Source organism: Nocardia sp. NPDC055053, from assembly GCF_053608285.1.
In genome coordinates, this window is sequence record NZ_JBSGVD010000041.1 from 1 (window position 1) to 54,913 (window position 54,913).

Annotated in this window: 54 protein-coding genes and 1 pseudogene; 29 read left to right on the forward strand and 26 right to left on the reverse strand. The window is 68.0% G+C overall.

What is annotated here, in order from left to right:
- Positions 1-357: 357 nt before the first annotated feature.
- Both ACWF82_RS29490 and ACWF82_RS29495 read left to right on the forward strand, forming a co-directional pair.
- The gene (locus ACWF82_RS29490; RefSeq protein WP_452506438.1) at positions 358-801 is read left to right on the forward strand and encodes a L,D-transpeptidase; all 444 of its coding nucleotides are present in this window, start codon (positions 358-360) and stop codon (positions 799-801) included.
- Between the two features lie 140 nt (positions 802-941).
- Positions 942-1,637, forward strand: coding sequence for a polysaccharide deacetylase family protein (locus ACWF82_RS29495; RefSeq protein WP_452506440.1), 696 nt, complete (start codon positions 942-944; stop codon positions 1,635-1,637).
- A gap of 1 nt (position 1,638) precedes the next feature.
- Here ACWF82_RS29495 and ACWF82_RS29500 read toward each other — a convergent pair whose 3' ends face one another.
- Entirely contained in the window at positions 1,639-2,028 is a 390-nt protein-coding gene (locus ACWF82_RS29500) for a winged helix-turn-helix transcriptional regulator (RefSeq protein ID WP_452506442.1), read from the reverse strand.
- Between the two features lie 98 nt (positions 2,029-2,126).
- Here ACWF82_RS29500 and ACWF82_RS29505 point away from each other — a divergent pair, with 98 nt between their 5' ends.
- On the forward strand, positions 2,127-2,975 hold the full coding sequence (locus ACWF82_RS29505; protein ID WP_452506444.1) for an SDR family oxidoreductase: 849 nt from the start codon (positions 2,127-2,129) through the stop codon (positions 2,973-2,975).
- A 44-nt stretch (positions 2,976-3,019) separates the two neighbouring features.
- Positions 3,020-3,403, forward strand: a complete 384-nt coding sequence (locus tag ACWF82_RS29510; RefSeq protein ID WP_452506446.1) for a DoxX family protein — start codon at positions 3,020-3,022, stop codon at positions 3,401-3,403.
- On the opposite strand, the gene ACWF82_RS29515 is transcribed toward ACWF82_RS29510, so the two are convergent.
- Both ACWF82_RS29515 and ACWF82_RS29520 read right to left on the reverse strand, forming a co-directional pair.
- Positions 3,404-3,781, reverse strand: coding sequence for a VOC family protein (locus tag ACWF82_RS29515; RefSeq protein ID WP_379078006.1), 378 nt, complete (start codon positions 3,779-3,781; stop codon positions 3,404-3,406). It lies immediately after the preceding gene.
- A gap of 93 nt (positions 3,782-3,874) precedes the next feature.
- Positions 3,875-4,420: a carboxymuconolactone decarboxylase family protein gene (locus tag ACWF82_RS29520; protein WP_452506448.1), complete on the reverse strand. Its 546-nt coding sequence runs from the start codon at positions 4,418-4,420 to the stop codon at positions 3,875-3,877.
- Positions 4,421-4,620: 200 nt separating this feature from the next.
- On the opposite strand from ACWF82_RS29520, the gene ACWF82_RS29525 reads away from it, so the two are divergent.
- Entirely contained in the window at positions 4,621-5,511 is an 891-nt protein-coding gene (locus tag ACWF82_RS29525; RefSeq protein WP_452506450.1) for an NERD domain-containing protein, read from the forward strand.
- 4 nt (positions 5,512-5,515) lie between these two features.
- On the opposite strand, the gene ACWF82_RS29530 is transcribed toward ACWF82_RS29525, so the two are convergent.
- The 6 genes from ACWF82_RS29530 to urtA form a co-directional block, all read right to left on the reverse strand.
- Positions 5,516-6,244, reverse strand: a complete 729-nt coding sequence (locus ACWF82_RS29530) for a GntR family transcriptional regulator (RefSeq protein WP_452506452.1) — start codon at positions 6,242-6,244, stop codon at positions 5,516-5,518.
- A gap of 14 nt (positions 6,245-6,258) precedes the next feature.
- Positions 6,259-6,951, reverse strand: coding sequence for an urea ABC transporter ATP-binding subunit UrtE (gene urtE, locus ACWF82_RS29535; protein ID WP_452506454.1), 693 nt, complete (start codon positions 6,949-6,951; stop codon positions 6,259-6,261).
- The gene (urtD, locus tag ACWF82_RS29540; RefSeq protein ID WP_452506456.1) at positions 6,944-7,756 is read right to left on the reverse strand and encodes an urea ABC transporter ATP-binding protein UrtD; all 813 of its coding nucleotides are present in this window, start codon (positions 7,754-7,756) and stop codon (positions 6,944-6,946) included. Before urtD ends, urtE begins: the two co-directional genes overlap by 8 nt.
- Positions 7,753-8,886 carry an urea ABC transporter permease subunit UrtC gene (urtC, locus tag ACWF82_RS29545; RefSeq protein ID WP_452506458.1) on the reverse strand — a complete coding sequence of 378 codons (1,134 nt, stop codon included), beginning with the start codon at positions 8,884-8,886 and terminating at the stop codon, positions 7,753-7,755. The genes urtD and urtC overlap by 4 nt, the downstream gene beginning before the upstream one ends.
- Complete coding sequence (gene urtB, locus ACWF82_RS29550; RefSeq protein WP_452506459.1) at positions 8,883-9,767, reverse strand: urea ABC transporter permease subunit UrtB; 885 nt, start codon at positions 9,765-9,767, stop codon at positions 8,883-8,885. The genes urtC and urtB overlap by 4 nt, the downstream gene beginning before the upstream one ends.
- A gap of 161 nt (positions 9,768-9,928) precedes the next feature.
- Complete coding sequence (urtA, locus tag ACWF82_RS29555; protein WP_452506461.1) at positions 9,929-11,179, reverse strand: urea ABC transporter substrate-binding protein; 1,251 nt, start codon at positions 11,177-11,179, stop codon at positions 9,929-9,931.
- A gap of 287 nt (positions 11,180-11,466) precedes the next feature.
- On the opposite strand from urtA, the gene ACWF82_RS29560 reads away from it, so the two are divergent.
- Positions 11,467-13,296, forward strand: a complete 1,830-nt coding sequence (locus tag ACWF82_RS29560; RefSeq protein ID WP_452506463.1) for an acyl-CoA dehydrogenase — start codon at positions 11,467-11,469, stop codon at positions 13,294-13,296.
- A gap of 18 nt (positions 13,297-13,314) precedes the next feature.
- Here ACWF82_RS29560 and ACWF82_RS29565 read toward each other — a convergent pair whose 3' ends face one another.
- A complete protein-coding gene (locus ACWF82_RS29565; RefSeq protein WP_452506465.1) occupies positions 13,315-13,686 on the reverse strand; it encodes a hypothetical protein in 372 nt (123 codons plus the stop codon).
- Between the two features lie 129 nt (positions 13,687-13,815).
- Positions 13,816-15,222 carry an acetate metabolism transcriptional regulator RamB gene (ramB, locus tag ACWF82_RS29570; protein ID WP_452506467.1) on the reverse strand — a complete coding sequence of 469 codons (1,407 nt, stop codon included), beginning with the start codon at positions 15,220-15,222 and terminating at the stop codon, positions 13,816-13,818.
- Positions 15,223-15,316: 94 nt separating this feature from the next.
- Here ramB and ACWF82_RS29575 point away from each other — a divergent pair, with 94 nt between their 5' ends.
- The 5 genes from ACWF82_RS29575 to ACWF82_RS29595 all read left to right on the forward strand — a co-directional run bounded on the left by ACWF82_RS29575 (position 15,317) and on the right by ACWF82_RS29595 (position 19,477).
- Complete coding sequence (locus tag ACWF82_RS29575) at positions 15,317-16,834, forward strand: ATP-dependent DNA ligase (RefSeq protein ID WP_452506469.1); 1,518 nt, start codon at positions 15,317-15,319, stop codon at positions 16,832-16,834.
- A gap of 63 nt (positions 16,835-16,897) precedes the next feature.
- Complete coding sequence (locus ACWF82_RS29580; protein ID WP_452506471.1) at positions 16,898-18,073, forward strand: anion permease; 1,176 nt, start codon at positions 16,898-16,900, stop codon at positions 18,071-18,073.
- 12 nt (positions 18,074-18,085) lie between these two features.
- Positions 18,086-18,367 carry a hypothetical protein gene (locus ACWF82_RS29585; protein ID WP_189025320.1) on the forward strand — a complete coding sequence of 94 codons (282 nt, stop codon included), beginning with the start codon at positions 18,086-18,088 and terminating at the stop codon, positions 18,365-18,367.
- 11 nt (positions 18,368-18,378) lie between these two features.
- A complete protein-coding gene (locus ACWF82_RS29590; protein ID WP_452506473.1) occupies positions 18,379-18,720 on the forward strand; it encodes a DUF3349 domain-containing protein in 342 nt (113 codons plus the stop codon).
- A gap of 157 nt (positions 18,721-18,877) precedes the next feature.
- On the forward strand, positions 18,878-19,477 hold the full coding sequence (locus ACWF82_RS29595; protein WP_452506474.1) for a TetR/AcrR family transcriptional regulator: 600 nt from the start codon (positions 18,878-18,880) through the stop codon (positions 19,475-19,477).
- 61 nt (positions 19,478-19,538) lie between these two features.
- Here the strand turns inward: ACWF82_RS29595 and ACWF82_RS29600 are convergent, their stop codons facing one another.
- The 3 genes from ACWF82_RS29600 to ACWF82_RS29610 form a co-directional block, all read right to left on the reverse strand.
- A complete protein-coding gene (locus tag ACWF82_RS29600) occupies positions 19,539-20,558 on the reverse strand; it encodes an alpha/beta hydrolase (RefSeq protein WP_452506476.1) in 1,020 nt (339 codons plus the stop codon).
- Positions 20,559-20,839: 281 nt separating this feature from the next.
- Complete coding sequence (locus ACWF82_RS29605; RefSeq protein WP_452506478.1) at positions 20,840-21,856, reverse strand: XdhC family protein; 1,017 nt, start codon at positions 21,854-21,856, stop codon at positions 20,840-20,842.
- Between the two features lie 15 nt (positions 21,857-21,871).
- Positions 21,872-22,468, reverse strand: coding sequence for a nucleotidyltransferase family protein (locus ACWF82_RS29610; RefSeq protein WP_452506479.1), 597 nt, complete (start codon positions 22,466-22,468; stop codon positions 21,872-21,874).
- A gap of 126 nt (positions 22,469-22,594) precedes the next feature.
- On the opposite strand from ACWF82_RS29610, the gene uraD reads away from it, so the two are divergent.
- The 11 genes from uraD (at position 22,595) to ACWF82_RS29665 (ending at position 34,396) form a co-directional block, all read left to right on the forward strand.
- On the forward strand, positions 22,595-23,089 hold the full coding sequence (uraD, locus tag ACWF82_RS29615; protein ID WP_452506481.1) for a 2-oxo-4-hydroxy-4-carboxy-5-ureidoimidazoline decarboxylase: 495 nt from the start codon (positions 22,595-22,597) through the stop codon (positions 23,087-23,089).
- Positions 23,086-23,403: a hydroxyisourate hydrolase gene (uraH, locus tag ACWF82_RS29620; RefSeq protein WP_452506483.1), complete on the forward strand. Its 318-nt coding sequence runs from the start codon at positions 23,086-23,088 to the stop codon at positions 23,401-23,403. The genes uraD and uraH overlap by 4 nt, the downstream gene beginning before the upstream one ends.
- 4 nt (positions 23,404-23,407) lie before the next feature.
- Positions 23,408-24,313, forward strand: a complete 906-nt coding sequence (gene pucL / locus ACWF82_RS29625; protein WP_452506485.1) for a factor-independent urate hydroxylase — start codon at positions 23,408-23,410, stop codon at positions 24,311-24,313.
- Positions 24,301-25,665 carry an 8-oxoguanine deaminase gene (locus tag ACWF82_RS29630; protein ID WP_452506487.1) on the forward strand — a complete coding sequence of 455 codons (1,365 nt, stop codon included), beginning with the start codon at positions 24,301-24,303 and terminating at the stop codon, positions 25,663-25,665. Before pucL ends, ACWF82_RS29630 begins: the two co-directional genes overlap by 13 nt.
- A gap of 189 nt (positions 25,666-25,854) precedes the next feature.
- Positions 25,855-26,700 carry an FAD binding domain-containing protein gene (locus tag ACWF82_RS29635; protein ID WP_452506489.1) on the forward strand — a complete coding sequence of 282 codons (846 nt, stop codon included), beginning with the start codon at positions 25,855-25,857 and terminating at the stop codon, positions 26,698-26,700.
- Positions 26,701-26,716: 16 nt separating this feature from the next.
- Positions 26,717-29,962 (forward strand): molybdopterin-dependent oxidoreductase, encoded by a 3,246-nt coding sequence (locus ACWF82_RS29640; RefSeq protein ID WP_452506491.1) that lies wholly within the window; start codon positions 26,717-26,719, stop codon positions 29,960-29,962.
- On the forward strand, positions 29,959-31,188 hold the full coding sequence (locus ACWF82_RS29645) for a DUF6986 family protein (RefSeq protein WP_452506493.1): 1,230 nt from the start codon (positions 29,959-29,961) through the stop codon (positions 31,186-31,188). The genes ACWF82_RS29640 and ACWF82_RS29645 overlap by 4 nt, the downstream gene beginning before the upstream one ends.
- A gap of 90 nt (positions 31,189-31,278) precedes the next feature.
- A complete protein-coding gene (gene alc, locus ACWF82_RS29650) occupies positions 31,279-32,226 on the forward strand; it encodes an allantoicase (RefSeq protein WP_452506525.1) in 948 nt (315 codons plus the stop codon).
- Positions 32,223-33,128: an allantoinase PuuE gene (gene puuE, locus ACWF82_RS29655; RefSeq protein ID WP_452506495.1), complete on the forward strand. Its 906-nt coding sequence runs from the start codon at positions 32,223-32,225 to the stop codon at positions 33,126-33,128. The genes alc and puuE overlap by 4 nt, the downstream gene beginning before the upstream one ends.
- Positions 33,129-33,268: 140 nt before the next feature.
- Entirely contained in the window at positions 33,269-33,499 is a 231-nt protein-coding gene (locus ACWF82_RS29660) for a winged helix-turn-helix transcriptional regulator (RefSeq protein ID WP_452506497.1), read from the forward strand.
- Between the two features lie 90 nt (positions 33,500-33,589).
- Positions 33,590-34,396: an MBL fold metallo-hydrolase gene (locus tag ACWF82_RS29665; RefSeq protein WP_452506498.1), complete on the forward strand. Its 807-nt coding sequence runs from the start codon at positions 33,590-33,592 to the stop codon at positions 34,394-34,396.
- A gap of 57 nt (positions 34,397-34,453) precedes the next feature.
- Here the strand turns inward: ACWF82_RS29665 and ACWF82_RS29670 are convergent.
- Both ACWF82_RS29670 and ACWF82_RS29675 read right to left on the reverse strand, forming a co-directional pair.
- Positions 34,454-34,558, reverse strand: a pseudogene (locus ACWF82_RS29670) (type II toxin-antitoxin system VapC family toxin); the annotation flags it as partial.
- On the reverse strand, positions 34,555-35,703 hold the full coding sequence (locus tag ACWF82_RS29675) for an alpha/beta hydrolase (protein WP_452506500.1): 1,149 nt from the start codon (positions 35,701-35,703) through the stop codon (positions 34,555-34,557). The gene ACWF82_RS29675 and the pseudogene ACWF82_RS29670, both read right to left, overlap by 4 nt.
- Positions 35,704-36,178: 475 nt before the next feature.
- Here ACWF82_RS29675 and aceA point away from each other — a divergent pair, with 475 nt between their 5' ends.
- From aceA to metE, 3 genes are all read left to right on the forward strand, one after another.
- Positions 36,179-37,468: an isocitrate lyase gene (gene aceA / locus ACWF82_RS29680; RefSeq protein WP_379029185.1), complete on the forward strand. Its 1,290-nt coding sequence runs from the start codon at positions 36,179-36,181 to the stop codon at positions 37,466-37,468.
- Positions 37,469-37,747: 279 nt separating this feature from the next.
- The gene (locus ACWF82_RS29685; RefSeq protein ID WP_378855987.1) at positions 37,748-38,614 is read left to right on the forward strand and encodes a 3-hydroxybutyryl-CoA dehydrogenase; all 867 of its coding nucleotides are present in this window, start codon (positions 37,748-37,750) and stop codon (positions 38,612-38,614) included.
- A gap of 303 nt (positions 38,615-38,917) precedes the next feature.
- A complete protein-coding gene (gene metE / locus ACWF82_RS29690; RefSeq protein WP_452506527.1) occupies positions 38,918-41,242 on the forward strand; it encodes a 5-methyltetrahydropteroyltriglutamate--homocysteine S-methyltransferase in 2,325 nt (774 codons plus the stop codon).
- Positions 41,243-41,355: 113 nt separating this feature from the next.
- On the opposite strand, the gene ACWF82_RS29695 is transcribed toward metE, so the two are convergent.
- From ACWF82_RS29695 to ACWF82_RS29705, 3 genes are read right to left on the reverse strand one after another with little or no spacing between them, the layout of a single operon-like run.
- A complete protein-coding gene (locus tag ACWF82_RS29695) occupies positions 41,356-42,087 on the reverse strand; it encodes a ZIP family metal transporter (RefSeq protein WP_452506502.1) in 732 nt (243 codons plus the stop codon).
- Between the two features lie 8 nt (positions 42,088-42,095).
- Positions 42,096-43,286, reverse strand: a complete 1,191-nt coding sequence (locus ACWF82_RS29700; RefSeq protein ID WP_452506504.1) for an AI-2E family transporter — start codon at positions 43,284-43,286, stop codon at positions 42,096-42,098.
- 49 nt (positions 43,287-43,335) lie between these two features.
- The gene (locus ACWF82_RS29705; RefSeq protein ID WP_452506506.1) at positions 43,336-44,388 is read right to left on the reverse strand and encodes an NAD(P)-dependent alcohol dehydrogenase; all 1,053 of its coding nucleotides are present in this window, start codon (positions 44,386-44,388) and stop codon (positions 43,336-43,338) included.
- Between the two features lie 111 nt (positions 44,389-44,499).
- Between ACWF82_RS29705 and ACWF82_RS29710 the strand changes: the two genes are divergently transcribed.
- The gene (locus tag ACWF82_RS29710) at positions 44,500-45,591 is read left to right on the forward strand and encodes a S1C family serine protease (RefSeq protein ID WP_452506507.1); all 1,092 of its coding nucleotides are present in this window, start codon (positions 44,500-44,502) and stop codon (positions 45,589-45,591) included.
- Here ACWF82_RS29710 and ACWF82_RS29715 read toward each other — a convergent pair whose 3' ends face one another.
- The 7 genes from ACWF82_RS29715 to ACWF82_RS29745 form a co-directional block, all read right to left on the reverse strand.
- Positions 45,592-46,158, reverse strand: a complete 567-nt coding sequence (locus tag ACWF82_RS29715) for a vitamin K epoxide reductase family protein (protein ID WP_452506509.1) — start codon at positions 46,156-46,158, stop codon at positions 45,592-45,594.
- On the reverse strand, positions 46,155-46,907 hold the full coding sequence (locus ACWF82_RS29720) for a DsbA family protein (RefSeq protein ID WP_452506511.1): 753 nt from the start codon (positions 46,905-46,907) through the stop codon (positions 46,155-46,157). Before ACWF82_RS29720 ends, ACWF82_RS29715 begins: the two co-directional genes overlap by 4 nt.
- A 74-nt stretch (positions 46,908-46,981) precedes the next feature.
- Positions 46,982-47,827: a polyphosphate kinase 2 family protein gene (locus ACWF82_RS29725; protein ID WP_452506512.1), complete on the reverse strand. Its 846-nt coding sequence runs from the start codon at positions 47,825-47,827 to the stop codon at positions 46,982-46,984.
- Between the two features lie 91 nt (positions 47,828-47,918).
- Positions 47,919-48,551, reverse strand: a complete 633-nt coding sequence (locus ACWF82_RS29730; RefSeq protein ID WP_452506514.1) for a class I SAM-dependent methyltransferase — start codon at positions 48,549-48,551, stop codon at positions 47,919-47,921.
- Complete coding sequence (locus ACWF82_RS29735; RefSeq protein ID WP_452506516.1) at positions 48,548-49,792, reverse strand: saccharopine dehydrogenase family protein; 1,245 nt, start codon at positions 49,790-49,792, stop codon at positions 48,548-48,550. The genes ACWF82_RS29730 and ACWF82_RS29735 overlap by 4 nt, the downstream gene beginning before the upstream one ends.
- 10 nt (positions 49,793-49,802) lie before the next feature.
- Positions 49,803-51,221 (reverse strand): ABC1 kinase family protein, encoded by a 1,419-nt coding sequence (locus tag ACWF82_RS29740; protein WP_452506518.1) that lies wholly within the window; start codon positions 51,219-51,221, stop codon positions 49,803-49,805.
- 160 nt (positions 51,222-51,381) lie between these two features.
- The gene (locus tag ACWF82_RS29745; RefSeq protein ID WP_452506529.1) at positions 51,382-52,068 is read right to left on the reverse strand and encodes a TetR/AcrR family transcriptional regulator; all 687 of its coding nucleotides are present in this window, start codon (positions 52,066-52,068) and stop codon (positions 51,382-51,384) included.
- Between the two features lie 259 nt (positions 52,069-52,327).
- On the opposite strand from ACWF82_RS29745, the gene ACWF82_RS29750 reads away from it, so the two are divergent.
- The 3 genes from ACWF82_RS29750 (at position 52,328) to ACWF82_RS29760 (ending at position 54,862) form a co-directional block, all read left to right on the forward strand.
- The gene (locus ACWF82_RS29750) at positions 52,328-53,659 is read left to right on the forward strand and encodes a DUF445 domain-containing protein (protein WP_452506520.1); all 1,332 of its coding nucleotides are present in this window, start codon (positions 52,328-52,330) and stop codon (positions 53,657-53,659) included.
- A gap of 94 nt (positions 53,660-53,753) precedes the next feature.
- Positions 53,754-54,200 (forward strand): helix-turn-helix domain-containing protein, encoded by a 447-nt coding sequence (locus ACWF82_RS29755; protein WP_452506522.1) that lies wholly within the window; start codon positions 53,754-53,756, stop codon positions 54,198-54,200.
- A complete protein-coding gene (locus tag ACWF82_RS29760; RefSeq protein WP_452506523.1) occupies positions 54,200-54,862 on the forward strand; it encodes a heparin-binding hemagglutinin in 663 nt (220 codons plus the stop codon). Before ACWF82_RS29755 ends, ACWF82_RS29760 begins: the two co-directional genes overlap by 1 nt.
- Positions 54,863-54,913: the final 51 nt, after the last annotated feature.

A 54,913-nucleotide genomic window follows, 5' to 3' on the forward strand; every position in this document is an offset into this window, starting at 1 on the left:
GTCAGGCACCGTTGCTTGCTCCTTCGTCGCCTACGCAACGGCACCTGACCGGCGGGACGGCCGCGAACCGGCCACTTCGTGGCCGTCCCCTCCTCGAGGTCGGGGAGTGCGGGGCTGGGAATGGGCGTTTCTTCTATTTCTATTCGGCCAAATTGTGGGCGTTGATTTGGTGAATCGGGTTCTGTATCCGATGATGCGGTAGCACCTCCAGGTAGTTCCAAGCTCGTGTTCGACATGTTTGTGTTCCATGAGATGGTCCCCTCGCCCGGTGGCTCGCGGGTGGCGGGCACGGTTGAGAGGCAACGGACTGTGAAGCGAATTCTCGGTTGGGTAGCACGTTCTGCAGCGTTGCTGGCGGTGGCCGGATTCGGCACGATGGCGCCCGCGATGGCCGAACCACTGTTCCCCGGTGGCCCCGATATTCCCGGTGTTCCGTCGATCATTCCGACCGCGTCGCCGTGCCCGGTGGTCGAGGCAAGGGCGTGCATGCGGCTGTCGACGAACGAGGCGTGGCTGGTCGACAACGGCCGCGTGATTTTCGGCCCGACACCGATTTCGCACGGCATGGCCGGCTACGAAACTCCGCCCGCGGTGACCAGGATTTCCTTCAAACGGGAATTCCACTGGAGCACGATGCACAATGCGCCCATGCGCTGGGCCACCTTCTTCAACGGTGACATGGCATTCCATGTCGGCCCGGTCAATTCGCAGTCGCACGGATGTGTGCGCATGACCGAGGACGGCGCCCACCGCTTCTTCGACTACTTGAACCCAGGCGACATCACCCAGGTCATCGTGTAAGCAACGCCCGAAAAACGAACGAACATGGGTAACTCACCGGGCACGGGCTAACCCTCCCCGGCGAACCACCGCCGCCCGCCAACACTCACCCAGCTTCGCGCCTTAGTCTGGCTTGAATACTCGGAGAGGCGGAACAGCCAGTGCGTCGGTGGTTGGTTGGTGGGGCTGTGGGGATCGTGGTGGTTCTGGCAGTTGTCGCCGGGCTGTATGTGTTGATGAACTCGCGGACCTATCAGCTGACGGGCACCCTGGTCGATCGGGTCGACACCGACGAGAAGCTGGTCGCGCTGACCTTCGACGACGGGCCGACCGAACGCACGCCCGAGATTCTCCGCATGCTCGCCGAACTGCGGGTTCCCGCCACCTTCTACCTGGTCGGCGACAATCTGGCCGCGCACCCGGAATACGGTGCGGCGATCGCGGCCGCTGGCCACGAGATCGGCAACCACTCGTACTCCCACCGCCGGATGGTCCTGATCTCCGGCGATACCGTGCGCGACGAGATCGAACGCACCGACGCCGAAATCCGCCGCACCGGATACCAGGGGCCGATCACCTTCCGCCCGCCCTACGGCAAGAAACTCTGGGCGCTCCCGAACTATCTCGCCGAGCACGACCGCACCACGGTGACCTGGGATGTCGAACCCGATTCCGCGGGCGGCGCCACCCGCGAAGCCATCGTCACCGACACCCTGGCGCAGACCAGGCCCGGCTCGATCGTGCTGCTGCACGTCATGCACGGCAGCGAATCGGCCACCGCGGTCCCCGATGTCGTCGTCGGCCTGCGCGCGCAGGGCTACCGGTTCGTCACCGTCTCGGACCTGCTCGCGCGCTGACTCAGCGGTGGTAGTTCTCCTGGGCTTCGAGGATGACGTCCATATTGGTCTCCAGGACCACGACCAGTGATTCCAGCCGCTCGGCCACCTGCGCGCCGAGTTCGGTGAGCGTGTACTCCACCCGCGGCGGAATGGCTTCGAGTACCTCGCGATGAACCATGCCGTCGCGTTCGAGTGTTTGCAGGGTCTGCGACAGCATTCGTTCGCTCACGCCGTCGACCCGTCGGCGCAGCGCGCTGAACCGGTACGGACCCTCGCGTAGGGCCACCAGCGCCAGCACACCCCACCGGCTGGCGACATTCTGCAGTACGGGCCGCGACGTGCAGTTACGGGCGAAGACGTCGGCTTCCAGCGCCTGATCGTCGTCGGTCGACGTGGGCTGCGTGCTCATGGGGCGATCGTACCCCTCTTGACCTGATCACTTCCGGAATGAATAGTGCTTACTAATAGTTAGTACATGAAAATCAGTGCAAACCCTGGAGGAAGATCATGACCGTTGCGGTGACCGGAGCGAGTGGGCAGCTGGGCAGGCTTGTCGTCGAGACCCTGCTGGCGGCGGGGGAGCGGCCGGTGGCGATCGTGCGCGATCCCGCCAAGGTGGCCGACCTCGCCGAACGCGGCGCGCAGGTACGCCAGGCCGCCTACGACGACCCGGCCGCCCTCGACGCCGCGCTCGCGGGTGTCGACCGGGTGCTGCTGATCTCGGGCAACGAGTTCGGCGCCCGGGTCGCCCAGCACACCAACGTCATCCGGGCCGCCGAGCGCGCCGGCGTGCGGCTGCTCGCCTACACGAGCATCCCGGTCGCGCCGGACAACCGGATGATCCTCGCGCAGGAACATCGGGGCACCGAGGAAGTTCTCGCGACCGCGACGGTGCCGACGGTCCTGCTGCGCAACAGCTGGTACTGGGAGAACTACGCCGCGGGCGCCGCGCACGCCGCCCAGACCGGTGTACTCGCGGGCGCATCGGGCGACGGCAAGGTCTCCGGCGCCCCGCGGGCCGACTACGCCGAGGCGGCGGCGGTCGTGCTCACGACCGACGGCCACGAGGGCCGCGTCTACGAACTCGGCGGCGACACCGCGCTGACCGGCGCGGACATCGCCGCCGTGATCGCCGAGGTCACCGGAACGCCGGTGCGCTACGAGAATCTGGCCGAAGCCGGCTACGCCGCGGTCCTCGGTCAGGCGGGTCTGCCCGAGCCGGTGGCGGCGGCACTGGCCGACGCCGACGCCGGTATCGCCGAAGGGCTGCTCGAGGTTCGCACCGGTGATCTGGCCAAGCTCCTCGGCCGCCCGGTGACCCCGCCCGCCGAGGCGTTCCGGGCGATTCTGGGCTGAGATCAGGGGTGGGCCGACGGGGAGCCGTGTGGCAGAGTTCGGGTGTGGCTACCGAAACTCCCCGTCGACGCACGCACTCCTATCTGAGCGGACTGCTGTTCGCGGTGGGCGTCCTGCACTTCGTCGCGCCGAAGCCCTTCGACGGCATCGTGCCGCCGAAGCTGCCCGGCAACCCGCGGAACTACACCTACGCGTCCGGGGTCGCCGAGCTCGGCGTCGCGACGGCTCTCGCGGTGCCGCGCACCCGTCGCCTCGGCGGCTGGCTGGCCGCAGCGCTGTTCGTCGGCGTCTTCCCCGCCAACGTCCAGATGGCCGTCGACGTGGTCGGCAACCCGAAGGCCTCCGGCCTGTTCAAGGCCGGGGTGCTGGCGCGGCTGCCGCTGCAGATCCCGATGATCGTGGCCGCGCTGCGGGTCGCGCGCCGCTGATCACACCCACTGCACGAGCTGGATGACGATCCCGTTCGGGTCGGTCATCTGGAAGTAGCGTTCGCCCCACTCCTCGGTCTCGATGGGCGTCTCGATCGGGACGCCCTCGCCGCGCAGGCGTTCGTACTCGGTGTCGATGTCGTCGACGACGAACACCACGAGGGTGCCGTCGCCCGCGCTGCCCGCGATCCGCGCCGGCTTGAACGTGCTCAGCCCGGTGCGCAGGTAGATGACGTTCATTCCGGCATCGGCGCGTTGCAGGGAGACGAACCCGTCGGTGGCCATCTGCTCGGTGAAACCGAGGTGGTCGATCAGGAACCGGGCCGATGCCTGCGGGTCGGCGACATTGAGCGAGATGGCTGAGCCGGTGATCTGCATGCGGTTCTCCTCGGTGCGATGAACTCCGTACTTTGTACGCCTTAACGATGGCGAGAAGAGTGCGGGTTCCGCCCTATGACCTGGGTCACAGTTCTAGAAGGTATCGCGATCTATCTGCAGGGTCGTGATGGTGGCTGCCAGGCCCTCGTACTGGTTGATCAGCAGCACGATCTCGATCAGCAGCCGTTCGTCATAGTGCGCGGCGAGCTCCGCCCAGGCCGCGTCGTCCACATTCCGGGTGGTCACCAGCTGATCGGTGACGGTGAGCAGGGCACGCTGGCGCGGTGTCCAGCCCTCGGCATCGGGGCCGGTGCCGACCCGGTCGATCTCGACGGCGGTCAGGCCCGCTTTGCGGCCGAGGCGGCGATGGTGGTCGGTCTCGTAGGCGCACTCGCGCAGGTGCGCGACGCGCAGGATCACCAGCTCGGCCTCGGCGCGGGGCAGCCGCCCGCCCGGCATGAGCTTGCCGGAGAAATGCAGCCAGCCGCGGAACAATCCACCGGTGCGCCCGAGTGTGCTGAAAAGATGCGCGTCGTCGGTACCCGAGGCGCGGGAAAGCACTTGCCAGACAACCCAGTTGATCGGTCCGAGCTCGCCGAAGCGGCCCGGTGAAACCCGAGGTCGGGGTGCTGCGGCCATCTGTTGTCCACCTGCTTTCTCGACGTCGCCCGGTCGAGTCGGAGCGTACTCGCCGGTATCGAATTTCGGTGCCGACTGCGCGAGAGTGCCGGTTTTCTTTGGTTTCCAGTGGTTTTCACAACAGTTGCGCGTCATGATCGGTGGGTACCGCAGCGCGCAGCGGCGGTGTGAGGTCGCAGCACTGGTAGGGGAACATCGGAATGCTGGTTCGGATCAGGCCGGGTGCGGAGCTCACCGGTGCCGAGCGGGAGTTCGTCGAATGCCTGCGCGCCTATCCGAGCACAGGGCTCGCGCTGGTCGATTGCCAGGTGGGCGATCGCAGGCTGGGCGCGGTGATCGTGACGCCGCGGGGGATCACGGTCATCGAGGTGAAAGGGTTCCGGCGACGGCAGAGCGGACTGCTCGCGGTGTCGGCGGGCAGCTGGACGATCAGTGACAGTCCGCTGGATCTGGATACCGAGGAGTCCGCTGGCCTGACCGATCGGGTCGAGCACGGCGTGCACGCGGTACGGGTGGCGCTGGAGCAGGCGTTGCAGGACAGCAGGCACGTGTCCGGCGCGGTGGTGATGGTGCCCTATCGGGGCGTGGTGGTGCGGCCGGCACGCACCGCGCTGCGACCAGGGCTGGATGTGCTCGTCGCGAACACCCTCGACGCCCATGAGCTGCGGGTCTATCTGGAGGGGTTCTCCGCGGGTCCTCGTGAATGGACCATCGACCGGGTACTCACCACCTGCACCGCGCTTGGCATCGGTGACCTGACACCCTCGCGCGCCGACCTCGCCGCCGACGGTTTCGACGGCAGCCGCCCGACGCAGAAGCCGATCCCGCCGCAGCCGCGCAGGTTTACCGAACCGGTCCAGGCGCCGGCGCCGGCGGACCCGACCCGGCGGGGAAAGCTGGCGGGGCTGATCGTGTTCGCGGCCGCCCTGATCGGTGTGTTCGTCGTGTTCCTTGTGGTCGGGTCAGCCCTGCTGAACGACCCGCCGAACCCGCGGACGACCTCGGAGACCACCCAGACCACGACCAGGACGCCCAGCACGCCTGCCGACAAGGGGCCGACGGTGTGCTGGCCGTTCCAGAACGACTGCTGAAGGCTCACTCGCGCACGGCGTGACCGAGTGTGGTGAAGGCGATCGCCCGCTCGACGCGTCCCCGGAGGTGGGCGCGGGAGGAGGCGATATGGGCGGTGAGGGTGTGCAGGGCCCGCTCCAGCTCGCCTGCCAGCACCTGCTCGGCGATGGTGATGTGGTCGGCGGTCATCGCCGCGACTCGTTCGGCGTTCGGCATGTCCATGGTGCGGACCGGGCGCACCCGCAGGTAGACCGCTGTCAGCGCGTCGGCGAGCGCCGGATTACCCGCTGCCCGAAGCAGTTCGGTGTGAAATCGTTCGTCGGCGGCCACCAGCCCGGGGCCGGGTTCCGGTGGGGTGTACCGGTATTCGCGCCAGCGATCCAGTTCGTCGCGCACGGCGGGTAGGTCGTGCGCGACGGGACGGTGTGGCTGGACCGAGTCGGTGGCGTCGATGCGCTGAAAACCGCGTGCTTCCAAGATGATTCGCAGCTCATAGAGCTCGTCCAGCTCCGCAAGGCGCAGGCGGTACGGATAGAGGCCGTCGGGGTGGCGCCGCACCAGCCCGTCGGCCTGCAGCCTGGCCAGCGCCTCGCGCACCGGGGTGCGCGAGACGCCGTACCGCTGGGCCAGCCGTTCGGCGCGGAGTCGTTCGGTGGGCTGGAGCGCTCCGGTCGCGAGGTCGTCCCGCAGCGCCACATAGACGCGCTCGGCCAGCGGCACCCGTCTGCCCTCGCCTGCGCCGCTGCGTCCCATGCGCGGGCCCGCGTTCAGATCGCCATCGCCGCGCGGACCGCGGACTCCGCACCGGCCCCACCCTCGCCCGACGAGCCGAGATGGCCCGAGTGCAGCACGTAATAGTGCTGGGCGGCTTGCAGTGCGAAGCCGATGTGCTGCTCGACCAGCAGCACACTGAGCCCACCGCGCCGGGTGAGGTCGATGATGGTGCGCTCGATCTCGGCGACCACCGACGGCTGGATACCCTCGGTCGGTTCGTCGAGGATGAGCAGCTTGGGCTCGGTGATCAGGGCACGCGCGATGGCCAGCTGCTGCCGCTGACCGCCGGAAAGCAGCCCGGCTTTGCGGGTCAGTAGCTCACGCAGCGCGGGGAACAGCTCGAGCGATTCCTCGATCAGCGCCTTGCCGCGCTTGCGCCCGTCCGCGACGACCTGGAGGTTCTCGGCTGTGGTCAGCTGGGGGAAACTCTGCTGCCCCTGCGGCACGTAGGCGATGCCGCGCTTGACCCGTTGCGACGGGGAGAGCTTGGTGATCTTCTCGCCGTCGAAAGTGATCGTGCCCGATTTGGTCGGCAGCAGGCCGACGGCGGTGCGCAGCAGGGTGGTCTTGCCCGCGCCGTTGTGGCCCATGATGGCGACCACGCTGTCGTCGGGCACGGTCAGGCTGACGCCGTGGATCACCTCGGTGCGCCCGTATCCCGAGTGGATGTCGTGTAGTTCAAGCATCGGCCGACTCCTTGTCCGTCCCGTCTTCGGCCAGTGCCGCGGTGCCGAGGTAGACCTCCTGCACCTTCGGATCGGCCTGCACCTCTTCGACGCTGCCCTCGCTGAGCACCTTGCCGCCCGCGAGGACGGTGACCGAGGTGGCGAAGGACCGCATGAAGTCCATGTCGTGCTCGACCACCACGACAACGCGGTCACCGCCGATGCGGCGCAACAGGTTTCCGGTCTCCTCGCGCTCCTCGGCACTCATGCCCGCGACCGGCTCGTCGAGCAGCAGCACCGAGGCGTTCTGCACCAGCAGCATGCCGATCTCGAGCCACTGCTTCTGGCCGTGCGCGAGCACACCGGCTGGCTTGTCCCGCAACGCGGTGAGACCCGTTGTCTCCAAGGCCTCTTCGATACTGGGCAGCACCGATTTGCGCGCGCGCAGCAGCGACAGCGGTGAACGGCCCGCGCCCGCCGCGATGTCGAGGTTCTGCAGCACGCTGAGCTGTTCGAACACGCTCGCCGTCTGGAAGGTGCGGCCGACGCCGAGGCGGGCGATCTGGTGCACCTTCTTGCCGAGCAGTTCGGTGCCCGACTTCTGCGCCGAGCCGGTCGCCGGGACCAGGCCGGTGATGGCGTCGATGAGGGTGGTCTTGCCCGCGCCGTTGGGGCCGATCAGGAACCGCAGGTCGCCTTGCAGCACCGTCAGGTCGACATCGGTGACCGCCTTGAAACCGTCGAAACTCACCGAGAGACCGCGGATTTCGAGATAGTCGCTGTGCATGCCCGCGTTGCCGCCCGCTTTGGGCTCGTGTGTGGTCATCGCGCTTGCACCTTCTCCTCGGTGACGACGGCGGCGGGTTCGGCGGGCACCGGGGTCGGCTCCGGTTTCCGGCTCTGCCACCAGCCCTTGATCAGTGGCCACAGTCCGGCCAGGCCCGCGGGGATGAACCCGACGACCACGATGAACAGCACGCCCTGCAGATAGGTCCAGCCCGACGGGAACGACTCCGACAGCGAGGTCTGCGCCCAGGCGACGCCGATCGCGCCCAGGACCGGGCCGAGCAGGGTGGTGCGGCCACCGATCGCGACGCCGATGAGGAAGGCGATCGACGGGACGACACCGATGTCGGCGGGGGAGATGATGCCGACGATCGGGGTGAACAGCGCACCGGCGATCCCGGCCAGGAACGCCGCGACCACATAGGCGACGATCTTGATATTGGCCGGGTCGTACCCGAGGAAGCGCACCCGTTCCTCGGCATCGCGCACCGCGACAAGCAGTTCGCCGTAGCGGCTGCGGTTGAGCTGGCGGATCAGCGCGACGACCAGCAGTAGCGTGCCCGCTGCGATGAAGAACAGCATCTGCCGGTTGGCCGGGTCCGACAGCTTGAAGCCGAAGAAGGCGCGGAAATCCGACAGGCCCGTGAAGCCACCGATGGCCTGCTGACCGGTGAGCAGGATCGCCAGCGCCGCGGCCAGCGCCTGGCTCAGGATGGCGAAGTAGGCGCCACGCACCCGGCGCTTGAACACGCCGTAGCCGAGGACGGCCGCGACCAGCGCGGGCAGCACCAGGATCCCGAGAATCGCGACCGGCGCCGAGGCGAACGGCTGCCAGAAGGTAGGCAGCTCGCTGATCCCGGAGATCTCCATGAACTCGGGCACGTCGTTGCCGAGGCGCGCGGCGTCGGCGAGCTGCATGTGCATCGCCATGACGTAGGCGCCGATGCCGAAGAACACGCCCTGGCCGAGGGTGAGCATTCCGCCACGGCCCCAAGCCAATCCGATGCCCGCCGCCACGATCGCGAAGCAGAGGAACTTGGCGAGCAGGTTCAGCCGGAAGTCGCTGAGTACCGCGGGGGCCACGGCGAACAGCAGAAAAGCGGCGATGGCGAAACCGGCGAGCGGCGTCAGCCGGGGGTACGCCCGGAGGCGTTCGGTGAGTGCGGTCATGCCAGGCTCCTCGTCCGCACGGTGAACAGGCCCTGCGGACGGACCTGCAGGAAGATGACGATCAGCACGAACACGATCACCTTCGCGATGGACGCCGTGGTCGAGTATTCGATGAACGAGTTGAGCAGGCCGAGCGCGAACGCCGCGATCACCGTGCCCTTGATCTGGCCGAGGCCGCCGATCACGACCACCAGGAACGCGTCGATCAGATAGCTCTGACCGATGGTGGGGCTCGTCGAGCCGATCAGGGTGAGCGCCACACCGGCGACACCCGCCAGGCCGGAGCCGATGAAGAACGTGCTGATATCGGTGAATCTGCTGGATATACCGCTGGTTTCGGCCAGCCCGCGGTTCTGCACGACGGCGCGAATACGCCTGCCCATCGGCGTGGCCTTGAGGACGGCGGCCAGCGCGGTCACCGCGACGATCGCCAGTACCAGGATGAAGATGCGCGTCTTGGGCACCACGGCGCCCGCGATAGTGATTCCGCCACTGAGCCATTCGGGCACGAGCACGTTCTTGGCCGGTGCGCCGAAGATGTCCCGCGCGGCCTGCTGGAGGACGAGCCCGACACCGAAGGTGACCAGCAGGGTGTCCAGCGGACGGTCGTACATGTAGCGGATCAGGCCCATTTCCAGTGCGGCGCCGAGCAGGCCGCCGACGAGGAAACCGAGCAACAGCGACACGACCAGCGAGACGCCCGCCGACGAGAAGACCTGCTGCACAACGTAGGTCGTGTAGCAGCCGGCCATGATGAACTCGCCGTGCGCCATATTGATGACGCCCATCTGACCGAAGGTCAGCGCCAGGCCGAGCGCGGCGAGCAGAAGAATTGATCCGAGGCTCAACCCGGTGAAGAGTTGACCGATAAGTACATCCATGTGAGTTCCCTGCGATCGGTGACCACGAGCGGCCGACCTCGAGGAGGCCCGTTCGCGGCCGGCTCGCCGCCGACCGGCCGGGACGATGCGCCTTGGCGCGGGTATCGGCCGGTCGGTGGTGAGCCTTTGGGGGCCGCGAACACGTCGCGGCCACGCGACGGCTACTTCAAGCCCTTGGCCCAGTCGTAGGACTTCAGGTACGGGTCCGGGGTGATCGCCTTGCCGGAATCCCACACCGTGTAGATCAGGCCGTCCGGGCGGATCTCGCCGATCCGGGCGGTCTTGGTGATGTGGTGGTTGGAGCCGTCGATGGTGACGGTGCCCTCCGGCGCTTCGAAACTGACGCCGTCGGCGGCGGCCTGCACGTCGGCCATGGCGAACGACTTGGCCTTCTCGACGGTGTTCTTCCACAGGAAGACCGAGGCGTAGGCGGCTTCCATCGGGTCCGAGGTGGGCTTGTCGGCGCCGAAGGCGGCCTTGTAGTCGGCGACGAACTTCTTGTTCACCGGGGAGTCGACGGTCTGGTAGTAGTTCCAGGCGGTCAGCTGGCCCGCGATGTTCTGCGCGCCGATGCCGGCGACCTCTTCCTCGGCGATGGACACCGAAACCACCGGCATCTCAGCGGCTTTCAGGCCCGCGTTGGTGTACTCGCGGAAGAACGCGACGTTGGAGTCGCCGTTGAGGGTGTTGAACACCGCGCCCGCCTTGGCACTGCGGACCTTGTTGACGATGGTGGAGAAGTCGGTCGAGCCGAGCGGGGTGTACTCCTCGCCCTTGATCTCGATGCCGTTGGCCGCGGCGTAGGCCTTGATCTCGCGGTTGGCGGTCTGCGGGAAGACGTAGTCCGAGCCGACCAGGTAGAGGGACTTGATGCCCTTCTGCTTCAGGTAGTCCAGCGCGGGGATGATCTGCTGGTTGGTGGTGGCGCCGGTGTAGAAGATGTTCTTGCTGTCTTCCAGGCCCTCGTACTGCACGGGGTAGTAGAGCAGCGAGTTCAGATTCTCGAACTTGGGCTTCATGGCCTTTCGGCTCGACGAGGTCCAGCCGCCGAACACCGCCGCGACACAGTCGGAGCTGATCAGCTTCTCGGCCTTCTCGGCGAAGGTCTTCGGGTCCGAGGCGCCGTCTTCGAGGACGATCTCGATCTTCTTGCCGAGCACGCCGCCCGCGGCGTTGATCTGGTCGATCGCGAGCTTGGTCGAATTGGCCACGGTGACTTCGGAAATGGCCATGGTGCCCGACAGCGAGTGCAGCGAACCGACCTTGATCGTGTCCTTGGTGGTGTCGACGCAGGATACGGCGTTCGAGCCGGTGGACGCGTCGTCACGCGCACCGCAGCCGGTGAGCAGCAGGCCTGCGACGGCCACCGCGGCGGGCACCGTGAGCGCCTTGACCAGACGGGAATCAGACATGGGCGGTTCTCCTCATCACCACCGCTGCCCCGGATAACGGATGTACACCGAGTTGTATACAGCGGCCGTATTCGTGAGCGGAACGGTAGATGGAACATGTTGCACCGGAATATCTCTCGGTCACGTGTCCGTTTCGTCTGTTTCGTCCGTGTGAACAAATCCTCCGGGCGGCGGCGTGCCTACGGTTGCGTAGGGATGTCACGGTGCGGCACGCTTCGAATTCATACGACGTCGAACAGCCGAATCACGCGGCTCTCGGGCCGGGTGGTCAGTCGAGGAGGCGACCGATGGGGCACTACAAGGCGAACCTGCGTGATATCGAGTTCAATCTCTTCGAGGTGCTGAATCTCGACAAACTCCTCGATACCGGCGCCTACGGCGACCTGGACTCCGACACGGTGCGCCAGATCCTCGACGAGGTGAAGCGCCTGGCCGAGGGCCCGATCGCGGATTCGTTCGCCGACGCCGACCGGCATCCGGTGGTCTATCACCCCGAGACCTTCGAGATCACGGTGCCAGAGTCGTTGCGCAAGACGGTCGACGCGGTGCACGAAGCGGGCTGGTACCGGCTCGGCATGCCGGAGGGCATGGGCGGCACGCCCGCGCCGAGCGTGCTGATGTGGGCCATCAACGAGCTCGTCATCTGCGCCAATCCCTCGGCCAGCTTCTTCAACATGGGTCCGCTGATGGGCTCGGTGCTCTACGGGATCGGCACCGAGCAGCAGAAGCGCTGGGCGCGTGGTGGTTTCGAGCGCGGTTGGCAGGGGACCATGGTGCTCACCGAGCCCGATGCCGGGTCCGATGTGGGCGCGGGCCGCGCCAAGGCGGTGCCGCAGCCCGACGGGTCGTGGCATATCGAAGGGGTGAAGCGGTTCATCTCCGGCGGTGACGTTGGTGACGTGGCCGAGAATATGTTCCACCTCGTGCTCGCCAGGCCCGAAGGCGCCGGATCGGGCACCAAGGGGCTGTCGCTGTTCTACGTGCCGAAGTTCCTCTTCGATCCCGAGACGCTGGAACTCGGCGAGCGCAACGGCGTGTATGTGACCGGCATCGAGCACAAGATGGGGATCAAGTCATCGCCGACCTGCGAGCTCACTTTCGGCGGCACCTCGGGGCCTGCCAAGGGCTGGCTGGTCGGTGACGTGCACAACGGCATCGCGCAGATGTTCAAGGTGATCGAGAACGCGCGGATGACGGTGGGTGTGAAGTCGTCCGGGACGCTGTCGACCGGCTATCTGAACGCGCTCGAATACGCCAAGACCCGGGTGCAGGGCGCGGATCTGACGCAGATGTCGGACAAAGCCGCGCCGCGCGTGACTATCACCCATCACCCCGATGTGCGGCGGTCGCTGGCCATGCAGAAGGCGTACGCGGAGGGGCTGCGCGCGGTGTATCTGTATACCGCCGCGCATCAGAACGAGGATGTGGCGCAGCTGGTCTCGGGCGCCGAGCCGGAGCTGGCGCATCGTGTCGACGATCTGCTGCTGCCGATCGTCAAGGGCGTCGGCTCCGAGCGCGCCTACCAGTTGCTCACCGAGTCACTGCAAACCCTCGGCGGCTCCGGCTATCTGCAGGACTATCCGATCGAGCAGTACATCCGCGACGCCAAGATCGACTCCCTCTACGAGGGCACCACCGCGATCCAGGCCCAGGACTTCTTCTTCCGCAAGATCATTCGCGATCGCGGCACCGCCCTTGCCCACGTGAACGCCAAGATCTCCGCCTACCTGGACACCGACTCCGGCCGCTTCGGCACCGAGCGCGCCCTGCTGCGCACCGCCCAGGCCGACGTCGCCGCCATGGGCGCCACCCTCACCGGCTACGCCATGGCGGGCCAGACCGACCCCACCGAGCTCTACAAGGTAGGCCTCGGCTCGGTCCGCTTCCTGATGTCGGTCGGCGACCTCCTCATCGCCTGGCGCCTGCTCGTCCAGGCCGACATCGCCGCCGCAGCCCTCGCCGCCGACGCCACCGCCAAAGACCGCCCCTTCTACCAGGGCAAAATCGCCGCAGCCTGCTTCTTCGCCAAGAACGTCCTGCCCGAACTCACCGCGACCAGGAACATCCTCGCCACCCTCGACAACGACATCATGGGCATCCCGGAGGAAGCCTTCTGACGTCACCTGGGGTCGCGGTCAGGAGACCGAGATGCTGGAGCGCATTCCGAGTGAATGGTGTTTGCCGATGGAGCACCAGAGCGCATAGGTGCCCGACCGCAGTGTGACCTTCAGTTCGCTGCCGGTGCCGCCCTCGAGCACCGGGGTGCGGGAATCGACGCCGGGGCCTGCGATGACCAGGTCGTGGCGGGTTCCGCCATTGTTGCGCACATCGAGGGTGTAGGTACCTGCCCGCACATTGGCCCTGGACACGGTGATCGAGTACTCGGTCTCGATCACGGTGATCCGGCTCGAATCCTGTGCGTGCGCATCCACGCCGGACAGCGAAACGGCCAGCGCGAAGGGGACGCCGGCAGCGATTCGGGCTACTCGTCGCGGTTGTTTCTGCATCGACGCCTCCTGACTTTCGGCGTCCGAGAAGTTTCTGCTGTTCCTCCGCAATCCATGATTCCGCGTTTACGCGGCGCGCGGTAGACCCTTTGTCGTGCCGCGGTACCGCGACGGCCCACCCGGTGCGGGCTATTTGATCAGGTAGGGGGAGACCGAGCTGCGGTGTTCGCTGATGTCGAGGGCCTTGCCAAGGGGTGGGAAGGCTCGTTGGGGGCAGTTGGAGCGGACGCAGACGCGGCAGCCCGCGCCGATGGGGGTGGCGGTGGCTTCGCCCAGGTCGATGCCGTCGGCGTAGACGACGCGGCCCGCGTGGCGGAGTTCGCAGCCGAGGCCGATGGCGAAGGTTTTGCTCGGCTGGCCGTAGCGGGTGGCGCGGCGTTCTACCGTGCGGGCGACCCAGAGGTATTTGCGGCCGTCGGGCATCTGGGCGATCTGGGTCATGATCTTGCCGGGGTAGGCGAAGGTCTCGTAGACGTTCCACAGTGGGCAGGTGCCGCCGCTGGCGGAGAAGTGGAAACCGGTGGCGGACTGGCGTTTCGACATGTTGCCCGCGCGGTCGACGCGGACGAAGGAGAACGGGACGCCGCGCAGGCTCGGCCGCTGCAGGGTCGAAAGCCGGTGGCAGATGGTCTCGTAACTCTGCGAGAAGAAGGCCGACAGGCGCTCGATGTCGTAGCGGAAGTCCTCGGCCACCTCGTGGAAGTGGGTGTAGGGCAACACCGTCGCGGCGGCGAAGTAGTTGGCCAGGCCGAGCATCGCCAGCTTGTGTGAGGCGTCGGAGGCGAAATTGCCCTCCTCGACCAGCTTGTCGAGCAGCGGCCCGCACTCGAGGTAGGCGAGCTCGGCGGCCAGCTTGAAGGTGCGCTGCCCGCCGGACAGGTGCGGGGAGATCTCGAGCTGCTTGGTCTCGGGGTCGTAGTGGTGCAGCACGCCCTCGCCGAGGTCGATCCGCTCGACGATCCGCACGCCGTGCGAGCGCAGCAGCCGGACGATCTCGGTGCTCACCTCGCCGCCGTGGAAGCGGATGCGTGTGGTGAGGTCCTCGGCCGCGGTGTCGAGTTCGTGGATGTAGTTCTGGCGCTGATAGAAGTAGTCGCGCACTTCCTCGTGCGGCTTGCTGATCGCGGCGCTGCCGGAACCGTCGGAGAAGCGGTCCTCGGTGGCTGCGGCCAGCTGGGCGCTGGTGTTGCGGTACCGGTTGTGCATGGCGACCAGGGCGCGCGCCATGCTCGGATGCGCCGAGACCATGTCGGCGATCTCCTGGGTGTCGGCCTCGATGCCGAGCTCGGCGTCCATCACGACTTCCTGGAGTTCGGCGATGAGCCGGGTGTCGTCGTGGGCGGAGAAGAAGGCGGGGTCGACGCCGAAGACCTCGTTGATCCGCTTGAGCACCGGCACCGTGAGCGGGCGCACGTCGTGCTCGATCTGGTTGAGATAGCTGGCCGAGATCTCCAGCTTCTGGGCCAGCGAGACCTGGCTCAGCCCGCGCTCGGTACGCAGCTGGCGCAGCCGCGCACCGACATAGGTCTTGGCCATATGTCCAGTTTATGGGCGGTTTCGCAGCCTTGCCAATGGATTCTTAACAGCGTGGGCTGAGCGATGTGTCACACCGCCGGGTTACGGTCGTCGAGTGCTGTTCAGCGATGTCGTCGCGGCCTCGGCGGCGGTGCGAGCGACCCGGTCACGCAAGGCGAAGATCGCCGCGCTGGCCGAGCTCTTCGCTGCCGCGAGCCCGCAGGAAATCGGGACCGTGGTGGCCTGGCTGTCCGGTGAGCTGGTGCAGGGCCGGATCGGGGCGGGCTGGCGCACGGTGGCCGGGTTGGACACGCCGCCGAGCGCGGCGGCGCACCTCACCGTCGGCGCGGTCGACGATGTCTTCTCGCAGCTGACCGGGCTCAGCGGCACCGGCTCGACCCTGCGCCGACGCGAACTGCTGACGTCGCTGTTCACGGCCGCGACGAAGGACGAACAGTCCTTCCTGATCCGGCTGCTCACCGGCGAACTCCGCCAGGGCGCACTGACCGCGGTCGTCGTCGAAGCACTGGCCACCTCTACCGGCATCCCGGTCGAGGTGGTGCGGCGCGCGCACATGCTGTCCGGGCAGCTGCCCGCGACCGCAGCCGCCGCGGTCACCGGCGGCGAGGCGGCGCTGTCCGCGTTCCGGCTCGAGGTCGGCAGGCCCGTCGCGCCGATGCTCGCGTCACCCGGCGGCTCGCTGGACGAGGCGCTGGCCGAACTCGGCCCGCGGGTGAGCGTCGAACACAAGCTCGACGGCGCCCGCATCCAAGTGCATCGCAGCGGCGAGCGGGTGTGGGTGTTCACCAGGACCCTGCGCGACATCACCGCGGGCGTTCCCGAGCTGGTGGAGCTGGTCGCGGGCCTGGACTGCACCAGCGTGGTCCTCGACGGGGAGACCCTGGCGCTGACCGACGCGGGCCGCCCGCGCCCGTTCCAGGAGACGATGAGCCGGTTCGCCACCGTCGGCGACACCAGGGAGCTGCTGCTGCACCCCTATTTCTTCGACTGCCTGCACCTCGACGGCGTCGACCTGCTCGACGAGCCGCTGCGCGTGCGCCGCACCATGCTCGAGCGGGTGGCGGGCGAGCACAGCATCCCCGCGCTCGTCGCCCCCGATGCCGAGGCCGCCGCCGAGTACTACGACGACGCGCTGGCCGTCGGCAACGAGGGTGTGATGGTCAAGTCGCTCGACGCGCCGTACGCGGCGGGCAGGCGCGGCAAGGCCTGGCAGAAGATCAAACCGGCGCACACCCTCGACCTGCTGGTGATCGGCGCGGAATGGGGGTACGGCAGGCGCACCGGGTTCCTGTCGAACCTGCACCTGGGCGCTCTCGATCCGGAGACGGGCGAGCCGGTGATGGTCGGCAAGACGTTCAAGGGCCTCACCGACGAGCTGCTGCGCTGGCAGACCGAACAGTTCCCGCGCTACCAGACACACACCGACGGCCACGCCGTGTTCCTGCGCCCCGAACTCGTCGTCGAGATCGCGCTCGACGGCGTCCAGACCAGCACCAGGTACCCAGGCGGCGTCGCGCTGCGGTTCGCCAGGGTGCTGCGGTACCGGCCGGACAAGGAGCCAGCGCAGGCCGACACGATCGACGCGGTCCGCGCGCTGGGGGCCGCAGGCTGATCCGGCGAGGATTTTCCCGCAACGGTTTGGCAATCCGGTGCGGGCATACGACACACTGTTCGGGTGAGCGCCGAACTAATGGTCCTGTTGATCGTCATCGCCACAGCTCTCGTATTCGACTTCACCAACGGATTCCACGACACGGCCAATGCCATGGCGACCTCGATCGCCACCGGTGCCTTGAAGCCGCGCGTTGCGGTGGCGCTCTCCGGCGTGCTGAATCTGATCGGTGCTTTTCTGTCGGTATCGGTGGCGGCGACCGTGGCCAAGGGCATCGTCCAATTGAACGAGGTGGGCGGGCAAGACCTGCTGGTCATCGTGTTCGCCGGCCTGGTCGGCGGCATTCTGTGGAATCTGCTGACCTGGTTGCTCGGCTTGCCGTCGAGTTCCTCGCACGCCCTGTTCGGCGGGCTCATCGGCTCCACGATCGCCGCGCTCGGCTGGAGCGGCGTGATCTGGGTGTCGGGCTCGGAAGGCGTGCTGATCAAGATCGTGATCCCCGCGATTCTGGCCCCGGCGATCGCCGCGCTGGTCGCCGCCATCGCCACCTACCTGGTCTACCGGATCACCCACGGCGTCGACGAGGACAAGTCGAACGAGGGCTTCCGCTGGGGCCAGATCGGGTCGGCGTCGCTGGTCTCGCTCGCCCACGGCACCAACGACGCGCAGAAGACGATGGGCATCATCTTCCTGGCGCTGGTCGCCTACGGCTCGCTCGACAAGGACGACCACATGCCGCTGTGGGTGATGTCGGCCTGTGCGGTCGCGATCGCCCTCGGCACCTACCTCGGCGGCTGGCGGATCATCCGGACGCTGGGCAAGGGCCTGGTCGAGATCGAGTCGCCGCAGGGTCTCGCGGCGGAGTCGACCTCGGCGGCGATCATTCTCACCTCCGCGCACTTCGGCCTGCCGCTGTCGACCACCCAGACCGCGACCGGCGCGATCCTCGGCACCGGCATCGGCAAGGGCGCCGAGGTGCGCTGGCGGGTGATGGGCCGGATGGCCGTCGCCTGGCTGCTGACGCTGCCGATGGCGGGCATCGTCGGCGCGATCTGCTGGGCGATCGCGCACCTCATCGGTGGCCTGCCCGGTGTCCTCGTCGTCTTCGGGATCCTGATCTTCGGTGCGCTCGCCATCTACCTGCGGTCGCGGCGTGACCCGGTCGGCACCCACAATGTGAACGAGTGGCCCGACGGTGCGCCGCCGCAGTCGTCGATCGAACAGAACCACGCCGGGTAGAGGGGAGCGAACGTGCATACCGTGATCACGAATCTGAGTTCACTGTGGGAAGTGGTGCTGGCCGCGCTGGTCTTCGGCGCGGGCGTGCCCGCCGTGTTCGCCTTCGCGGTGCGCTGGTGGGCCAAGGCCGAGACGGTCGACGCGCAGGGCCGCGTGCACCGGAACTACCCGGCCCTGGCGGGCGCGCTGATCTGCCTGGTCGTCATCGTCACCGTGGTGATCGCCGGAATCCTGTTCACCGCCAAGGCGTTCATCGCCCACCAGTTCGGTATTCATCTGTTCGGTCAAGCATGAGCGAGGACTCGATGACAGAGCCGTCCCCCCACCCCGCCGTCCGGCCGAACCTGCTCTCGCGCGTCCTCGGCTGGCTGCGCGCCGGATATCCGCAGGGCATCCCGCAATCGGACTATGTCGCGTTGTTCGCGGTGCTGCACCGGCACCTCACCGACTACGAGGTGGTGGTGATCGGCGAGAAACTGATCGAGGCCAACCCGAACCGGGAATCCATCAGCCAGGCCGAGATCGAAGCGGCCATCACCGATTTCGCCAAGCAGCAGCCCGATCCCGACGACGTCTCCCGGGTGGCCTCGCACCTGGCGGCCGGTGGCTGGCCGCTGGCCGAACCGCTCGACGACAGCGAGGCCTGACAATTCCGCTGTGCCAGTGGAATTCATGACCTGGACAGTTTTCGATTCGCCCGGATGCCCGGCGGTTGCGCGCTAGCATTCACGGGTGGTTCGGCGTGTGAATGAAACCGATAGTGGTCGTAGTTACGGTGGATTGTCGCGTCAGCAGAGAGTAGCCATGCGCCGCAACCGGTTGACCGACGCGGCGCTGGAACTATTCGGTACCCAGGGTTATTCGTCGACATCGATCGAGCGCTTGTGCGCGACGGCGAATGTGTCGACCCGCAGTTTCTACGAAGACATCGGTAGTCGCGAGGCGCTGTTGATCGCGCTGGTCGACCGGCTGAACACCGCCGCCCTGCACCGTGTCGACGAGGCCTTGGAACGGGCAAGCGAGCAGCCGCTGGTGGTGCGCGTGGTGGAGAGCTTCCGCGCGTTTCTCGCCGTGACCTGCCGCGACCGGCGCGCGGCCAGGGTGTTCTATGTCGAGGTGGTCGGTGTGAGCCCGGCGGTGGAGGAATGGCGGCGCGCGCAACGGCGCTCGGTCTCCGGCCTGCTCACCAGGGAAGCGCAGCGCGCCGCCGCACGCGGGGAAGCGGAATCGCGCAGTGTGCACCTGTTCGCGCTCGCCCTGATCGGCGCGGTGAATTCCCTGGCCCAGGAGATGGTGCACGCGACCGTTCCCGGTGACGCGATTTCGGTCGACGAGATCTGCGACGAGATCGCTTACTTCATCCGGTCCGGGCTCTCGGTTCAGCCGTCGGCACTGCCGACCTGACCGAACGCGAAACGGGAGGCATCGCCGATCGGATGCCTCCCGTTTGCGGGTGTTCGCTGAATCAGATACCCATGCCCTGGGCGAGCAGCGGCCACGACTCGTGCAGCGCCTGCTCCCAGTACGGCCAGTAGTGGGTGCCCATCGGGGTGAACTGGTAGGTCGCCGGGATGCCCAGCGAGTCCAGCTTGGTCTTCAGGTTCTGGCTGCACGCGTTGGTCGCGGCTTCGATGCCGATACCGAGGCCGAGGTTGATCACGCCCATCGGGCCGGGCGAGCCGTTGAGGTAGTACGCGACGTCGGCGTTGGTCGGCATGCCGCTACCGCTGGAGATGTAGAGGTTGGTGCCGCGCAGCTTCTCCGCGTTGACGACCGGGTCGTTCTCGACCCAGGCCGGGTCGTTGTCGGCGCCGTACATGTTCGCGGTCTTGCCGCCCGCCCAGGTCTCCACGGAGAACTTGACGGCCTGCTTGCCCATCGGGTCGGCGATCTGCGCGCAGCCGCTGTAGGCGGCGACGGACTTGAACAGCCCCGGCTTGGCCTCGGCCAGCTGCAGCACCGAGGTGCCGGAGGTGGAGAGCCCGGCCAGCGCGTTGAGGCCGGTCGAGTTGAGGGTGGCGTCGAGCAGCGGCGGCAGCTCCTGGGTGAAGAAGGTGGTCCACTTGTTCAGACCGAGCCGCGGGTCTTCCTGCTTCCAGTCGGTGTAGTAGCTGCCGCGGCCACCTATCGGCTGGATGACATTGACGTGCTTGTCGGCGAGGAAGTCGAGTGCGTTGGTCTGCGCTGCCCAGCTCGCCGAGCCCTCGCCGGCGTCCAGGCCGTTGAGCATGTAGAAGTTGGGCGCAGGCTTGGACTCGTCGACAGGCCGCTGCACGTCGATGGTGATGTCCTTCTTCATCGCCGCCGAGTACACCTTCAGATGCCACGTGCGACCGTCCTTGACGACGGACGACACTGCAGAGGCCTTCTCGGGCTCGGCGGATGCGGCGCCGCCTGCGGCGATCACGGCCACCGACAGGGCGGCAGTCAGAGCCACGGCGGTGGTGCGCAGGGCGGCCACGTTACGTAGTGCAGAGAGCTTCATCGAACAGTCGGTTCCCAGTCCACGGGCCCTGTCGGCCCCGTCATCGCAGTGTTTCCCCCGTCGGCCGAGCGGTATGCGCTCGACGGCCGTTGGGCTGTCAGATCCTCCGACACTCTATGTCCTCCGGCGGGACAATTTCGTTACGGTGCAGAATTGTCGGTGACTTCACGCACGATTGCGGACCGCAAATAACAGTCCGGATTCGCAAATGCCGCCGTAATCAGCCGCTTTATGGGCGATTCACGTCACAAGCGATTCCGATTGCCGAGTTCGGGCAGGCCCTAGATCGCCAGGCCGACCGCCGCCGATCCGTAGTCGCGGCGGGCGGCCAGGCGTAGGCCTGCTCGTGCGGCGAGGAAGTCGGCGGTGACGAAGACGGCGGTTTCGGCGGGGGTGCGCGGGCCGGACTCGAGGCCGGCGGGCACGTGCAGGCGGGCCAGGGTCGGCTCGTCGAAGCCGCCAGCGCGCAGGTCGTCGAGGCGGCGGGCCTGGTCGGCGGGGGTGCCGAGGGCGGCAAGGTAGCCCAGTTCGGGGAGGCGAAGGGCGACGGTGAGCAGCGGGATCTCGAAGCGTGGCTCGTTGGCCAGCACGACGATGCCTGTGCTGCTGTCGATTTCGCCCGCGGCGGAGAGGGTGTTCAGGTAGCGGTGCGGCCAGTCCACGACGACCTCGGCGCCGGGGAACGAGGCCGGGTCGGCGAACTCGGGACGCGAATCGCAGATGCTGACCCGGTAGCCGATCATCCGCGCCTGGGCGGCCAGGGTGGCCGCGTACGCGTTGGCGCCGAAGATGATCAGGCGCGGCGGCGGGCAGTAGGACGCGACGAACAGGTCCGACTCGGGCAGGGCGACGAGCTCGGTGGCGTGCTTGCGATCGGTGACCAGGTGCTGGCCGATGACATCGGGGTCCTGATTCCACACCACGGTGAAGACGGTGACCCGGCGATGGGCCTGGATGTCGGCGGCGATGGCGGGGAATTCGGGAAAGTCGCGGCAGGAGAACGGCTCGACGAAGATGTCGACCAGCTGGCCGTCGTCGGAGACCGATTCCATTCCGGTGATCAAACTGTAGCGACGTAGTTGCCGTATCCCGGTCTGCGCGGCTTCCAGTGCCGCGGCGTAGACGGTCTCTTCCAGCCGCCCGGACGCGATGGATCCGAAGACTCCGCCATTGGGTGTGACGAGCATTCCCGACCCGATAGACAGCGCGTTGGTGCCGATGGTACGGACCACGGTGGCGAGACCGCCGGTACGGCCCGAATGCCACACTCGCAGAAGGTCATCGACGATATCGCGCATATCTCAAATCTCCGATCACCGTGCGCCGACTTCCGGGAAATCGCGATCGGTCCCTGTCGCCAAGTCGTCGCACGTGACGCACACCATATCCTGTCTACCGCCCAAATAGGAACCTGCGCCGACATCACCTACGGACGCTGCTGAAATGGCGTCCCAGTGCTTGTTCTCGATCACAACGGGATGTCCAGGTGTGTCGGAGAACACACCACGTGCGAGTCCGCTCTCGCTCGCGCGGGCCGCGGCGAGCACCCGTGCGACGACATCGGCCCCGATATCGGGAAGATCGACGGGCAGGAAGGCCACATAGCGCGTGCCCGCCTCGGCGGCCGCGCGCAGGCCCGCGCGCACCGTCGCGGAGAGCCCGGTGGCCCAGTCGTCGACCCATCGCCACGCGGTGTCCGGCGGCAGTCCGAGCCCGGCTGGATCGGGTCCGGTGGCGCCGAGCAGAACGACCACCGGATCGCAGCCGCCGTCGCGCAGGGCGGTGATCGCCGAGCGCAGCCAGGCGCCGTTCTCGGCGAGTGCCTTGGGTTTGCCGTAACGGGTGCCGGCGCCCGCCGCGAGGACGATGCCGGTGCACGCCGACGGCACGGCCGGGTCGATCTGGGGCATGGCGGTGAAATTAATAGGGCAATGTTGCCGGTCGATGACAACGGGGGAGCACAAGGACGACGACACGCCGACATGACCGAGTGCGCAACGGTGGCGGCTGCCGGGGGATCGGGCGATGCTGGATCGATGACGAGCGAAGCGATCGGCCTCGCGGGATTCAACGCGCTATCCGCCCCGGCCGCCGAGGCGGCATTGCTTTCCTGTTGCTCCGCGCCACGCTGGGCGCGGGCGGTCGCCGCCGCCCGTCCCTACGCCACCGCGGAGTCGCTGTTCGACGCCGCCGACGCCGCGCTGGCCGCGCTCGACGACGCCGAGATCGACGAGGCGCTGGCCGGCCACCCGCGGATCGGCGAGCGCCCGACCTCGGCGGCATCGGCCCGCGAACAGTCCGGGGTGTCCGGTGACGAGGTCAAGGCAGAGCTCATCGCGGGCAACCGCGCCTACGAGGCGAAGTTCGGCCATATCTACCTGGTCTGCGCGGCAGGGCGCGGCGGCGAGGAACTGCTCGCCGTCCTGCGGGCGCGGCTGGACAACGATCCGTCGACCGAAAGGCAGGTCATGCGTACCGAATTGGCGAAAATCAACCGGCTGCGGCTCGCGCGAACGGTGGCGGGCGCGTGACCGGCCTGAGCACGCACGTGCTCGACGCCGTGCGTGGGGTGCCCGCCGAAGGCGTCGCGGTCTGGCTGATGCGCGGCGACCAGCGCCTGACCGAGGCGCTGACCGATTCGGACGGCCGGGTGAAAGAACTCGCGGCCGGGCTGAATCCGGGTGACTACCGGTTGTTCTTCGATACCGGCAGCTATTTCGCGGCGCAGGGCACCGAGGCCTTCTATCCGGAGGTTTGTGTCGCGTTCACGGTGGGTGAGCAGCCGCATCTGCATGTGCCGCTGCTGTTGTCGCCGTTCGCCTATTCCACCTACCGAGGGAGCTGAGCAGATGGCACTGAGCGGTCCGATCGTGTTGACCGACAATCGTTATGGCAAGTCCGAGAACCGGGTGGTGCGGTTCTACAAGGAGAATGCGCGGCACGAGATCCGCGATGTGAATGTCTCGACCACCCTGCGCGGTGATTTCGCGGCGGCCTACATCGAGGGCGACCAGCGTCATATCCTGCCCACCGATACCCAGAAACACACCGCCTTCGTGTTCGCGAAGAAACCGGGCCTGGACACCGTCGAGGACTACGCGATCGCACTGGCGAAGCATTTCGTCGACACGGTCGAGCCGGTGTCGAGCGCGCGGATCGATGTGGATTCCTATGGGTGGCAGCGGGTCTCGGTGAACGGGCACGAGCACGACCACACCTGGGTGCGGCAGGGCCCGGAGGTGCGCACCGCCGCGGTGACCGTGGCGGGTAAGGGCGACGCGCGGCAGACGTGGGTGGTCGGCGGGATCAAGGACCTGGTGCTGCTCAAGTCCACCGGCTCGGAGTTCGCCGACTTCCGCACCGACGAGTACACGACGCTGGCCCCCACCCACGATCGCGTGCTCGCCACCTCGCTGATCGTGCGGTGGCGCTTCGCCGAGATCGGCGGATTCGGCTGGGACGAGGTGTACGAGGGCATCAGGGCCACGCTGCTCGAGCTGTTCGCGACGACCTACTCCAAGGCATTGCAGCAGACGCTGTACGCGATGGGAAACGCGGTGCTGGAACGGTTCCCGGTACTCGCCGAGATCCGGCTGTCGGCGCCGAACAAGCACCACTTCGAATACGACCTGGCGCGATTCGGGATCGAGAACAAAGGGGAGGTCTGTTTGGCGGCGGATCGTCCGTACGGCTCGATCCACGCGACGTTGCAGCGCGCGGACGCTCCCGAAGCGGGGCTCGCATGGCTGCCGTGACCGATCTGGTGATCGACGGGTGCGCGGTGGTGACCGTCGACGCGGCGGGGACCGAATACCGCGACGGCTGGGTGACGGTGCGGGGCAATCGGATCGATGCTGTCGGTGCGGGTAGGCCGCCCGCGTTCGGGCCCGAGGTGACGCGGATCGATGGCCGTGGGTGCGTGCTCACGCCCGGTCTCGTGAACACCCATCACCACCTGTACCAGTGGATCACCCGCGGTCTGGCCGCCGACAACACCCTGTTCGAGTGGCTGACCACGCTGTACCCGGTGTGGGCGCGGATCGACGAGAAGTCGGTGCGGGTGGCGGCGACCGGTGCGCTGGTCGCGCTGGCGCGCAGCGGCTGCACCACGTCGTCGGATCATCACTATGTCTTCCCGCGTGGTGGCGGGGATCTGCTCGCGGCCGAGATCGGTGCCGCGTCGGCGGTCGGGCTGCGGTTCCACCCGGCGCGGGGGTCGATGGATCTGGGCGAGGGCGAGGGCGGGCTGCCGCCCGACGAGGTGGTCGAGTCGATCGACGGCATTCTCGCCGCGAGCGCCGCGGCGATCGAGCAGTGGCACGACCCGTCCTTCGACGCGATGGTGCGGATCGCGCTCGCGCCGTGCTCGCCGTTCTCGGTGACCGGTGATCTCATGCGCGAGTCCGCGGCGCTGGCCAGGTCGGCCGGGGTCCGCCTGCATACCCATCTGGCCGAGACCGACGACGAGCTGGACTTCTGCCTGGAGAAATTCGGGTGCACGCCCGCGCAGTACATGGAACAGCTGGGCTGGCTTGGTTCCGATGTCTGGTTCGCCCATGCCGTGCATCTCGACGATCCGGCGATCGGCGCGATGGCGCGGACCGGGACCGGCGTCGCGCACTGTCCCACGTCCAACGGCAGGCTCGGGGCGGGGATCGCGCGCACCGCGGATCTGGTGGCGGCGGGGGTACCTGTCGGCCTCGGTGTCGACGGCGCGGCCAGCAACGAGTCGAGCTCGATGATCGAGGAACCGCGCAATGCGCTGCTGTACGCGCGGGCCGTCGGCGGGCCGCGGGCGATGACCGTGCGTGCCGCGCTGGAACTGGCGACCATGGGTGGGGCGCGGGTGCTCGGGCGGGACGCCGAGATCGGGTCGATCGAGCCGGGCAAACTGGCCGATCTGGCGCTGTGGCGGCTCGATACGCCCGCGCACGCCGGCATCGAGGACCCCGTCGTCGCGCTGGTGCTCGGGTCGGCGCCGCCGCTGGCCGCGCTGCTGGTGAACGGGCGCGAAGTGGTGCGTGACGGTGTCGTCACGACGGTGGACGAGGCGGCGGTCGGCGCTGATGTCGCCCAGGCACAGGCCACGCTGCTGGCCGGTGCGTGACGCCGCCAGGCGGTGGTGCCGATGGTCTCTACCCGCCGGTCGCAGCGCGCTGAGCTGTGGCGACGGCGCAATCGGCGCACACTGGATGACGTACACCGGGTTAACCACCCCGCAATCCGGCGCGGGTGTCGCGCAACATCGTGGCAACTCCAGACCCCTACTGTGGCTGGTGAGGCAAGCGAGGTGAACGTGGATCTTGACACTGTTCGGGAGGTGGTTCTCGCCCGCGACCGCGCCGACCTGGCACAGGTCGGCCCCGGTAGCGCGGTCCTGGCGGGCGGCACCTTCCTGTTCTCCGAACCGCACGACCACCTCGACCGGCTCGTCGACATCACCACGCTCGGCTGGACGCCCCTGCTGGAGCGCGGCGACGGCCTCGAGATCGCCGCGACCTGCACGCTCGCGCAACTGGCTGGCGCCGGGCCTGGCCGGGAACTCGGGTCGGCGGTCCTGCGACCGGAGTGGCCTGGCACCGCGCTGTTCGCGCAGGGCTGCCGGGCGCTGCTGGCCTCACACAAGATCTGGCGCACGGCGACGGTCGGCGGGAACGTCTGCCTGTCGCTGCCCGCCGGCGCTGTCCTCGGTGCGCTGGTCGCGCTGGACGCCGCGGTGACCATCTGGCCGAGCGGTGGCGGCGAGCAGCGAATCGCGATGCGCGACTTCGTTACCGGAGACGGTTCGAATGTCCTTGCCAGCGGCGCGGTGGTGCGGTCCTTCCTTGTTCCTCCGTCGAGCTTGGTGGCGCGCACCAGTTTTCGCAAGATCGCGCTGGCTCCGCTCGGTCGTTCCGGTGCGGTGGTGATGGGAAGGCGCGCGGCCGACGATCGGTGCGCGATCACCGTGACCGCGTCGACGGTGCGCCCGGTGGTCCTCGACTTCGACTCCGTGCCGGGCGATGTCGACGTCGCCGCGGCGCTGGCCGGGATCGAGCCGGAGCTGTGGTTCGACGACCCGCACGGAGCGCCGGACTGGCGCGCGCACGTGACCGGGCTGCTGGCCGCCGAGGTGGCAGCCGAGCTCAGGGAGGCGGCGTGAACTCAGGTGGTGGCGCATGCGGCTGAACATCGACGGCCGCGGGGTCGAGGTGACCGCGCGGCCAGGTCAGTGCCTGCGCACCCTGCTTCGCGAACAGGGCGAACTCGCGGTCAAGAAGGGGTGCGACGCCGGCGATTGCGGAGCCTGCTCGGTCCTCCTCGACGGTGAACCGGTCCACTCCTGCTTGATTCCCGCCTACCGCGCCGAGGGTCACAGTGTGACGACGGCGGCGGGGCTGGGTGGCGACGATGGTCCGAACCCGGTGCAGCGCAGCTTCGTCGATAATGCGGGTTTCCAATGTGGTTTCTGCACTGCGGGAATGGTGGTGACAGCGACAGGTTTGAGCACCGCCCTGTCGCCTGATGCTGAGCCCGACCCGACAGAACTCGGATCCGCGGCCCCTGACCCCGCTGACTCGCTGACGCAGCGAGCTACAGCTGTCGGCGCCGCGCACACCGACCCGCATCGGCAGACCGCGGTGATCGATGCCGAGCGCGCCGAGCTGCTGAAGGGGAACCTGTGCCGCTGCACGGGTTACCGCGCCATTGCCGACTCCTTGGAGTCCTGTGCATCACTGTGTACAACTTCCCGGCAAGCGCCCGTGCGCACACCGACCCCCGCACCCGCACCTGCACGTGCTTCGGCCGCCGGGGCAGAGGCGGAATGGATGTCGGCTCCGGCGCCTGCTTCCGTGCCAGGCGACGAATCTGCGTCCGAACTCGAGTCCACGCCGCTACCGGGGTCTGACTCCGCCGGCGCGCCGTCGGCGGACCCTCGGCCGACGGGGCGACCGAGGGTCGGTACGGAAGCGCACGGCGAGGAGCTCGTCGCAGCGGGACCCGCGGTCGGCTCGTACCTGAAGGGTGCTCGGGGGCCCGGCGAGCGCACCACCGTTTCGCCCGGTGAAGGACCGTCGGTCGGCGATTCGGCGGTGCGGGCTGTCGCGGCGCGGGTCGATGGGGCGATGCGGCAGAAGTATGGCGCCGGGCAGATCGGGGATGGGGTCGGGGCGCCGGCTGGGGTGCGGATTGTGCGTGGTGGGGAGGCGTTCACGTTCGACGTGGTGCCGGGGGCGGGGGAGCAGCTACCGCCGAGTGCGCCGTGGCATCTGGCCGTGCTCGCCAGTCCGCATCCGCATGCGCGCATCGTGTCCATCGATACCGTTGCGGCGCGGGCGGTTCCGGGGGTGCGGCTGGTGCTGACGCACGCGGACTCGCCCGCGACGGCGTTCTCGACGGCGCGGCATGAGTTTCGGGAGGACGATCCGGACGACACGTTCGTGCTCGATCGGGCGGTGCGGTTCGCGGGGCAGCGGGTGGCCGCGGTGGTGGGGGAGACGCTGGATGCGGCGCGGGCCGGGGTGCGTGCGCTGCGTGTCGAATACGAGGTGCTGCCAGCTGTCTTCGAGCCAGAGGCCGCACTGGCCGACGACGCGCCGAAGCTGCACGCCGGCAAGCCCGAGTCGGCGCGCATCGCCGACAGCCACCGTAATCTGGTCGCCGAGATCCATGGCGGGGTCGGTGATTTCGACGGCGGAATCGAGCGATCCGCGAAAGTCGTGCACGGGGTGTGGCATTCGCCGCGCGTGCAGCATGTGCATCTGGAAACCCACGGTGGTATCGGCTGGCTCGACGACGCGGACAGGCTGGTCGTCCGGACGAGTTCGCAGGTGCCGTTCCTGGTGCGCGACGAACTGTGCCATGTGTTCGGGCTCGACCGGGACCGCGTCCGGGTGTTCACGGCGAGGGTCGGCGGCGGGTTCGGGGCGAAGCAGGAGATGCTGGTCGAGGACCTGATCGCGCTGGCGGTGCTGCGGACGGGGCATCCGGTGCAGTACGAGTTCACCCGCACCGACGAATTCACCTCGGCTCCCTGCCGTCATCCGATGCGGGTCGCGGTGACCGCGGCCGCCGACGAAGCGGGCATCCTGACCGCGCTCGCGGTCGACGTCCTCGCCGACGCGGGCGCCTACGGCAATCACAGCGCGGGCGTGCTGTTCCATTCCGTCGGCGAATCGGTGGCGGTGTACCGCTGCCCGAACAAGCGGGTCGACGCACAAGCGGTGTACACCAACAACGTTCCCTCCGGCGCGTTCCGCGGCTACGGGCTGGGCCAGGTGATCTTCGCCGTCGAGTGCGCGATCGATGAGCTGGCCCGCGAACTCGGGATCGATCCGTTCGAATTCCGCCGCCGCAATGTGGTGGTTCCCGGCGACCGGTTCACCGGCGCCGAAGTCGACGAGGGCGACCTGACCTTCGGCAGCTACGGCCTCGATCAGTGCCTCGACACCGCCCAGCGGGCGCTGCGCCGCGGCAACGGTGTCACCGCGCCGGGCCAGGACTGGCTGGTCGGCGAGGGCATGGCGGTCGCGATGATCGCCACCGTGCCACCGCGTGGTCACCACGCCGACGCCACCGCGCGCCTGCTCGCCGACGGTTCCTACGAGATCGGTGTCGGCACAGCCGAATTCGGCAACGGAACCACCACCGTGCACGCCCAGCTGACCGCGACCGCACTCGCCACCACCGCCGACCGGATCAGGATCAGCCAGTCCGACACCGACGTCGTCGGCCACGACACCGGCGCCTTCGGCTCCACCGGCACCATGGTCGCGGGCAAGGCCTCCTACGCGGCCGCGCTGGAACTGCACGCGATGCTGCTGGCCAGGGCCGCCAAGATCAGCGGGCACCCCGAACGCGAATGTCGGCTCGAACGGGGTGGCGTGCGCTGCGGCGATGAGCTGATCACCGCGACCCAGCTGCTCGCCGACGGTGACCTCCTCGCGCACGGCACCCACGCGGGGACCCCGCGCTCGGTGAGTTTCAATGTGCACGCCTTCCGGGTCGCGGTCCGGCCGAGCACCGGTGAGGTGCGGATTCTGCAATCGATCCAGGTGGCCGACGCGGGCACGGTGCTCAACCCGGTGCAGCTGCGCGGTCAGGTGGAGGGTGGGGTCGCCCAGGCGCTCGGCACCGCGCTCTACGAGGACATGCGCACCGACCGCGGTGTGGTGACCACCAGGACGCTGCGCCACTATCACATTCCGCAGTTCGCGGATCTGCCCCGCACAGAGGTCTATTTCGCCGAAACCAGTGACGAGCTCGGCCCGCTGGGTGCCAAATCGATGAGTGAGTCCCCCTACAACCCGGTGGCACCGGCCCTGGCGAACGCGATCCGCGACGCCATAGGTGCCCGACCGGACCGACTACCGATGACCGCCGACAGGGTGTGGCGGACCATCAAGGAAGGAGCCGCCGGGTGAACTCCCATCTTCCCGAACACATCCGCGCCCGCATCGAGGCCAGGCTCGACGCCGTCGACGCCGAGCTGCGGACGCGCTACCCGGGAGCGGGTGATCGGGTCCAGCCGGTGCACACCGCCTATGTGGGCGCCGACCGCGCCACCGCCGACACACCGTCGGACTGGGGCGCCACCGCGCTCGACCTGCTCCATCGGCACGCCGACTTCCTCGTCGGCCTCGATGTCACCAACGCACTGCCCGCCGTCCGGCGCAGGCTCTCCGAGCAGCCGGTGCAGGACCTGCGGATCGACTTCGAGGACGGCTACGGCTTCCGCGCCGACGACGAGGAGGACGCGGCCGCGACCGCCGCGGGCAAAACGCTGGCGAACTGGGCAGGAAAGCCCGGAGCCCCTGACTCGTTCGGCATCCGCACCAAAGGATTGGCCGCGAACGAGCGCAGACGCGCACTGCGCACACTCGAGCTCGTGCTCGACGGGGCAGGCGGAGTGCTGCCCGGCTTCGTCTTCACCGTTCCGAAAATCAGAGCGGCCGATCAGGTCTCGGCGATCGTCGACCTGTGCTCCGGCATCGAGCGTGGCAATGGTCTGCCCGATCGGACCCTGCGCTTCGAACTGCAGATCGAGAGCCCGCAGGCGATCATCGCCCCCGATGGCAGCGCGCCGATCGCTCGCATGCTCGCTCTCGCCGACGGGCGTTGCAGCGCACTGCATTTCGGCACCTACGACTACACCGCCGCCTGCGGCATCGCCGCCACCGACCAGGCGCTCGACCACCCGGCGGCCGATTACGCCAAAACCGTGATGCAGGTGGCCGCAGCGCAGACCGGGGTGTGGATCTGCGACGGGTCAACCCAGATCGTCCCCGATGACGACCCCGAAGGCGCGTTCCGCAATCACCACCGCCTGGTCGAGCGGGCGCTGCGCCGCGGCTACTACCAGGGCTGGGACATGCACCCCGGTCACCTCGTCACCCGCTGGCTTGCGACCTACGACTTCTTCCGCACCGCCACCGACGTCGCCATCCCGCGCTTGCAGGTCTACCTCGATCGGCGCTCGGCCGGCGTCGTCGACGAACCGGCTACCGCCGAGGCCCTCGCGACCACCGTGCTGCGCGGACTGAGCTGTGGCGCCACCACCGAAAAGGAACTGCTGACTCGCGCACCGGAACTGACGGCCCCGGTCCTCGGGGCACTGGTCGCGCGCCTTCCACCGCCACCGGGCAAGTGATGGCGCACTGCGCGGACGCACGACACAACGAGGTGCACGTCGGGGACCGGCGGCGCCGCAGGGACAGGAGGCACGGTGAGCGAACACTTCATGCTCTTACCCGATCTGGCGGTGCGGGCGCTCGGCGGTTCCGTGATCTGGGCGAACGACGAGTTCTTCGCGGAGAAGGAGAACCTGATCAGCCCGGGTCCGGCCGAGTATCAGCCGTCGACGTTCGGGCACAAAGGCCAGGTCTACGACGGGTGGGAAACCCGCAGGCACCGCGGCCAACCCGGTGACGACAGTGCGATCGTGCGACTCGGTGTACCCGGGGTGATCCGCGGCGTCGTGGTGGACACCGCCTGGTTCAAGGGGAACTATCCGCCGGAGGTGACGCTGTCGGCACTGGCGATCGACGGCTATCCGCCCGCCGGCGAGATCGCCGCGCGGACCGACTGGGTGACCCTGCTCGACCGGGTGAAGGTGGGTGGTGACAGTCGCAACCCGTTCATCGTCGACGACGGAAACCGCTGGACCCACGTGAAACTCACCATGCACCCCGACGGTGGCGTCGCCCGCCTGCGCGTGCACGGCGAGGGCAGGCCCGACCCGGAGCTGCTCGGTCTCGGCCCGCTCGACCTGGCCGCGCTGGAGAACGGCGCGCTGGTGCTCGACTGCTCGAACCGCTTCTACAGCTCGCCCAACCAGCTGCTCTACCCCGGCCTCGCCCGTGTCATGGGCGACGGCTGGGAGACGGCCCGCCGTCGCGACGACGGAAACGACTGGGTGCGCATCAAATTGGCGGGTCCCGGTGCGGTCCGGCTCGCCGAGATCGATACCTCCTGCTTCCTCGGCAACAGCCCTGGTGCCGCCTCGCTCACCGGATTCACCACCGACGGAACCGAAGTCGAGTTGCTGCCGCGCACCGACCTGCTGCCCGACACCAGGCACCGGTTCGCGCTCACGCCCGCGGCCGCTTCCGTCGAGGAGGTGCGGCTCGACATCTACCCCGACGGCGGACTCGCCCGGCTCCGTCTGTACGGGGAGCTGGGCGGATGAGCGAGGTCCGCGACTTCGTCGGCTACGGACCTAGACCACCGGACCCACAGTGGCCCGGCGACGCGCGCATCGCCGTGCAGTTCGTGCTGAATTACGAAGAGGGCGGGGAGAACAACGTCCTCGACGGTTCGCCGCACTCGGAGACGTTCCTGTCCGAGGTGACTCCGGCCGAGGCCTTCCCGAACCGGCACATGAGCATGGAATCGCTGTACGAATACGGCTCGAGAGCAGGCCTGTGGCGGGTGCTGCGCGCCTTCGAGCGGCGCGGCCTCCCGCTCACCATCTTTGCGGTGGCGCGCGCGATGCAGCGCAATCCCGAAGCGGTGGCGGCCTTCCGGGAGCTTGGCCACGAGATTGCCTGCCACGGCTTGCGATGGAAGTCGTATCAGCTCGTCGACCGCGACACCGAACGCGCCGATATGGCCGAAGCGGTGCGCATCCTCACCGAGCTGACCGGCGCGGCCCCGCTCGGCTGGTACACCGGTCGCGACTCTCCGAACACCCGCGAACTGGTGGTCGAGCACGGCGGCTTCGTCTACGACTCCGACTCCTACGCAGACGACCTCCCGTACTGGACCGAGGTCGATGGCCATGACCATCTGGTCGTCCCCTACACCCTCGACACCAACGACATGCGCTTCGCCTCCCCGGCAGGCTTCCCCAGCGGCGAACAGTTCTTCGCCCACCTGCGCGACGCCTTCGACGTGCTGTATCGCGAAGGGGCCGAAGGCAGTCCGAAGATGCTCTCGGTCGGCCTGCACTGCCGCCTCGCGGGCCGCCCGGCGCGCACCGCGGCGCTGGAACGCTTCCTCGAACACGTGCAGACGCACGACGGGGTATGGGTTGCCCGGCGCATCGACATCGCCGAGCACTGGCGGGAAGTGCACCCACCGACGGCATGAGCGCGGCCGGCTGGAGAAGGAGGCAGTGTTGATCCTGGTTACCGGGGTGGGAGGTCAGCTCGGGCGGCACCGAACATCTGCTGAGTACAGCGCAATTCGGGTACACCATCCTGCCGCAGGGGTGTCGGCCTGATCCGGCGGTGACGACGACTGCGGCGTCCGCGAACTTGTGCCGCGACGGCTTCGTCGAACGTACCGCCCACCCGACCATCCCACCCCAGGTGGACTACACGATCACCGACCTCGGCCGCGGACTGGTCGAGATGGGAACCCGGGTGATCGACTGGACCAGGGAAAACGCCGACACCATCGCGTCGGCTCGGCGGGTATGGGATTCGGACAACCCGGCACCGACGACCGCGCGCCGCTGAGTCGGGGCCATCTGGTAATCCGCCTGGTAGGAGGCGGAAATAGCAGGTTTGTGGGATGCCGGATACGCCGGAAAAGTCCTAGCGTCGAGTATGCGAATCAATCGAATCGAGCGCGACATCACCGCTCTTGCCGACGAGCTGGAAGTTCCGGGTATCGGCCACCTGCCGGTGAACGCCTACGTTCTGCATGCGGCAGAGCCTGTCGTCGTCGATACCGGGCTCAGCCTGCCCGGTCGCGGATTCATCGAGGCGCTGGCCTCGGTGGTGGACCCCGCAGACGTGAAATGGATCTGGCTCACGCACCCAGATCGCGACCACACCGGATCGCTGTTCGACCTGCTCGACGCCGCGCCGAACGCGCGGCTGGTCACGACTTTCCTCGGTGTCGGCATCATGTCGTGCGCGCGGCCGGTCCCGCTGAACCGCGTGTTCCTGCTGAACCCGGGGCAATACCTCGACGTCGGCGATCGGCGTCTCACCGCGTTTCGCCCACCGCTGTTCGACAATCCGAGCACTGTCGGGTTCTACGACGAGAGCAGTAACTCGTGCTTCTCCTCGGACTGTTTCGGCGCGCCGATGCCCAGCGCCGAACTCGCGACCGCCGACGACGTGGGCTACGCACCCAGCGCTGCGGTGCGCGCGGCGCAACATCTCTGGGCGGCGGTGGACAGCCCGTGGGTGCGCATCGTGGACGAGGGCAAATTTCTCGCCACCGTCTCGGAGTTGCGCGCAATGGACCCGCAGCGGATCCTCAGCACACACCTTCCGCCTGCCGAGGGACGTACGCCGGAGTACGTGGAGATGCTGGCCACGGCGCCGTCCACCGATCCGTTCGTCGGGCCCGATCAGGCCGCGCTCGAACAGATGTTGGCGAGCTTCGAGCCGCCGACGAGTTGAGCCATCGCTGGAACATTTCGTCGATCATGTGGGGGCGCGGGATGGGCGACCCTAGAGCCCAGCAGCATGCAGGACGGCCAACCGCAATTCGCCCGATGTCACCACCGAAACACCCCACGCATAGCCCTCGAACGAACTCGGTTCGAATCGCTGCGCTGTCAGGCGAACAGTCCGCGGACGAAGGGGAGGGAGTCGGTGAGGGAGGCGTTGACGGTGGCGTCGTGGTCGGTGGGGTAGGTGCGGATGGTGACCGGCTGGCGGTTGGCTTCGAGGACCGCGGCGAAGCGGAGTGTCGCGGGGGTGACGACATCGGTGTCGCGGAGGCCTTGGCCGAGGAAGAGGGGGCGGTCGTAGCCGGATTCGGGGAGGCCCATGTAGTGGGAGAGCAGGCCGTGTAGGTCGGGAATCGAGGACAGGGGGCGGGTGAACATGCTGCCGAGGCTGGGCTTCGCGGCGGCTAGCTCGTCGCCGAGGGGGCCGATGCAGGTGGTGGCGGCGCGGTCGAGCCAGGTGCGGCCCGAGTCGGTGAGCAGGCCCGCTATGTCGAGGTCGGGGAAGGTGGTGCGCAGGCCGTTGAGGATGTAGAGCACGTAGGCCGACAGGTGGGAGCTCAGGGCGATGGGTGGCATGCCGGGGCCTAGTAGCTGGATGACGTCTTCGATGTAAGCGGGGACGCCGGTGCCGACGGCGCCACGGTAGTCGAGGGTCGGGCCGCCGAATTCGGTGGCGTAGCGGGCGGTGAACACCGCGGCGCCGCCGCCCTGGGACTGGCCGACCACGGCCCATTTGGTGGACAGGTCCGGGTACTGCGCGGTGGCCGCGTCGACGGCGTCGACGACGTTGTGCGCTTCCACGATGCCGTTCAGGTACGGATGCTCGCCAGGGCCGCCGAGGCCCGCGTAATCGGCGGCCACGATCGCGTAGCCCTGGTTCAGCCAGGTGCCGAGGTAGGCCCAGTCGCGCTCGACCGCGGCGGGTCCGGCCACGCTGTAGGCGCAGTCGTCGCCGAGGCCGACCGTGCCGTGTGCCCACGCGATCACCGGCCAGCCACCTTCGGGGGCGGTGCCCGAAGGGAAGTACACGGCGGCGCTGGTCGTGGTCGGCCGGTCGCCCGCGGTGGTCGACCGGTAGATCAGTCGCTCGGCGCGCGCCGAGCCGGGCAGCGTCGCCGCGGCGGACAGCGCCTCGACGCCGACGACCGTGCCCGCCGCGCCGGGCTGCGCGCCGGCGGCTGCCGGAACCAGACTCACCGCGGCCGTCGCCGCCACCACTGCCAGCGATGTCGCCGCGATCTTGGAAATCCTCATGGGGTCACCTTGTCGTTTTCACGGACGAGTGTCCAGGACGCGATCCGAGGTGCCCGCCCAGTGACGACACGCACACCATTCCCGCCCGGCGTGGTGTGTGAAACAGGTCACAGGGTGGCAGGCTTGGGCGTGTCGGGTCGCACCCGGCGGGCGAGCGCTAACAGTACGGGCGTTATGCTAAAACTCCTGGTCAGCGCTACCCGTCGGTAGGCTCGGTGCTTGCAATCAACCCGCAAATTTCGCAAAGTTAGCAAACGCGGCGGCAAACCTAGCTGAGATTCACATAAGCAACAGGTAGACGGCTATTTCCTGGTGTGCCATCGTGTGGAAGTACACCCCTTGGGCCCTAGCTAGTCCTAGCAAGCCTGCAAATTGCTCCAGCAGTACGAACCGCGCAACCGAAAGCGTTCAGCCGCCGGTTGTTTCAGGATCGGACCGCGGGAGCACCGACCACACCGAGGAAGTGGAGTCAGAGATGTCGACTGTCGGCACCCCGAAGACCGCTGCGGAGATCCAGCAGGATTGGGACACCAACCCGCGCTGGAAGGGCATCACCCGCAACTACACCGCCGAGCAGGTCGTCGCCCTGCAGGGCAACGTTGTCGAGGAGCACACCCTCGCCCGCCGCGGTGCGGAGATCCTGTGGGACCTCGTGAACAACGAGGACTACATCAACTCCCTCGGCGCCCTCACCGGCAACCAGGCCGTGCAGCAGGTTCGCGCCGGCCTGAAGGCCATCTACCTGTCGGGCTGGCAGGTCGCCGGTGACGCGAACCTGTCCGGCCACACCTACCCCGACCAGTCGCTGTACCCGGCGAACTCGGTCCCGTCGGTGGTCCGTCGCATCAACAACGCGCTGCTGCGCGCCGACGAGATCGCCAAGGTCGAGGGTGACACCTCGGTCGCCAACTGGCTGGCCCCGATCGTGGCCGACGCCGAGGCCGGCTTCGGTGGCGCGCTGAACGCCTACGAGCTGCAGAAGGCGATGATCGCCGCTGGTGCCGCCGGTGTCCACTGGGAGGACCAGCTGGCCTCGGAGAAGAAGTGCGGCCACCTCGGTGGCAAGGTGCTGATCCCGACCCAGCAGCACATCCGCACCCTGACCTCCGCGCGTCTGGCCGCCGACGTCGCCGACGTGCCGTCGGTGATCATCGCCCGCACCGACGCCGAGGCCGCCACCCTGCTCACCACCGATGTGGACGAGCGCGACCGTGAGTTCCTGGACGGCACCCGTACCGCCGAGGGCTTCTTCGGTGTGAAGAACGGCATCGAGCCCTGCATCGCGCGTGCCAAGGCCTACGCCCCCTACGCCGACCTCATCTGGATGGAGACCGGCGTCCCGGACCTCGAGGTCGCGCGCAAGTTCGCCGAGGCCGTCAAGTCGGAGTTCCCGGACCAGCTGCTGTCCTACAACTGCTCGCCTTCGTTCAACTGGAAGGCGCACCTGGACGACGCGACCATCGCGAAGTTCCAGCGTGAGCTCGGCGCGATGGGCTTCAAGTTCCAGTTCATCACCCTGGCCGGCTTCCACTCGCTGAACTACGGCATGTTCGACCTGGCGCACGGCTACGCCCGCAACGGCATGACCTCGTTCGTCGACCTGCAGGAGCGCGAGTTCCAGGCTGCCGCCGAGCGTGGCTTCACCGCCGTGAAGCACCAGCGTGAGGTCGGTGCCGGCTACTTCGACACCATCGCCACCACCGTGGACCCGAACACCTCGACGGCTGCCCTGAAGGGCTCCACCGAAGAGGGTCAGTTCCACTGATCCGCCGGGGATGCTTTGAGTAGCATCACCATTCCTCTACTCCGGTAGGGGTGTACGCCCTCCTCGCCGAACAGCCCCGGCGAGGAGGGCAACTCCATAACATGAGTCTCCATTCGCCTGCCGTCGACGATTCGGTAGGCGACAACTGATTTCGTGAGGGCCGGGTAACTCACCGGGTACGCCCAGAACTGGTTCGGCACCTCACGCAGGCACGGGTGCCTGACCCTATCGGCACTTAGCCGCCCGCAAAATATGCGGGGAGGCGGAACGGAGCGGGACGTGAGCAGCAGCGAGAAGATTCAGCGCGTCGGGATTATCGGCGCGGGACAGATGGGCGCTGGCATCGCCGAGGTGTGCGCACGCGCGCACGTCGACGTCCTCGTCTACGAGACCAGTCGCGAACTCGCCGCCGCGGGCCGCGCTCGGATCCTGCGCTCGCTGGACCGTGGCGTGAGCAGCGGCAAGATCACCGAGCGCGAGCGGGAGCAGGCGGCCTGGCGGCTGCGCTTCACCTCCGATCTCGGCGACTTCGCCGACCGTCAGCTGGTCGTGGAAGCCGTTGTCGAGAACGAAGAGGTCAAGACGGCCATCTTCAGCGAGCTGGACAAGGTCGTCACCGACCCCGACGCCGTGCTCGCCTCCAACACCTCCTCCATCCCGATCATGAAGATCGCGGTCGCCACGGCGAACCCCGAGCGCGTGGTCGGTCTGCACTTCTTCAACCCGGTGCCGGTGCTGCCGCTGGTCGAGCTGGTCACCACGCTCAAGACCAGCGAGCCGGTCGCCAAGCGCGCCGAGCAGTTCGCCGCCGACATCCTCGGCAAGCAGGTCGTCCGCTCGGCCGACCGCTCCGGCTTCGTCGTCAACGCGCTGCTGGTGCCGTACCTGCTCTCGGCCATCCGGATGGTCGAGTCGGGCTTCGCCACCAAGGACGACGTCGACAAGGCGATGGTGCTCGGCTGTGCCCACCCGATGGGCCCGCTGGCGCTGACCGACCTCGTCGGCCTCGACACCGTCAAGTCGATCGCGGACTCGATGTACGCCGAGTTCAAGGAGCCGCTGTACTCGGCTCCGCCGCTGCTGATGCGCATGGTCGAGGCGGGCCTGCTGGGTAAGAAGACCGGCGCCGGTTTCTACCAGTACTGAGTTTTCGGAGCGCTGGCGCGCTCGAGTCGCGGCCCCTCCTGTCCCGCCGATCAGGCACCGGTGCTTGCTCCTTCGTCGCCTACACACCGGCACCTGATCGGCGGGACGGCCGCGACCGCCGCTGCGCGGCGGACCCTCCTCGAGGTCGGGTCGTGCGGGGCTGGGTGATCGCGTCGACGTCAGCGCCTAAGCTGCATGGTGCCGGTCCGGGAGCCCCGGGCGGGCGAAGTATCGCGAGCTCAGCGTTGCTCTGTGGACCACGTGGACTGGTTCCGGGCAGGTGATGGAAGGGATGTCCCGTTCATGGTCAACGTCACCGATGGATTCGGATCGAGTGTTCTCGGCTATCCGCGGATCGGTCCGCACCGCGAGCTCAAGCGTGCGCTCGAGTCGTATTGGCGCGGATCGCTGGAGCGCGACGAACTGCTCGCGGTAGGCCGCGACATCCAGGAACGTCAGTTCAACGAGCTGGCCGCGACCGGACTCACGCAGGTGCCGGGCAACACCTTCTCCTTCTACGACCACATCCTCGACAACGCGCTGCTGTTCGGCGCGGTGCCGTCGCGGTTCAAGGAACACCAGGAGGGCATGCACCCCCTGGACTTCTACTTCCTGATGGCGCGCGGCAACCCGAACCTGCCGCCGCTCGAGCTGGTGCGCCTGTTCGGCTCCAACTACCACTACCGCCAGCCCGAACTCGACGCCGACACCACGTTCTCGCTGCATCCCGAGGCCCTGCTCGACGAGTGGGACCGGGCGATCGAGCGCGGGATCGAACTGCGCCCTGTCGTGCTGGGCCCGGTGTCGCTGCTGCTGCTGTCGAAGGCGGGGCACGTGCCCGGCGAGGCCGAGTTCGACACGCTGAGCCTGCTCGACAAGCTGCTGCCGTTCTACGAGGAGCTGTTCGAGATCCTCGCCAAGCGCGGCTCGACCTGTGTGCAGCTCGACGAGCCGTGCTTCACCGGCGAGCGTTCGCCCGCCGAGCTGGCCGCGTTCGAGAAGGCCTACCAGCGGCTGTCCAAGGCGCCGCTGCGCCCGCGCATCCTGGTCACCGGGCAGTACGGCGATTTCGGTGAGGCGCTGCGCATTCTGGCCGCGACCAATGTCGAGGCGATCGGGCTCGACCTGGCGTCCTACCGGATGACGCCGGAGGAGCTGGCCGCGATCCCCGGGATCAAGCGCAAGCGGCTCTACGCCGGTGTCATCAGCGGCACCAACGTGTGGCGCGCCGATCGGTACGTCACCCTGAACTACCTGAACTCGATCGCCGAGGTCTGCCCCGACCTGGTCGTTTCCACCGGCACCACGCTGCTGCACGTGCCCTACGACGTGCTCGCCGAGTACGACATCGACGGCAATGTGGCCGACCGGCTCGCCTTCGCCAAGCAGAAGGTGGGCGAGGTGGTCTCGCTGGCCAAGGCGCTCACCGAGGGCCCGTCGGATCACTGGCGCAAGCGGCCCACCGAGGTGCACTTCAAGCAGAAGCACGCGGTGCGCCAGCGGGTGTACGCGGTGACCGCGGACATGCGCGAGCGCGAACCGTACGTGGAGCGCCGTGCCGCACAGCAGGAACGGCTGAACCTGCCGGTGGTGCCCGCGACGACGCTGGGTTCGTTCCCGCAGAGCGTGCGGTTGCGTCAGGCCCGGCACGAGGTGGCTCAGGGCAGGCTGTCCGAGCAGGACTACCGCAAGCAGGTCGAGGCCGAGATCGAGGCGACGATCCGGCTGCAGGAGGACATCGGTCTCGATGTCTTCGTGCACGGTGAGCACGAGCGCAACGACATGATCCAGTTCTTCGCCGAGCAGCTCGACGGTTTCGCCACCACCCGCTTCGGCTGGGTGCAGGTCTACGGGTCGCGGTGTGTGCGTCCGCCGATCATCTACGGCGACGTGTCGCGGCCCGCGCCGATGTCGGTCGACTGGACCACCTACGCGCAGTCGCTGACCGACAGGCCGGTCAAGGGCATGGTCACCGGCCCGGTCACGATGCTGGCCCGCTCGTTCGTGCGCCAGGACCAGCCGCTCTACGAGACCGCCGACCAGGTGGCGCTGGCGATCCGCGACGAGGTGGTCGACCTGGAGAAGGCGGGCATCGCGATCATCCAGGTCGACGAGCCCGCCATCCGCGAGCTGCTGCCCGCGCGTCCGGTGGGTCGCGAGGAGTACCTGCGCTGGGCGGTCGGCGCGTTCAAGCTGGCCACCTCCGGCGTGCGGGCCGACACCCAGATCCACACCCACATCGGCTATTCCGGCCGCACCGAGGTGGTCGACGCGATCGAGCAGCTCGACGCCGATGTCACCGCGATCGTGGCGACCCGTTCGATCGAATGGGTCATGCAGGCGCTGACCGAGGACGTCGCCACCGGCCACGGCCTCAGCCACGGCGTCGGCCCCGGCGTGTACGAGAGCCGTTCGGCGCGGATCCCGGACATCGACGAGCTCGACGAGCTGCTCACCCAGGCCGCGGAAGCCGTGACGCCGCAACGGCTCTGGGCCAACCCGGACGGCGGCCTCAAGACCCGCCACTACTGGCAGCTCGAGCCGTCGCTGCGCAATATGGTCGCGGCCGCGCGTCGCGTGCGTCGCCGGACGCTGGCCGCCGAAGCCGAGGCAGCGGCGGCGGAGTAGGCGAGCCGACCGACGGGCGCACCGGAAATCCGGTGCGCCCGTTGTCGTATCTCCGTTGGACGATGACCTGGTCGACGCCTCGGTGGATGCCGTGGTGCGCCTGGTGCGCCCGCTCAGTGGCTGAGGGCGGCGACGCCGAACATCGCGCCGACGCCGGTGACCGTGCACAGCAGGGTGAGGCGGGAGGGGTGTTCGGCGTGGGCTTCGGGGAGGATGTCGGCGGTGGCGAGGTAGAGCAGGAAGCCGGCGAAGTAGCCGAGGTAGAGGCCGATCCATTGTTCGGGGACGTGGATGAGGGTGCCGAGGATGGCGCCGAAGACGGGGGCGATGGCGTCGAGGCCGAGGAGGGTGATGGCGCGCTTGCGGGCGTTGCCGTAGAGGGTGGGGATGGTGAAGGTGTTGAAGCCGTCGGCGAAGTCGTGGCAGATCACCGCGATCGCGACCGAAAGGCCGACCGAGGCGCCCGCCTGGTAGCCGAGGCCGATACCGAAACCGTCCAGGGTGCTGTGGAAGATGAGGCCTGCCGCGGCGAGCAGCCCGACCGACTCGAATCCGTGGTGGTGGGAACCGAATTCGGACTCGTGGCCGGTGTGGATGGCGACGGCGCGTTCGATGATGTGGATGCTCAGGAACCCGACCACGGCGGCGATCAGCACCACCGGAACCCCGTACACCTCCCCGGTCGACTGCTCCAGCGCCTCGGGAATCAGGTCGAAGGCGACCAGTCCGAGCATGACACCCGCGGCCAGGCCGAGCACCAGGTGCTTGCGGTCGCCGATCCGCATGGCGACGAATCCGCCGAACAGGGTCGACAGCATGGACACGAGCGACAGCAGGATGGCCATCGCGGCGCCTACTCGCTCGACGAATCGGCGGGTGGCTGCTTGGGCTTCTTCGTCCCCGCCGGGACCTCGGCCTCCTCGGTGACCTCGTAGCGCCGGACATAGGCCCCGGCGAAGCCCTGCAGGGTGGCGGTGACCGGGATGGCCAGCAGCGCACCCGTCGCGCCGAGCAGCGCCGCGCCCGCGATCACCGCGCCGAAGGCCACCGCCGGATGCATGTCCAGGGTGGTCGCGGTGATCCGCGGCTGCAGCACGTAGTTCTCGAACTGCTGGTAGGCGACGATGAACAGCAGGATCCACAATGCGGTGATCGGGTCTTGCACCAACGCGACCAGTACCGGCAGCGCACCGGCCAGGTAGGTGCCGACGGTCGGGATGAACTGCGAGACCACGCCGACCCACAGCGCGAGCGCGAACGCCGACGGCACATCGAACAGCCGCAGCGCGACATAGTGGGCGAGCGCGGAACACAGCGCGAGCAGCGCGCGCGAATAGATGTAGCCGCCGGTCTTCTCGACCGCGATATCCCACGCCCGCAGCACGTGCTTCTGCTGTTTGGGCGGCAGAAACGAGCACACCCAGGTGCGGAAGCGCGGTCCGTCGGCGGCGAAATAGAACGTGAACAGCAGCACGCCGAGCAGCTGGAACAGCGCCCCGATCGCGACGGTGCCGATGCCCCAGACGTTTCCGGCCAGACCGACCAGATAGCCCTCGATCGTCGAGCTCCACTCCGAGGCGTACTTGGTGAGGTCGGCGCCGGACAGGTCCTGGTCGAAGGTCGAATTGATCCAGTCGACCACGTCCTGGATGTAGTCCGGCGCGTTGCTGACCAGCATGGTCACCTGGTTGACCAGCAGCGCGCCCAGCGTCCACACGAACGCGACGACAACGAGCAGCAGCCCGCCGAACACCACTCCGGTGCCTGCCCCGCGTCGAACACCGCGCGCGGCAAGCCAGTTCACGGCGGGTTCGATCGCGAAGGCCAGGAACAGCGAGACCATCAGAATGGTCAGCAGGCCTTGCAGCTTGCCGAGCACCCAGAACGCCGCGATCAGCCCGGCGACGGCCAGCGTCGCGTAGAGCAGCGAGCGCGGCAGCCAGCGTGGTGGGGTGCGCACCGACCAGCCGACCGGCAGCGTGTCCGCCGCGGCGACCGGTGCCGCTTGCGCGGGGCCGGAGGTCGATTCGTCATCGGCAGCCACCCGGTCACGGTACCGAGGACGGCGGGATTCGCGCGCGCTGGCGCGCGGCTCAGATCGTCGCGGTGTCGATGACGAAGCGGTACTGCACGTCGCTGGCCATCACCCGCTCGTAGGCGGAATCGATCTCGTCGGCCGAGATCAGCTCGATCTCCGCGCCGATGCCGTGCGCCGCGCAGAAATTGAGCATCTCCTGGGTCTGCGCGACGCCGCCGATCATCGAACCGGCCAGCGAGCGGCGGAACGCGGCGAGGTTGCGGCCGGTGACACTCATCGGCTGATCGGGCAGGCCGAGGAGGACCAGGGTGCCGTCGAGGGCGAGCAGGCGCAGGTAGTTGTCGATCGGCAGGTTCGCGGAGACGGTGTTGATGATCAGGTCGAACGAGCCGCGCAGCTGCCGGAAGGTCTCCTTGTCGCTGGTGGCGTAGTAGTGGTGGGCGCCCATCCGCAGGCCGTCGTCGCGCTTGCGCAGCGACTGGCTGAGCACGGTCACCTCGGCGCCGAGGGCGGCCGCGATCTTCACCCCGACGTGCCCGAGCCCGCCCATGCCGATGATCGCGACCTTCTTGCCTGGCCCGGTGTTCCAGTGCCGCAGCGGCGAGTACAGGGTGATACCCGCGCACAGCAGCGGCGCGGCGACATCGAGGCCGATGCCATCGGGAATGGCGAGGACGAAGCTCTCGGTCACCACGATCTGGGTGGCGTAACCGCCCATGGTGTAACCGCCCGGCTGCACGGTTTCGGGGACCGGGTTGTTGTAGGTCCAGGTGGCGCCCCTGGCGCAGTACTGCTCCTCGCCCGCCAGACACGGCACGCACTTGCCGCAGGAGTTCACCAGGCAGCCGACGCCGACCCGATCGCCCACCTTGTACTTGCGCACCGCCGATCCGGTGGCCGCGACGATGCCCGCGATCTCGTGACCGGGCACGCAGGGGTACTTGGCGCCACCCCATTCGCCGCGGGCGGTGTGGATGTCGGAGTGGCAGATGCCCGCGTATTTGATGTCGATCAGGACGTCGTCGGGGCCGAGTTCACGGCGCTCGATCGTGACCTTCTCGAAGGACCCGTCGGGGGCGGGGACGGCGTAGGCGGCTGCGGTGCTCATGGACCTATGCCTACCGTCGCATGCGGCGTTTGCCAACCGCCGCGTCCGGATCGATACCCGGTCTGGCTCGAATCCGGGTCACAATGGAGTAGTCGGCTCGCGAGAGAGGACATGCGCGTGCACGCTCTTGGCCGGGTGCTTGCGACGCTGGTCGTCGCGCTGATCGGCGTGTGCGCATTCCTCGGATATCGCGGTGAGCTGGCGTTTCCCTGGGAGCCGCGGGCCGGCGAGATCGTCGCTGTCGCGGAGGAACCGCCGCCGGTTCCACTCGATCCGGTCCTGGTCGCCGCGCAGGTGGAGCCCGCGCTGGTCAATATCGCGGTGGACGCGACGCGGTTCGGGAGCAGCGCCGCCGGGTCGGGCATCGTCCTCACCGAAGACGGGCAGATCCTCACCAGCCATCACGTGATCAAAGGCGCCGACGAGCTGAAGGTCACCGATATCGGGAACGGGCTGATCTACCCGGCCACCGTGCTCGGCTACGACTCGACCGCCGATATCGCGCTGCTGTCGCTGGCCGGGGCATCGGGGCTGCCGACGGCCCGCCTCGGCTCCTCCGCCGAGCTGCGGATCCGCCAGGACGTGCTCGCCATCGGCGACGCGGGCGGTGACGGCGGCGAAGCGACCGCGGTCGCCGGGCCGATCACCGATCTCGACGCGAGCATCGTCGCGATGAACTCCGCCGACCTGACCCGCAAGGCGTTGCGTGGCATGGTGCAGATCGCCGCGCCCGTCGTCGGCGGGCAGTCCGGCGGCGCGCTGGCCGACAGCACCGGCGCCGTCGTCGGGGTGATCACGGCGGCCTCGGGGGAGCGGCCCGGCACCGAATACCAGCCGGAACAGGCCAACGGCTACGCGGTGCCGATCGATACCGCCCTGCGGATCGTCGCGCAGATCCGCTCGGGGACGCCGACCGAGACCGTGCACATCGGGCCGACGGCCACGCTCGGGGTGCAGATCGTCGACGCGAAACCGTCCGGCGCCCAGGTGAACTGGGCCTTCTACGGTCAGCCCGCGCGATCCGCCGGGATCACCACGGGTGATGTCATCACCGCCGTCGACGGGCAGCCGATCACCACCGCCCGCGCGCTGAGCGCCGCCGTCAATATGCGCAAGCCCGCCGATCTGATCCGGCTCGACGTCACCGCGGCCGACGGAACGACCCGCACGGTCGAGGTGGTGCTGGCGAAGGGAACGCCCTAGCTAGACCAGGCTCAGCCAATAGTCCTGGAACTTCAGGAAGACCAGCAGCAGCACCACCGCGTAGAACACCACGACCAGCGTCCACCGCCATTCGGCGAGGATCCCCATCGGACCGCGCGACCCGCCCCAGGTCTCCTGCGTGGTGACCGCGAACAGCACCGGCACCACGGCCCACACCACCATGCAGTACGGGCACAGCGCGTTGATCCGGTACAGACTCTGGAAGATCAGCCAGCAGATCGCGACGACACCGAGGACGGTGCCCAGCCACAGCCCGCCCCAGATCCAGCGTGGGAAGCCGACGCCGACCACCGAGAGCACGGCGAGGGTGACGACCACCGAGAACCCGACGATGCCGAACAGCGGGTTCGGGAACCCGAACACCGCGGCCTGATCGGTCTGCATGATCGACCCGCACGACAGCACCGAGTTGATGCTGCAGGAGGTGACGTAGTCCGGGTCGACGAACAGCTTGAACCGTTCGACGGTGAGCGTGAACGACGCAAGCCAGCCCGCCAGCCCGGCGATCAGCAGCAGCCACGCCGAGCGGGCGGGCGTGGTGATCACTTGGCCGCGTCAGCGATCACGGCCGCCATGCCGTTCTCGCCGTACAGGACATCCTTGGACTGCTGCGGCTGATCGTTGACGTACACCGACGGGGTGCCCTTCACGCCCGAGGCGAACGCGGCTTCGGTGAACTGGTTGACGGCGTCGCTGTAGGGCTTGTCGTTGATGCAGGCGGCCACGGCCGGGTCGGTGTAGCCGGCGTCGACGGCGATCTGGACGAGCTCGGCGTTGCTCAGGCCTGCACCGCCCTCGGCGGGCTGCTTCTCGAACATCGTCTGCAGCCAGCTCTGGTACTTGCTCGTGTCCGATTTCGCGACACAGAACGAGGCGTTGGCGGCACGCGAGGAGTACTGGTTGGTGGAGGCCTTGTCCAGGAACGAAATGATCTGGTACTCGATGACAGCCGTTCCGTCGGCCGCCGCGTCGGCCAGCGCCGCGGCATTGGCGGCCTCGAACTGCTGGCAGGCCGGGCACTGCAGATCGGCGACCACGCGGACCTTCACCTTCGCGTCCGGGTTGCCGATCACCACCGAGCCGTTCTCCGAGATCGAACCCCCGACCGCGGGCAGCTGTGCGGCGGCGGAGTCGGTGCCGGAGTCCGACCGGTTCACCGCGATGCTGATGCCGATCGCCGCGATCAGCGCGACCAGGACGGCGGCGACACCGATCTGGATCGCCAGCTTGCGCCGCTTGTCGGCCGCTTCTGCCGCCGCCAGCGGATTCTGCTTGCCCGTGCTCACCGTCGTCACACGCCTTTCGTTGGTTGTCTCCCCACGGGGGACATCATTGCGGCCGAACCTGAGAGTTTGTTCAACGATCGATGTCAGGACGCGTCGAGCCGGCGCAGCTGCTCGGCGACGTCGAAATCGGCGGGCGGCCAATCCAGGCCGAGCCCGGTCAGCGCGTCGATCAGCAGTTCGGTGACAGCAAGGCGCGCGTACCACTTGTTGTCGGCGGGCAGGACGTACCAGGGCGCGTAGTCGGTGTTGGTGCGTTCGAGAAGAGCCTGGTACGCCTTCTGATATTCGGGCCAGTAGGCGCGTTCGGTGATGTCGGCGGGGCTGAACTTCCAGTACTTGTCGGCACGTTCCAGGCGTTGGCGCAGCCTGCGCTTCTGCTCGTCGAGGGAGATGAACATGGCCACCTTCACGATCGTGGTGCCCGCGTCGGCGACCTCACGTTCGAAGGCGTTGATCTGGCCGTAGCGCTGCTCCCACTCCGCGCGCGGCACGAGGTCGTGCACCCTGGCCACCAGCACGTCCTCGTAGTGGGAGCGGTCGAAGACACCGAGCTGGCCGGGGACGGGCAGCCGCTTGCGGATGCGCCAGAGGAAGTCGTGCCGCTTCTCCTCCTCGGTCGGCACGCCGAAGGAGGCGTGGTCGACGCCCTGTGGGTCGACCGAACCGATGACGTGGCGCACGATGCCGCCCTTGCCCGCGGTGTCCATGCCCTGCAACACCAGCAGCACGCTGCGCTTGTCGCCGGTGCGGCCGTTGGCGAACAGCCGCTCCTGCAGATCCGACAGGACGACGCCACGCTCGCTCAGCAGCGCCTTGCCCTGCTGCTTGTCACCGGCGAAACCGGGGGTACTCGCGGTGTCGAGTCCGGCGATGCGCTGATCATCGGCGCGCAGCGCGGTGGTGACGGGTTGTGCCCAGTTCTTCCCCATTTCCCATGCCTACCACTAGTGCGTGCGATCGACCGGCAAGCACGCGCGGCCGGAGCAGGAGCCGGGCACCTTCCGCGGCGGCCCTGACCGATCAGGCGGGGCGGGTGGCGTCGACGTACTGCATGAAACGGTGCACCCGCTGGTCGATGTCGACCAGTCCCGCCTCGGCGAACAGCGTCGGGAAGGTGTCGCGGTCGAACAGGCGCAGCCCGCTCAGGCCCGCGGCCATGGTGCTGGCCCGGCCGAACAGGTTGTCCTCGCGGTAGCTGGTGGTGATCGCGATCCGGCCACCCGGCGCGAGCACCCGGATCATCTCGTGGGTGGCCGCGATCGGATCGGGGATCAGGTACAGCGCGCCGAAACAGCAGACGGCGTCGAAGGTTCCGTCGGCGAACGGCAGCGTGCGCGCGTCGCCGCGGACGTAGCCGACCCGCGGGCCCGCGTTGTCGGCCGCGGCCCTGGCCAGCATCGGCTCGGAGTAGTCCAGGCCGGTGACGAAGCCGTCGCCGCTGAGGAACTCGCTCAGGTACTTGGTGAAATTGCCTGGGCCGCAGGCGAGATCGAGCACCTTCTTGCTGCCGCTGAGCCGCAGGGTGTCGACGGCTTCGCGGCGGTCGCTGCCGGTGGTGCGTCCGCTGGCCAGATAGAACAGCGCCGGCCGCCACGCGTGCTCGTACACCGCGGCCAAGGCAGGCGCGTTCATGGTCTTGCGGGCTAGGTTCACTGCCGTGCGACCTCGATCGTCATGCCCGCCTCGCGCAGCCGGGCGGTGAGCGATTCGCCCATGGCCGAGGCGGGGGTGAGAATGCCCGCGCGCTGGGGGAGTTCGTCGAAGGCCAGGCACAGACCGCTCTGGCCGAGCAGTACCGCGGTGGCCTGGTAGCCGGGGTCGCCGGTGCCGGAGAAGGTGGCCTGGTACTTGGCGCCGGAGCTGGTGTGGGCGAAGGTCCGCATGGTGAACCAGCCGCTGCGGCGGGCTTTTTCGCTGGGGCCGGTGCCCGGCTTGGGCAGGATCCGGTCGAGCAGCTTGCGGCCCACCGAGACTCGCGAGAGCACGGCGCCCGAGACCATACCGACGACGAGGCCGCCCGCGACACCGGCCGCGACCAGCGGTGCGGCGGCCGACTTACCCGCGTTCATCACCTCGCGGTAGCGGAACTGCTTGCCGTAGGCCCAGCCGAGCAGGCCGTTGGTGCGACGCACGACTTTGGTGTTGTGCGAGGCCATGACGAAGGTGGTGACCCAGCCGTCGAGGCTGGGATCGATGCTGTCGGCGCGGCCAAGTGCCTGATCGGACTGGCGGCCCACATCGGGCTCCATCGTGCGGTCCGGGCTCAGCGAGTACGGGTGGGCCAGGATCTTGCCGCGGGTGGAATCGGCGGCGACGTCCTCCCACATGGCTCGGCCCGAATCGATGGTGCCGCCGCTCGCGCCGCCCTTGAGGTAGGCGACCAGGGTGGTGTCCTCCAGTTCGCCGGTGTTGTCGGCGACGGTGGCGCGGTAGAGCTCGTAGACGCTCAGATCCGACGGAATCGAGTCGTAGCCACAGGAATTGACGATCTTGGCGCCGGAGTCGACCGCGACCTGCTCGAACTGTTCGATGGCGTCGTGGATGAACAGCGGCTCGCCGGTGAGATCGGCGTAGTGGGTGCCCGCCGCGGCGCACGCGCCGAGCAGCGGCATGCCGTAACGCAGGTACGGGCCGACCGTGGTGACCACGACTTTGGTCCGCTCGGCCATCGCGGCGAGCGAGGCGGGATCGTTCGAATCGGCCACCACCAGTTCCCACTTCGCGGCGGCCGGGCCCAGCTCTGCGCGCACGGCGGCGAGCTTGTCGGCCGACCGGCCCGCCATGGCGATCTTGGCGTCCTCCGGCGCGGCGGTGAGCAGGTATTCGGCGGTGAGTTTGCCGACGAAACCTGTCGCGCCGAACAGGATCAGGTCGAACTCACGGTGCTGCGGCATGACGCGCCTTTCATCGAGTGCCAGCCTTGCGGGCACGCGGCTTCTTCGCCGGTTTCGGCGGATGGGTGGTGAGCCACTCACGGTGGGCCAGACCGAGTTCGGTGACCGGCGGCTCGTCGTAGAGCCATTCCCTGGCGATCAGATGCCAGTTGTTGGTGCTGTCGAGCTGGCCGAGCATACCGAAGGTGAGGAAGTCGGCGCGGCGGGAGAACAGGTGCTCCGGCGGCAGGTTCTGTTGCTTCATCCCGGTGAACTCGCTGGCCCGCGGGTCGACGGCCAGCAGGAACGCGCCACTGGCCAGTTCGGGGGTGATGGTCAGTTCCTCGTCGACCAGACACCACTCCGAGGCGGAGAGCACGTACTCGAGACACTCCTCGGCGCCGATCTCCTCCGGGGAATCGATCACGCCGCGCTCGATCATCAACTGCCGCAGGTCTTCGGCGCGGTCCTCCGCGGCGGCGCGCAGGCACAGGATCTCGAAGTGCACCAGCTTGGGGTCCATGCGGTTGAACAGACCGAAGTCGAGGAATGCCACCCGCCCGTCGCGGGCCAGCAGCACATTGCCCGGATGCGGGTCGCCGCAGAACTCGTTGAAGGTGAACAGCGAACCGACGTAGAAGCGGTAGATGATCTCGCCGACCCGGTCGCGCTGAGCGTCGGGCAGCTTGCGGATCTCGTCGAACCCGGTGCCCTCGACGAACTCGCTGACCAGCACCCGGGTGGTCGAGAGCTCCTGCACCGCGGCGGGCACCACGATGAACGGGTGATCCCGGTAGAGGTGCGCGATCTCGGTCTGGGTCGCTGCCTCGGCGACGTAGTCGAGTTCGGCCTCCATGTTCAGCTTCAGCTCGTCGAGCACGGCCGGGGTGATCCAGGGCATCGCCGAGGACAGCACCCGGCGGAACATGGTGAGGTTCTTCAGGTCGGCGCGCACCGCGATGTCGACGCCGGGGTACTGGACCTTCACCGCGACGGCCCTGCCGTCCTGCAGGGTGGCCCGGTAGACCTGGCCGATCGAGGCGGCCGCGATCGGTTCCGGGTCGAATTCGGCGAACACCTCGGCCAGCGGGCGGCCGAAATCCTCCTCGATCACCGCGCGCATGGCCTCGAACGACACCGTCGGCGCGGCATTGCGCAGCACGGCCAGCCGCTGCTGGAACCGGTCGCGATGGTCCGGCGGCACCAGGTCCAGGTCGAGCACCGACATCATCTGGCCCAGCTTCATCGCCACGCCCTTCATGGTGCCCAGCACCATGACCACCTGCTCGGTGGTGCGGATCATCGACTCCTCGGCCATCTTGGCGCGCACGGCCTCGGACCGTCCGCGCATGGAGAGCCTGGTCTTCTTCGAACGGATGACCGAGCTCGCCGCTACCGCCCCCAGTTTCGTCCCGCGGGCTAGCCGGGATGTCGGCACGTTCTTCGCCATCGAGGTACCTCCATTGGTGCCGACGCGCAGGGCGGCCGTCGACGCACAGCGTCACACGACCGCCAGCGGTGACGCAAGCCACAGCGCCCCGCTCGGTTCAGCGTAACCAACCGCGCCGTAATGTCGAGACCGGCTCCGGCGATCGTGGGGAAACCCCAGTTCAGGAGGGCTGTGCGGGGATCTCGGGCAGTTCGTGGGTCTGTGCGGTGAAGATCTCGGGCGAACCGCCCGCCTTGGCGACGCCCTCGATCGCCGACCACGCCATCATCGTCAGGTAGTCGATGACGTCCTGGCGTGGCATGGCCTTGTCGGTGGTCGTCCACCAGTGCGTGGCCAGCTGGATGCCGCCGACCAGCACATACGACCACAGCAGCGCGCCGTCGGTGCGCACGCCCTTGGCGCCTGCCCGGTCGATCAGCACGGTCGTGACCACCTCGGCGAAGAGCCGTTCGAACTCGGCGAGGGAGGACTTGTCGCCCGCCGAGTTGCTCATGATGAACCGGTAGACCTCGGGGTCGTCGTCGACGGTGCCGACGTACTCGGTCATCGCGGCGCGCACCAGCTGGTACTCGTCGGCGTCGAGGCTGATCGCGCCGTACACGCGGGGCAGCAGCGTGGTCTCGATGAACCGCTGCATGGTGGCGTGCACCAGGTCGTTCTTGTCGGCGAAGTAGCGGTACAGCACGGTCTTGGACACGCCGATCTCGGTGGCGATCTCGTCCATGCCCGCCTGGCTGCCGCGCGCGCGGATGGCATTGAGCGTGCCGTCGACCAGCTCTTCGCGCCGGTCGATCTTGTGCTGTCGCCACCGCCGTTTGCGGCCGTCGACAGGACCGCCGCCGCGCACGGTCGCGCGCCCGGTCTGCTCGCCGATCTCGACAAGGTCTTCGGTGGACAGAACAGCCCCCTTGTGGTCGATGTGGCGTGTCTCGTTGTACAGCTTAGGCGCGCCGGAGTGGGGTGGCGCTCGTTTGGTCGACGTTGCGGCATTTACCACACCAGGTGTTTACCCGCGCGTACGGAAAACCGGCTGGTTTGGTGTGTCGTGGGCGACGCGGCGGGGTTCGCGGCGGCGCCGTTACGGCGCGCACAGCAGAATGGTGGCTATGGAGAAAGCTCCCGGCAATACGGCGGTTCTCGCGCCGCGCACCGATCCCGCTGCGCAACCAGCGGGTTTCGCGGTCATGACCGACGAGGCGGGCAAAAAACGTGACCTCTTCAAGATGAAAGCGCTGGCCACCGGATTCCTGCTGGTGGCCAGCGTGGTGTACCTGCTGTGCCGCTGGCTCGAATCACGCGGCGGTGGCGGCGAGTGGGTCGGCTATGTGCGCGCCGCCTCCGAGGCAGGCATGGTCGGCGCGCTCGCCGACTGGTTCGCGGTCACCGCGCTGTTCAAGCATCCGCTCGGCCTGCCCATCCCGCACACCGCGATCATCCGCAAGAAGAAGGACCAGCTCGGCGAGAGCCTCGGCGCCTTCGTCGGCACGAACTTCCTCGCGCCCGACGTGGTGTCGGCGCGGCTGGACTCCGCGCAGATCTCGCTGCGCGTCGGCCGGTGGATGGCCGATCCTGGGCACGCGGCCCGGGTCGCGCAGGAGAGCTCGACGATCCTGACCGCGGTGGTCGGCGTGCTGCGTGACGAGGACGTCGAGCAGATCATCGACAACACCATCGTCAAGCGGATCGCCGAACCGCTGTGGGGTCCGCCGCTCGGGCGGGTGCTCTCGGAATTGATCGCGGACAATCGGCAGCTGCCGCTGATCGATCTGCTGGCCGAACGCGCGCATCAATGGGCGCTCGGCTCGCAGGAGACGATCGATCGCATTGTCATGCGGGACGCGCCGCAATGGGCACCGAAATTCGTCAATACGTTGCTTTCCGAGCGAATCTATCGGGAATTGGTCGAGTTCACCTGGAAGGTGCGCTCGAATCCCGATCACGAACTGCGGCAGGCCGCCGATCGTTTTCTGCAGGATTTCGCCGACGATCTCCAGCACGACGAGGCGATGATCGCCAAGGCCGAAAAGGTCAAGGCCGAGATCATGGGCCGCGAGCAGATCACCGGAATGGCCGAGGCGACGTGGCGCGCGGCCAAGCGGTTGATTCTCGAGTCGGCCGATGACCCCGATTCCACCCTGCGCCGCAAGGTGGCCGAGAATGTGCAGCAGCTCGGTGAGCGCTTGCGCGACGACCCGGCCATGCGCGGCAAGGTCGACGGCTGGATCGACCGCGGCGCGCGCTATCTGGTCGGTAACTACTCGGCCGAGATCTCTACTCTGGTAACCGACACCGTCGCCCGCTGGGACGCCGACGAGGCGAGCCGGAAGATCGAACTGCAGGTCGGCCGGGATCTGCAGTTCATCAGGATCAACGGCACGGTCGTCGGTTCGCTCGCGGGCCTGGCCATCTACACGATCTCGCAGCTGCTGTTCCACTGAGCCCGGCTGTTAGCCGACCCTGTGCTAACAGGAGTGCTTGCAATAGCTAGCACCCTGATTTAGTATTGACCGTACAACCGCCAGAAGGTGAGTGATGGCAGACCAGCCCGAGGGACGTGTAGCGCACGCGGCACAAGACATCGGAGGGTTCATCAGGTCCCAGCGCGAAGCTGCGCAGGTGTCCTTACGTCAGCTCGCCGCTCTGGCAGGGGTGAGCAATCCGTACCTGAGCCAGATCGAACGCGGATTGCGTAACCCCTCCGCCGAAGTACTCGCGCAGATCGCCAAGGCACTGCGCGTTTCCTCGGAGGTGTTGTATGTGCGGGCCGGATATCTCGAACAGCGTCCGCACAGCCCGGTCCGGGACGCCCTGCTAGCGGACACTTCGGTGACCGAGCGGCAGAAGCAGGTGTTGCTGGAAATTTATGAGTCGTTTCGCCGGGAAAACGGGGAAGAAGCCGGCTCAGGGGGGATCGAACGGGACAGCGACGTTTCGTTCACGACAAATGACACTCCGCCACGCCAGGAGAGCGAAGACTGATGACCGAAAAGACCGCTACCGTGACCAAGCCGCTGTTCGCCACCGTCGGTGCCGGTGACGCCATCTACACCGCAGTGAACGAGGTCGTCGCCGACGTCCGCGAGCGCGTCGTCGCCACCGATGCCAAGGCCCGTGTCGACGAGGCCCGCGAGCGCATCGCCAACGTGCCCGCCGATGTGCAGGCCCAGTTCGACACCCTGCGCGAGCGCATCGCCGGCCTGCCGTCGGAGCTGCCGGAGGACCTCGCCGAGCTGCGCGAGAAGTTCACCCCGGAGGAGCTGCGCAAGCTGGCCGAGCAGTACTACCGCCAGGCGCTCGACATCTACGCCGACCTCGCCGTCCGCGGTGAGGAGACCGTCGACCGGCTGCGCGCCAACCAGGCCGTCGACGAGCAGATCGGCCGCGTCGAGAACCTGTACAAGGATGCCTCCGCGCGTGCCGAGGACGCCCTCGCCAAGGTCACCGACCTGCTGGGCCGTGGCAAGGCCGAGGCCGAGAAGATCGCCGACGAGGTTGTCGAGGCCGAGGTCATCGCCGTGAGCACCGAGCCCGCCCCGGCGCCGGCTGCGGCTCCGGCCGCCAAGGCGCCCGCCGCCAAGAAGGCCGCCCCGGCCAAGAAGGCGCCCGCCAAGAAGGCGGCAGCGCCGAAGAAGGCCGAGTAAGGCTGACGTAGCACCGCCGACAGCGGCCCCGCGCATCCGATGATGCGCGGC

Excerpts from the sequence above, each read along its gene's own strand:
- ACWF82_RS29500 (WP_452506442.1), bottom strand. The coding sequence starts at position 2,028 with ATGAGCACGCAGCCCACGTCGACCGACGACGATCAGGCGCTGGAAGCC.
- ACWF82_RS29505 (WP_452506444.1), top strand. The coding sequence starts at position 2,127 with ATGACCGTTGCGGTGACCGGAGCGAGTGGGCAGCTGGGCAGGCTTGTC.
- ACWF82_RS29515 (WP_379078006.1), bottom strand. The coding sequence starts at position 3,781 with ATGCAGATCACCGGCTCAGCCATCTCGCTCAATGTCGCCGACCCGCAG.
- ACWF82_RS29520 (WP_452506448.1), bottom strand. The coding sequence starts at position 4,420 with ATGGCCGCAGCACCCCGACCTCGGGTTTCACCGGGCCGCTTCGGCGAG.
- ACWF82_RS29525 (WP_452506450.1), top strand. The coding sequence starts at position 4,621 with ATGCTGGTTCGGATCAGGCCGGGTGCGGAGCTCACCGGTGCCGAGCGG.
- ACWF82_RS29530 (WP_452506452.1), bottom strand. The coding sequence starts at position 6,244 with ATGGGACGCAGCGGCGCAGGCGAGGGCAGACGGGTGCCGCTGGCCGAG.
- urtE (WP_452506454.1), bottom strand. The coding sequence starts at position 6,951 with ATGCTTGAACTACACGACATCCACTCGGGATACGGGCGCACCGAGGTG.
- urtD (WP_452506456.1), bottom strand. The coding sequence starts at position 7,756 with ATGACCACACACGAGCCCAAAGCGGGCGGCAACGCGGGCATGCACAGC.
- urtC (WP_452506458.1), bottom strand. The coding sequence starts at position 8,886 with ATGACCGCACTCACCGAACGCCTCCGGGCGTACCCCCGGCTGACGCCG.
- urtB (WP_452506459.1), bottom strand. The coding sequence starts at position 9,767 with ATGGATGTACTTATCGGTCAACTCTTCACCGGGTTGAGCCTCGGATCA.
- urtA (WP_452506461.1), bottom strand. The coding sequence starts at position 11,179 with ATGTCTGATTCCCGTCTGGTCAAGGCGCTCACGGTGCCCGCCGCGGTG.
- ACWF82_RS29560 (WP_452506463.1), top strand. The coding sequence starts at position 11,467 with ATGGGGCACTACAAGGCGAACCTGCGTGATATCGAGTTCAATCTCTTC.
- ACWF82_RS29565 (WP_452506465.1), bottom strand. The coding sequence starts at position 13,686 with ATGCAGAAACAACCGCGACGAGTAGCCCGAATCGCTGCCGGCGTCCCC.
- ramB (WP_452506467.1), bottom strand. The coding sequence starts at position 15,222 with ATGGCCAAGACCTATGTCGGTGCGCGGCTGCGCCAGCTGCGTACCGAG.
- ACWF82_RS29590 (WP_452506473.1), top strand. The coding sequence starts at position 18,379 with ATGACAGAGCCGTCCCCCCACCCCGCCGTCCGGCCGAACCTGCTCTCG.
- ACWF82_RS29595 (WP_452506474.1), top strand. The coding sequence starts at position 18,878 with ATGCGCCGCAACCGGTTGACCGACGCGGCGCTGGAACTATTCGGTACC.
- ACWF82_RS29600 (WP_452506476.1), bottom strand. The coding sequence starts at position 20,558 with ATGAAGCTCTCTGCACTACGTAACGTGGCCGCCCTGCGCACCACCGCC.
- ACWF82_RS29605 (WP_452506478.1), bottom strand. The coding sequence starts at position 21,856 with ATGCGCGATATCGTCGATGACCTTCTGCGAGTGTGGCATTCGGGCCGT.
- ACWF82_RS29610 (WP_452506479.1), bottom strand. The coding sequence starts at position 22,468 with ATGCCCCAGATCGACCCGGCCGTGCCGTCGGCGTGCACCGGCATCGTC.
- uraD (WP_452506481.1), top strand. The coding sequence starts at position 22,595 with ATGACGAGCGAAGCGATCGGCCTCGCGGGATTCAACGCGCTATCCGCC.
- pucL (WP_452506485.1), top strand. The coding sequence starts at position 23,408 with ATGGCACTGAGCGGTCCGATCGTGTTGACCGACAATCGTTATGGCAAG.
- ACWF82_RS29630 (WP_452506487.1), top strand. The coding sequence starts at position 24,301 with ATGGCTGCCGTGACCGATCTGGTGATCGACGGGTGCGCGGTGGTGACC.
- ACWF82_RS29640 (WP_452506491.1), top strand. The coding sequence starts at position 26,717 with ATGCGGCTGAACATCGACGGCCGCGGGGTCGAGGTGACCGCGCGGCCA.
- alc (WP_452506525.1), top strand. The coding sequence starts at position 31,279 with ATGCTCTTACCCGATCTGGCGGTGCGGGCGCTCGGCGGTTCCGTGATC.
- puuE (WP_452506495.1), top strand. The coding sequence starts at position 32,223 with ATGAGCGAGGTCCGCGACTTCGTCGGCTACGGACCTAGACCACCGGAC.
- ACWF82_RS29665 (WP_452506498.1), top strand. The coding sequence starts at position 33,590 with ATGCGAATCAATCGAATCGAGCGCGACATCACCGCTCTTGCCGACGAG.
- ACWF82_RS29675 (WP_452506500.1), bottom strand. The coding sequence starts at position 35,703 with ATGAGGATTTCCAAGATCGCGGCGACATCGCTGGCAGTGGTGGCGGCG.
- aceA (WP_379029185.1), top strand. The coding sequence starts at position 36,179 with ATGTCGACTGTCGGCACCCCGAAGACCGCTGCGGAGATCCAGCAGGAT.
- metE (WP_452506527.1), top strand. The coding sequence starts at position 38,918 with ATGGTCAACGTCACCGATGGATTCGGATCGAGTGTTCTCGGCTATCCG.
- ACWF82_RS29695 (WP_452506502.1), bottom strand. The coding sequence starts at position 42,087 with ATGGCCATCCTGCTGTCGCTCGTGTCCATGCTGTCGACCCTGTTCGGC.
- ACWF82_RS29705 (WP_452506506.1), bottom strand. The coding sequence starts at position 44,388 with ATGAGCACCGCAGCCGCCTACGCCGTCCCCGCCCCCGACGGGTCCTTC.
- ACWF82_RS29710 (WP_452506507.1), top strand. The coding sequence starts at position 44,500 with ATGCGCGTGCACGCTCTTGGCCGGGTGCTTGCGACGCTGGTCGTCGCG.
- ACWF82_RS29725 (WP_452506512.1), bottom strand. The coding sequence starts at position 47,827 with ATGGGGAAGAACTGGGCACAACCCGTCACCACCGCGCTGCGCGCCGAT.
- ACWF82_RS29735 (WP_452506516.1), bottom strand. The coding sequence starts at position 49,792 with ATGCCGCAGCACCGTGAGTTCGACCTGATCCTGTTCGGCGCGACAGGT.
- ACWF82_RS29740 (WP_452506518.1), bottom strand. The coding sequence starts at position 51,221 with ATGGCGAAGAACGTGCCGACATCCCGGCTAGCCCGCGGGACGAAACTG.
- ACWF82_RS29750 (WP_452506520.1), top strand. The coding sequence starts at position 52,328 with ATGGAGAAAGCTCCCGGCAATACGGCGGTTCTCGCGCCGCGCACCGAT.
- ACWF82_RS29755 (WP_452506522.1), top strand. The coding sequence starts at position 53,754 with ATGGCAGACCAGCCCGAGGGACGTGTAGCGCACGCGGCACAAGACATC.
- ACWF82_RS29760 (WP_452506523.1), top strand. The coding sequence starts at position 54,200 with ATGACCGAAAAGACCGCTACCGTGACCAAGCCGCTGTTCGCCACCGTC.